The 50169-nt window shown below is 72.4% G+C and carries 52 protein-coding genes and 1 pseudogene (1 of these 53 only partly in view); 37 read left to right on the top strand and 16 right to left on the bottom strand.

Annotation, left to right across the window (positions count from 1 at the left end; genetic code table 11):
- The first annotated feature begins 218 nt into the window (after positions 1–218).
- Genes dnaK through ACIBEA_RS27115 form a run of 4 tightly spaced genes read left to right on the top strand, consistent with a single transcriptional unit; the run spans position 219 to position 4426 of the window.
- Positions 219–2069 carry a molecular chaperone DnaK gene (gene dnaK, locus ACIBEA_RS27130; protein WP_399265203.1) on the top strand — a complete coding sequence of 617 codons (1851 nt, stop codon included), beginning with the start codon at positions 219–221 and terminating at the stop codon, positions 2067–2069.
- Positions 2069–2746 carry a nucleotide exchange factor GrpE gene (gene grpE, locus ACIBEA_RS27125; RefSeq protein ID WP_399265201.1) on the top strand — a complete coding sequence of 226 codons (678 nt, stop codon included), beginning with the start codon at positions 2069–2071 and terminating at the stop codon, positions 2744–2746. The genes dnaK and grpE overlap by 1 nt, the downstream gene beginning before the upstream one ends.
- 41 nt (positions 2747–2787) lie before the next feature.
- Positions 2788–3978: a molecular chaperone DnaJ gene (gene dnaJ / locus ACIBEA_RS27120; RefSeq protein ID WP_399265199.1), complete on the top strand. Its 1191-nt coding sequence runs from the start codon at positions 2788–2790 to the stop codon at positions 3976–3978.
- Between the two features lies 1 nt (position 3979).
- Positions 3980–4426 carry a heat shock protein transcriptional repressor HspR gene (locus ACIBEA_RS27115; protein WP_399265197.1) on the top strand — a complete coding sequence of 149 codons (447 nt, stop codon included), beginning with the start codon at positions 3980–3982 and terminating at the stop codon, positions 4424–4426.
- A gap of 129 nt (positions 4427–4555) precedes the next feature.
- Here ACIBEA_RS27115 and ACIBEA_RS27110 read toward each other — a convergent pair whose 3' ends face one another.
- Positions 4556–5638, bottom strand: a complete 1083-nt coding sequence (locus ACIBEA_RS27110) for a helix-turn-helix transcriptional regulator (protein WP_385785545.1) — start codon at positions 5636–5638, stop codon at positions 4556–4558.
- Positions 5639–6006: 368 nt separating this feature from the next.
- On the opposite strand from ACIBEA_RS27110, the gene ACIBEA_RS27105 reads away from it, so the two are divergent.
- The gene (locus tag ACIBEA_RS27105; protein WP_354383388.1) at positions 6007–6321 is read left to right on the top strand and encodes a (2Fe-2S)-binding protein; all 315 of its coding nucleotides are present in this window, start codon (positions 6007–6009) and stop codon (positions 6319–6321) included.
- A gap of 187 nt (positions 6322–6508) precedes the next feature.
- Here the strand turns inward: ACIBEA_RS27105 and ACIBEA_RS27100 are convergent, their stop codons facing one another.
- On the bottom strand, positions 6509–6913 hold the full coding sequence (locus tag ACIBEA_RS27100; protein WP_399265195.1) for a pyridoxamine 5'-phosphate oxidase family protein: 405 nt from the start codon (positions 6911–6913) through the stop codon (positions 6509–6511).
- Between the two features lie 103 nt (positions 6914–7016).
- Here ACIBEA_RS27100 and clpB point away from each other — a divergent pair, with 103 nt between their 5' ends.
- A complete protein-coding gene (gene clpB, locus ACIBEA_RS27095; protein ID WP_399265193.1) occupies positions 7017–9602 on the top strand; it encodes an ATP-dependent chaperone ClpB in 2586 nt (861 codons plus the stop codon).
- A gap of 163 nt (positions 9603–9765) precedes the next feature.
- A complete protein-coding gene (locus tag ACIBEA_RS27090; RefSeq protein WP_399265191.1) occupies positions 9766–10311 on the top strand; it encodes a YbjN domain-containing protein in 546 nt (181 codons plus the stop codon).
- A gap of 40 nt (positions 10312–10351) precedes the next feature.
- On the opposite strand, the gene ACIBEA_RS27085 is transcribed toward ACIBEA_RS27090, so the two are convergent.
- Positions 10352–11512, bottom strand: coding sequence for a hypothetical protein (locus ACIBEA_RS27085; protein WP_399265189.1), 1161 nt, complete (start codon positions 11510–11512; stop codon positions 10352–10354).
- 190 nt (positions 11513–11702) lie between these two features.
- Here ACIBEA_RS27085 and ACIBEA_RS27080 point away from each other — a divergent pair, with 190 nt between their 5' ends.
- Both ACIBEA_RS27080 and ACIBEA_RS27075 read left to right on the top strand, forming a co-directional pair.
- On the top strand, positions 11703–12185 hold the full coding sequence (locus tag ACIBEA_RS27080) for a prevent-host-death family protein (RefSeq protein ID WP_399265187.1): 483 nt from the start codon (positions 11703–11705) through the stop codon (positions 12183–12185).
- Positions 12182–12532, top strand: coding sequence for a hypothetical protein (locus ACIBEA_RS27075; protein WP_399265185.1), 351 nt, complete (start codon positions 12182–12184; stop codon positions 12530–12532). The genes ACIBEA_RS27080 and ACIBEA_RS27075 overlap by 4 nt, the downstream gene beginning before the upstream one ends.
- Positions 12533–12606: 74 nt before the next feature.
- Here the strand turns inward: ACIBEA_RS27075 and ACIBEA_RS27070 are convergent, their stop codons facing one another.
- Positions 12607–13812: a pyridoxal phosphate-dependent aminotransferase gene (locus tag ACIBEA_RS27070; RefSeq protein ID WP_399265183.1), complete on the bottom strand. Its 1206-nt coding sequence runs from the start codon at positions 13810–13812 to the stop codon at positions 12607–12609.
- Between the two features lie 182 nt (positions 13813–13994).
- Between ACIBEA_RS27070 and ACIBEA_RS27065 the strand changes: the two genes are divergently transcribed.
- The 7 genes from ACIBEA_RS27065 to fbaA all read left to right on the top strand — a co-directional run bounded on the left by ACIBEA_RS27065 (position 13995) and on the right by fbaA (position 20635).
- Complete coding sequence (locus tag ACIBEA_RS27065) at positions 13995–14243, top strand: hypothetical protein (RefSeq protein WP_399265181.1); 249 nt, start codon at positions 13995–13997, stop codon at positions 14241–14243.
- A 330-nt stretch (positions 14244–14573) separates the two neighbouring features.
- Positions 14574–15095, top strand: a complete 522-nt coding sequence (locus tag ACIBEA_RS27060) for a DUF2617 family protein (RefSeq protein WP_399265179.1) — start codon at positions 14574–14576, stop codon at positions 15093–15095.
- 264 nt (positions 15096–15359) lie between these two features.
- Positions 15360–17003, top strand: coding sequence for a polyamine aminopropyltransferase (locus ACIBEA_RS27055; RefSeq protein WP_399265177.1), 1644 nt, complete (start codon positions 15360–15362; stop codon positions 17001–17003).
- Positions 17004–17098: 95 nt separating this feature from the next.
- Positions 17099–17968: an SRPBCC domain-containing protein gene (locus ACIBEA_RS27050; protein ID WP_399265175.1), complete on the top strand. Its 870-nt coding sequence runs from the start codon at positions 17099–17101 to the stop codon at positions 17966–17968.
- Positions 17969–17996: 28 nt separating this feature from the next.
- Positions 17997–18818, top strand: a complete 822-nt coding sequence (locus tag ACIBEA_RS27045) for an aldose 1-epimerase (protein ID WP_399265173.1) — start codon at positions 17997–17999, stop codon at positions 18816–18818.
- 10 nt (positions 18819–18828) lie between these two features.
- On the top strand, positions 18829–19368 hold the full coding sequence (pyrE, locus tag ACIBEA_RS27040; protein WP_399265171.1) for an orotate phosphoribosyltransferase: 540 nt from the start codon (positions 18829–18831) through the stop codon (positions 19366–19368).
- Between the two features lie 244 nt (positions 19369–19612).
- Positions 19613–20635: a class II fructose-bisphosphate aldolase gene (fbaA, locus tag ACIBEA_RS27035; protein ID WP_399265169.1), complete on the top strand. Its 1023-nt coding sequence runs from the start codon at positions 19613–19615 to the stop codon at positions 20633–20635.
- Between the two features lie 133 nt (positions 20636–20768).
- On the opposite strand, the gene ACIBEA_RS27030 is transcribed toward fbaA, so the two are convergent.
- Positions 20769–21767: a ScbA/BarX family gamma-butyrolactone biosynthesis protein gene (locus tag ACIBEA_RS27030; protein WP_399265167.1), complete on the bottom strand. Its 999-nt coding sequence runs from the start codon at positions 21765–21767 to the stop codon at positions 20769–20771.
- Positions 21768–22193: 426 nt separating this feature from the next.
- Between ACIBEA_RS27030 and ACIBEA_RS27025 the strand changes: the two genes are divergently transcribed.
- The 7 genes from ACIBEA_RS27025 (at position 22194) to ACIBEA_RS26995 (ending at position 29276) form a co-directional block, all read left to right on the top strand.
- Entirely contained in the window at positions 22194–22907 is a 714-nt protein-coding gene (locus tag ACIBEA_RS27025; protein ID WP_399265165.1) for an HAD family hydrolase, read from the top strand.
- 81 nt (positions 22908–22988) lie between these two features.
- Entirely contained in the window at positions 22989–23768 is a 780-nt protein-coding gene (locus tag ACIBEA_RS27020) for a glucose 1-dehydrogenase (RefSeq protein WP_399265163.1), read from the top strand.
- 77 nt (positions 23769–23845) lie between these two features.
- Positions 23846–24559 (top strand): ScbR family autoregulator-binding transcription factor, encoded by a 714-nt coding sequence (locus tag ACIBEA_RS27015; protein ID WP_399265161.1) that lies wholly within the window; start codon positions 23846–23848, stop codon positions 24557–24559.
- Positions 24560–24756: 197 nt separating this feature from the next.
- Positions 24757–25479: a BTAD domain-containing putative transcriptional regulator gene (locus ACIBEA_RS27010; protein WP_399265159.1), complete on the top strand. Its 723-nt coding sequence runs from the start codon at positions 24757–24759 to the stop codon at positions 25477–25479.
- A 193-nt stretch (positions 25480–25672) separates the two neighbouring features.
- On the top strand, positions 25673–26143 hold the full coding sequence (locus ACIBEA_RS27005; protein WP_399265157.1) for a hypothetical protein: 471 nt from the start codon (positions 25673–25675) through the stop codon (positions 26141–26143).
- A 56-nt stretch (positions 26144–26199) separates the two neighbouring features.
- A complete protein-coding gene (locus tag ACIBEA_RS27000; RefSeq protein WP_399265155.1) occupies positions 26200–26955 on the top strand; it encodes a hypothetical protein in 756 nt (251 codons plus the stop codon).
- A gap of 281 nt (positions 26956–27236) precedes the next feature.
- The gene (locus ACIBEA_RS26995; protein ID WP_399265153.1) at positions 27237–29276 is read left to right on the top strand and encodes a helix-turn-helix domain-containing protein; all 2040 of its coding nucleotides are present in this window, start codon (positions 27237–27239) and stop codon (positions 29274–29276) included.
- Between the two features lie 19 nt (positions 29277–29295).
- On the opposite strand, the gene ACIBEA_RS26990 is transcribed toward ACIBEA_RS26995, so the two are convergent.
- The 3 genes and pseudogenes from ACIBEA_RS26990 to ACIBEA_RS26980 form a co-directional block, all read right to left on the bottom strand.
- Entirely contained in the window at positions 29296–29667 is a 372-nt protein-coding gene (locus ACIBEA_RS26990; protein ID WP_399265226.1) for a barstar family protein, read from the bottom strand.
- Positions 29668–29682: 15 nt separating this feature from the next.
- Positions 29683–30453 (bottom strand): annotated as a pseudogene (locus ACIBEA_RS26985) (alpha/beta fold hydrolase); the annotation flags it as partial.
- Positions 30454–30570: 117 nt separating this feature from the next.
- A complete protein-coding gene (locus tag ACIBEA_RS26980; RefSeq protein WP_399265151.1) occupies positions 30571–31812 on the bottom strand; it encodes an IS701 family transposase in 1242 nt (413 codons plus the stop codon).
- A gap of 147 nt (positions 31813–31959) precedes the next feature.
- Between ACIBEA_RS26980 and ACIBEA_RS26975 the strand changes: the two genes are divergently transcribed.
- The 4 genes from ACIBEA_RS26975 to ACIBEA_RS26960 all read left to right on the top strand — a co-directional run bounded on the left by ACIBEA_RS26975 (position 31960) and on the right by ACIBEA_RS26960 (position 35822).
- Positions 31960–32373, top strand: a complete 414-nt coding sequence (locus ACIBEA_RS26975) for a DUF3151 domain-containing protein (protein ID WP_399265149.1) — start codon at positions 31960–31962, stop codon at positions 32371–32373.
- Positions 32374–32539: 166 nt separating this feature from the next.
- On the top strand, positions 32540–33388 hold the full coding sequence (locus ACIBEA_RS26970) for a tryptophan 2,3-dioxygenase family protein (protein ID WP_399265147.1): 849 nt from the start codon (positions 32540–32542) through the stop codon (positions 33386–33388).
- Positions 33381–34628 carry a kynureninase gene (kynU, locus tag ACIBEA_RS26965; RefSeq protein WP_399265145.1) on the top strand — a complete coding sequence of 416 codons (1248 nt, stop codon included), beginning with the start codon at positions 33381–33383 and terminating at the stop codon, positions 34626–34628. The genes ACIBEA_RS26970 and kynU overlap by 8 nt, the downstream gene beginning before the upstream one ends.
- 303 nt (positions 34629–34931) lie before the next feature.
- Positions 34932–35822, top strand: coding sequence for an alpha/beta hydrolase family protein (locus tag ACIBEA_RS26960; protein WP_399265143.1), 891 nt, complete (start codon positions 34932–34934; stop codon positions 35820–35822).
- A gap of 19 nt (positions 35823–35841) precedes the next feature.
- Here ACIBEA_RS26960 and ACIBEA_RS26955 read toward each other — a convergent pair whose 3' ends face one another.
- Positions 35842–37083 (bottom strand): FAD-dependent oxidoreductase, encoded by a 1242-nt coding sequence (locus ACIBEA_RS26955; RefSeq protein WP_399265141.1) that lies wholly within the window; start codon positions 37081–37083, stop codon positions 35842–35844.
- Positions 37084–37156: 73 nt separating this feature from the next.
- Between ACIBEA_RS26955 and ACIBEA_RS26950 the strand changes: the two genes are divergently transcribed.
- From ACIBEA_RS26950 to ACIBEA_RS26930, 5 genes are all read left to right on the top strand, one after another.
- Positions 37157–37897, top strand: coding sequence for a TetR/AcrR family transcriptional regulator (locus ACIBEA_RS26950; RefSeq protein WP_399265139.1), 741 nt, complete (start codon positions 37157–37159; stop codon positions 37895–37897).
- Between the two features lie 64 nt (positions 37898–37961).
- Positions 37962–38231 (top strand): hypothetical protein, encoded by a 270-nt coding sequence (locus ACIBEA_RS26945; RefSeq protein ID WP_399265137.1) that lies wholly within the window; start codon positions 37962–37964, stop codon positions 38229–38231.
- Between the two features lie 109 nt (positions 38232–38340).
- Complete coding sequence (locus tag ACIBEA_RS26940; protein ID WP_399265135.1) at positions 38341–39144, top strand: DUF1906 domain-containing protein; 804 nt, start codon at positions 38341–38343, stop codon at positions 39142–39144.
- An 85-nt stretch (positions 39145–39229) separates the two neighbouring features.
- On the top strand, positions 39230–39478 hold the full coding sequence (locus ACIBEA_RS26935) for a hypothetical protein (RefSeq protein ID WP_399265133.1): 249 nt from the start codon (positions 39230–39232) through the stop codon (positions 39476–39478).
- Positions 39475–39906 (top strand): DNA-binding protein, encoded by a 432-nt coding sequence (locus ACIBEA_RS26930; protein WP_399265131.1) that lies wholly within the window; start codon positions 39475–39477, stop codon positions 39904–39906. Before ACIBEA_RS26935 ends, ACIBEA_RS26930 begins: the two co-directional genes overlap by 4 nt.
- 106 nt (positions 39907–40012) lie before the next feature.
- On the opposite strand, the gene ACIBEA_RS26925 is transcribed toward ACIBEA_RS26930, so the two are convergent.
- Positions 40013–41296, bottom strand: coding sequence for an adenylosuccinate synthase (locus ACIBEA_RS26925; protein WP_399265129.1), 1284 nt, complete (start codon positions 41294–41296; stop codon positions 40013–40015).
- A 184-nt stretch (positions 41297–41480) separates the two neighbouring features.
- On the opposite strand from ACIBEA_RS26925, the gene ACIBEA_RS26920 reads away from it, so the two are divergent.
- Both ACIBEA_RS26920 and ACIBEA_RS26915 read left to right on the top strand, forming a co-directional pair.
- Positions 41481–42401, top strand: coding sequence for a diacylglycerol kinase (locus ACIBEA_RS26920; RefSeq protein WP_399265224.1), 921 nt, complete (start codon positions 41481–41483; stop codon positions 42399–42401).
- 30 nt (positions 42402–42431) lie between these two features.
- On the top strand, positions 42432–43049 hold the full coding sequence (locus ACIBEA_RS26915; protein WP_399265127.1) for a hypothetical protein: 618 nt from the start codon (positions 42432–42434) through the stop codon (positions 43047–43049).
- Here ACIBEA_RS26915 and ACIBEA_RS26910 read toward each other — a convergent pair.
- Positions 42979–43389, bottom strand: coding sequence for a VOC family protein (locus tag ACIBEA_RS26910; protein ID WP_399265125.1), 411 nt, complete (start codon positions 43387–43389; stop codon positions 42979–42981). The two genes, ACIBEA_RS26915 and ACIBEA_RS26910, sit on opposite strands and share 71 nt — an antisense overlap.
- An 81-nt stretch (positions 43390–43470) precedes the next feature.
- Positions 43471–43965: a GbsR/MarR family transcriptional regulator gene (locus ACIBEA_RS26905; protein WP_399265223.1), complete on the bottom strand. Its 495-nt coding sequence runs from the start codon at positions 43963–43965 to the stop codon at positions 43471–43473.
- A 71-nt stretch (positions 43966–44036) separates the two neighbouring features.
- Here ACIBEA_RS26905 and ACIBEA_RS26900 point away from each other — a divergent pair, with 71 nt between their 5' ends.
- Entirely contained in the window at positions 44037–45062 is a 1026-nt protein-coding gene (locus ACIBEA_RS26900) for an ATP-binding cassette domain-containing protein (RefSeq protein WP_399265123.1), read from the top strand.
- Positions 45059–46633, top strand: coding sequence for an ABC transporter permease (locus tag ACIBEA_RS26895; protein WP_399265121.1), 1575 nt, complete (start codon positions 45059–45061; stop codon positions 46631–46633). The genes ACIBEA_RS26900 and ACIBEA_RS26895 overlap by 4 nt, the downstream gene beginning before the upstream one ends.
- Before the next feature lie 39 nt (positions 46634–46672).
- Here ACIBEA_RS26895 and ACIBEA_RS26890 read toward each other — a convergent pair whose 3' ends face one another.
- The gene (locus ACIBEA_RS26890; protein WP_399265119.1) at positions 46673–47089 is read right to left on the bottom strand and encodes a nuclear transport factor 2 family protein; all 417 of its coding nucleotides are present in this window, start codon (positions 47087–47089) and stop codon (positions 46673–46675) included.
- A gap of 153 nt (positions 47090–47242) precedes the next feature.
- Here ACIBEA_RS26890 and ACIBEA_RS26885 point away from each other — a divergent pair, with 153 nt between their 5' ends.
- Complete coding sequence (locus ACIBEA_RS26885; protein ID WP_399265221.1) at positions 47243–47716, top strand: MarR family winged helix-turn-helix transcriptional regulator; 474 nt, start codon at positions 47243–47245, stop codon at positions 47714–47716.
- Positions 47717–47741: 25 nt separating this feature from the next.
- On the opposite strand, the gene ACIBEA_RS26880 is transcribed toward ACIBEA_RS26885, so the two are convergent.
- The 3 genes in view from ACIBEA_RS26880 to ACIBEA_RS26870 are tightly spaced (at most 26 nt apart) and all read right to left on the bottom strand, a layout consistent with a single transcriptional unit that may run on beyond the window.
- A complete protein-coding gene (locus tag ACIBEA_RS26880; protein ID WP_399265117.1) occupies positions 47742–48998 on the bottom strand; it encodes a cytochrome P450 in 1257 nt (418 codons plus the stop codon).
- Positions 48999–49024: 26 nt separating this feature from the next.
- Positions 49025–49684: a response regulator gene (locus tag ACIBEA_RS26875; protein WP_399265115.1), complete on the bottom strand. Its 660-nt coding sequence runs from the start codon at positions 49682–49684 to the stop codon at positions 49025–49027.
- Positions 49681–50169, bottom strand: the end of a protein-coding gene (locus ACIBEA_RS26870; protein ID WP_399265113.1) for a sensor histidine kinase. Its footprint extends 831 nt past the window's final position; the window shows 489 of its 1320 coding nt (coding positions 832–1320); the start codon falls outside the window, past its right edge — the gene reads right to left on this strand; its stop codon occupies positions 49681–49683. The genes ACIBEA_RS26875 and ACIBEA_RS26870 overlap by 4 nt, the downstream gene beginning before the upstream one ends.

Below are 50169 nucleotides of genomic sequence, written 5' to 3'. Positions count from 1 at the left end.
CCCACCGGCACCCCCACCGGCACCCCCACCGGCACCCCCACCGGCACCCCCACCGGCACCCCCACCGGCACCCCCACCGGCACCCCCACCGGCACTCCGCTGAGCGTAAGGGCCGCCTAAAAGTTGAGTGGGCTCGACTCAGGTCTGTTGACGATGCGGGACGGGTGGTGCATCCTTGAGTCTGTTCCACTCAAGTCAGTGTTGCTGGAGGAATCAAAATGGCACGTGCGGTCGGCATCGACCTGGGCACCACCAACTCGGTCGTCAGCGTTCTGGAAGGCGGCGAGCCCACCGTCATCACCAACGCCGAGGGCGCCAGGACCACGCCGTCCGTCGTCGCCTTCGCCAAGAACGGCGAGGTCCTCGTCGGCGAGGTGGCCAAGCGCCAGGCGGTCACCAACGTCGACAGGACCATCCGGTCGGTCAAGCGCCACATGGGCACCGACTGGAAGATCAACCTGGACGGCAAGGACTTCAACCCGCAGCAGATGAGCGCCTTCATCCTGCAGAAGCTGAAGCGCGACGCCGAGGCCTACCTGGGTGAGAAGGTCACGGACGCGGTCATCACCGTCCCGGCCTACTTCAACGACTCCGAGCGTCAGGCGACGAAGGAGGCCGGTGAGATCGCGGGTCTGAACGTCCTGCGCATCGTCAACGAGCCGACCGCCGCCGCCCTGGCCTACGGTCTCGACAAGGACGACCAGACCATTCTCGTCTTCGACCTCGGTGGCGGCACCTTCGACGTGTCGCTCCTGGAGATCGGCGACGGCGTCGTCGAGGTCAAGGCCACCAACGGTGACAACCACCTCGGTGGTGACGACTGGGACCAGCGCGTCGTCGAGTACCTCGTGAAGCAGTTCCAGAACGGCCACGGCGTCGACCTCGCCAAGGACAAGATGGCGCTCCAGCGTCTGCGCGAGGCCGCCGAGAAGGCGAAGATCGAGCTGTCCTCCTCCACGGAGACCTCGATCAACCTGCCCTACATCACGGCGTCCGCCGAGGGCCCGCTGCACCTGGACGAGAAGCTCACGCGCGCCCAGTTCCAGCAGCTGACCGCGGACCTGCTGGAACGTTGCAAGGCGCCGTTCCACAACGTCATCAAGGACGCGGGCATCAACCTGTCCGAGATCGACCACGTCGTCCTCGTCGGCGGCTCCACCCGCATGCCGGCCGTCGCCGAGCTCGTCAAGGAGCTCACCGGTGGTCAGGACGCCAACAAGGGCGTCAACCCGGACGAGGTCGTCGCCCTCGGCGCGACCCTCCAGGCCGGTGTCCTCAAGGGTGAGGTCAAGGACGTCCTGCTCCTCGACGTGACCCCGCTGTCCCTCGGTATCGAAACCAAGGGCGGCATCATGACCAAGCTCATCGAGCGCAACACCACGATCCCGACCAAGCGGTCCGAGATCTTCACGACGGCCGAGGACAACCAGCCGTCCGTGCAGATCCAGGTCTACCAGGGCGAGCGCGAGATCGCGGCGTACAACAAGAAGCTCGGCATGTTCGAGCTGACCGGTCTGCCCCCGGCCCCGCGTGGCGTCCCGCAGGTCGAGGTCGCCTTCGACATCGACGCGAACGGCATCATGCACGTCACGGCCAAGGACCTCGGCACGGGCAAGGAGCAGAAGATGACCGTCACCGGCGGCTCCTCGCTCGCCAAGGACGAGGTCGACCGCATGCGCCAGGAGGCGGAGCAGTACGCGGACGAGGACTCCCGCCGCAAGGAGGCGGCCGAGTCCCGCAACCAGGGCGAGCAGCTCGTCTACCAGACGGAGAAGTTCGTCAAGGACAACGAGGACAAGGTCCCGGCCGACGTCAAGGCCGAGGTCGAGGCCTCCATCGCCGAGCTGAAGGAAAAGCTCAAGGGCGAGGACTCCACCGAGATCCGCACCGCGACCGAGAAGCTGGGCGCCGTCAGCCAGAAGCTCGGCCAGGCGATCTACGCCGACGCCCAGGGTGCCCAGGCCGCCGGTGGCGCGCCGACCGGTGACGCGGGTCAGGCCAAGGCCGACGACGATGTCGTCGACGCCGAGATCGTCGACGACGAGAAGCCGAAGGGTGGCGCTGCCTGATGTCGGAGGAGACCCCGGGCTTCGACGAGAAGCCCGAAGTCCCCACCGGCGACACGGCGGACGACGCCGCTGCCGAGCCGAAGGCCGCCGACTCCTCCAAGGAGGAGGCGGCGGCCCCGGCCGGGGACGCAGGAGCAGCCGACTCGCTCGGCAAGGAAACCGCCCTCCTGGCCCAGCTGGACCAGGCCCGCACCGCGCTCGGCGAGCGCACCACGGACCTCCAGCGGCTCCAGGCCGAGTACCAGAACTACCGCCGCCGGGTCGAGCGGGACCGGATCGCGGTCAAGGAGATCGCGGTCGCGTCCCTCCTGACCGAACTGCTCCCGACGCTGGACGACATCGGTCGGGCGCGGGAGCATGGCGAACTGCTCGGTGGCTTCAAGTCGGTGGCCGAATCGCTGGAGACGGCCGCCGCCAAGATGGGCCTGCAGCAGTTCGGCAAGGAGGGCGAGCCCTTCGACCCGACGATCCACGAGGCCCTGATGCACTCGTACGCGCCGGACGTCACCGAGACGACCTGCGTGGCGATCCTGCAGCCGGGGTACCGGATCGGCGAGCGTACGATCCGTCCCGCGCGCGTCGCGGTGGCCGAGCCCCAGCCGGGCGCGGCCGCTCCGGCCAAGTCCGAGGACGCGGCCGAGCAGGGCACGGACACGGACGGGCCCGACAAGGGCTGAAGGTCTGATGTCAGCACGTCACGAGAGGAGGGCCACCGGGGATGAGCACTAAGGACTTCGTCGAGAAGGACTACTACAAGGTCCTCGGTGTCCCGAAGGACGCCACCGAGGCCGAGATCAAGAAGGCGTACCGCAAGCTCGCCCGCGAGTTCCACCCGGACGCCAACAAGGGTGACTCCGTGGCCGAGGAGCGCTTCAAGGAGATCTCCGAGGCGCACGACGTCCTCGGTGACAGCAAGAAGCGCAAGGAGTACGACGAGGCCCGCGCGCTGTTCGGGAACGGTGGCTTCCGCCCCGGTCCCGGCGGTGGCGGCGGTTTCTCCAACTTCGACCTGGGCGACCTCTTCGGAGGCGCCCAGGGCGGGGGCGGAGCGGGCGCCGGCGGCTTCGGCGGCGGTCTGGGCGACGTGTTCGGCGGCCTGTTCAACCGCGGTGGTGCGGGCCCCGGTGCGGGCACCCGCACCCAGCCGCGCCGCGGCCAGGACATCGAGTCCGAGGTCACCCTCTCCTTCACGGAGGCGGTGGACGGGGCCACGGTGCCACTGCGGATGTCCTCGCAGGCGGCCTGCAAGGCCTGTTCGGGCACCGGCGACAAGAACGGCACGCCCCGGGTGTGCCCGACCTGCGTCGGCACCGGGCAGGTCTCGCGCGGCAGCGGCGGCGGCTTCTCGCTGACCGACCCGTGCGCGGACTGCAAGGGCCGCGGCCTGATCGCCGAGACCCCCTGCGACGTCTGCAAGGGCAGCGGCCGGGCCCGTTCCTCGCGCACCATGCAGGTCCGGATCCCGGCGGGCGTCTCCGACGGCCAGCGGATCCGGCTGCGCGGCAAGGGCGCTCCGGGCGAGCGCGGCGGTCCCGGCGGCGACCTGTACGTCGTCGTGCACGTGGGCAGCCACCCGGTGTTCGGGCGCAGGGACGACAACCTCACGGTCACCGTCCCCGTCACCTTCGCCGAGGCGACCCTGGGCGCCGACATCAAGGTGCCCACGCTGAACGGCCCCGCGGTGACGCTGAAGCTGCCGCCGGGCACCCCCAACGGGCGCACGATGCGCGCCCGTGGCAAGGGCGCGGTCCGCAAGGACGGCACCCGCGGCGACCTGCTGGTGACGGTCGAGGTGGCCGTCCCGACAGAGCTGTCGGACAAGGCCCGTGAGGCGCTGGAGTCGTTCCGCGACGCCACGGCCTCGGAGGACCCGCGCTCCATCCTGTTCGAGTCCGCGAAGGGAGCATGACATGGACGGCCGCCGACGCAATCCTTATCAGCTGACCGACGAGACCCCGGTCTACGTCATCTCGGTGGCCGCCCAGCTCTCGGGCCTGCATCCGCAGACCCTCCGTCAGTACGACCGCCTCGGCCTGGTCTCCCCGGACCGGACGGCCGGGCGCGGGCGCCGCTATTCGGCCCGGGACATCGAGCTGCTCCGCACGGTGCAGGCGCTGTCCCAGGACGAGGGCATCAACCTGGCGGGCATCAAGCGGATCATCGAGCTGGAGAACCAGGTCGCCGCGCTCCAGCAGCGCGTGGCCGAGCTGTCCACGGCCGTGGACGGGGCGGCGGCGGTGCTGCGCCAGCGCGAGGCCCAGGTGCACGCCTCGTACCGGCGCGACCTGGTCCCGTACCAGCCGCCGCAGCCGGGCAGCGCCCTGGTCGTCTGGCGGCCCAAGCGGCCGCTGGACTGACCCGCGCACGCAGGGACCGTTGCGGGCCCCGCCCCCTACCAGGGGGGCGGGGCCCGCACGCGTTTTCCGTCAGGTCGGTCCGGTCGGTCAGGTCGCTCCGGTTGGTCAGGTCGGTCCCGTCGTTCCGGTTCAGACCAGGTGGTCGGGGTCGAGGTCCGGGTCCGGGTCGTGTTCGGCGGTGAGCCCGCCGCCGCCCGGCAGGGCGCCCGGTCCGTCGAGGATCCCCGACTGCGCGATGAGGAAGCCGAGCTGCGCGCGGCTCCCGCTGCCCAGGACGGTGGCCAGCTTCGCGATGTGCGCGCGGGCGGTCCGTACGTTCATGCCGAGCCGCCGGGCGATGGCCTCGTCGACGTACCCCTCGACGAGGAGCTGCGCGATGGAGCGCTGGACGCCGGAAATCCCCTCGGGGGTGTGCCGGTACGTCACTTCCTGGCGCAGGGGCACAGCGCGCCGCCAGAGCTGCTCGAAGACCTTGATGAGGTACTCGACCAGACCCGGGTGCCGCAGCTCCAGCGCCACCCGCCGGTCGTCGCTGGCGGGGATGAAGGCCACGGTGCGGTCGAAGATGATCAGGCGCTCTATCAGTTCTTCGAGCGTACGGATCTCCACCTTGCCCGCGGAGATCCGGTCCACGTAGGCGAGCGTGCCCTGGCTGTGCCGCGCGGTGTGCTGGTAGAGCGTCCGTATGCTGACCCCGCGGTCGATCAGCGGGGCGTCGCGCTCCAGCGCCTGGGTCAGCGCCAGCGAGGGCCGGGCGCCGCCGGGTTGGACGGTCAGCACTTCGGTGTGACATTCGGCCGTCGCCAGGTTCAGGGCCGCGTTGATCCGCTCGAATCCCTCCAGCACGGTGATGGCGTGGGTGTTGGCGGGACTCTGGGCACTGATGGTAAGGAACGGCTCGAAAGCGTCGGTGAGATCTACAGCGCTGCGTCGGCGGTCCTGGATCTCACGTTCAATCGGGTGGAGACGTTGGGCCAATGCGACGGATGGGGGAACCGGACGCAGTTGGTTCGCGTCGTCCGGATCGGGCTGCAGAAGAGCGAATTCAAGCAGGCAGGGAGCATTTTCAACTTCTCCCCTTGCGATACGGCCCGTGCTGAGCGCTGCCGCGTAGAGCCGTGCTCCCTCGTCGCACAGAGACGTGACGGGGTGGGGATGTGTCTCGTTTGTGCCGCTTCTGGGCAAATCTCCACCCCCCAGGGTCCTGAACATGCAAGAACATGATGCATCGTCCCTGTGGCAGTGACGTGCCTGAATGAGCCATCGTCGGACACGCGGGGGAGAGGATTCCATCAAGTGAGGACGAAGCCGACCATGTACAAAAGAATGCTTCGCTCGGCGCTTGCCGTTGTTTTCTCCGCCGTTGCGGTTTTTGGTGCACTCAGCGCCGTCGACACAGACGCGGGGAGCGCTAGGGCCAGCTATGACACAGGCTGGACCATGGCGCCGGCAGGAACATCGTTCGACACCGGCTGGACCAACGCACCGGTGGCTCTGAAGGACGACACGGGCTGGACCGACTCACCGCAAGGTTCCGAAGGTGACACCGGTTGGACCTCTCACCCCGAGGCGGTGTCCTCATGACCCCCGACGACCGCGACTTCCGTCGCGAAATGGCATCTGCATACCGGTCCGGATGGCAGTTCATCGATCTCGTCACGGCCATCCCCCACACTGGCGATTCGTTGATGGTCACCCTCTTCGGCCAGCCGATCGTCGTCGTGCGCGAGGAGGACGAGGACGTCCGCGCCTACCGCTGCCTGCGCCGCCCGCGCGGCGCGCCGCAGCCCGTCCGCTGCGAGGTGCGGTACGGAATGGTCTTCGTCAACCTTGATCAGCGCGATCACCAGCTCTTCGAACCCGATGTCACTACCGCCACCCCCCGCAGTGCCTGAAGCGATTCCCCCGTCGTCGCAGATCGCTCAGGCGCTTCCCCCACACAGCGGCGCCATCGTGAACCTGAACACGATGGCGCCGCTGTGCTGCTCACGTCCAGTGCTTGAACCGGAAACGTTCCGGAATTGGCCCGAATAAATCAGTGGCGCCCGCGCCCGCCCGAGGGGCACACCCCTGCTCCGCCCCTCAGGCGCGGCCCATCGCGCGCTCCAGCGTGATCACCAGGACGACCCGGTCCGGATTGGGCGACGGGACGCGTCCGTACCGCTGCGCATAGCGCTCCACCGCCTCGGCGACCGACGCCTCGTCGTCGAGGATCCTGGCGCGCCCTTCCAGCGTCGCCCAGCGGCGCCCCGCCATCTGGCACACCGCGACCCGGACACCCTCCGGCCCCGCCGCCAGGACGTTGCGGATCTTCTTGCTGTGCTTGTTGCTGATCACCCGCGCCACCCCGGCCTGCGGGTCGTACGTCACGCCCACGGGCACGACGTGCGGACTTCCGTCGGGGCGCGGGGTGGTCAGCGTGCAGACGTGCCGTTCCTGCCAGAAGGCGAGGTAGTCGGCCGTCGGGTTGAGTACGTCATGGGACATGCGCCGAAGCGTACGAGCTTCTTCTTGAGTGGAATAGACTCAACTTTGTGCACGCTTCCCCTAGCAGAGAAGCAACACGAGAAGGAACGGAGAGGAGCCGTACGTGGACGCCGAGCTGACCAACAAGAGCCGGGCCGCCCTGAACGCCGCCACCAGCAGGGCGGTGCAGGGCGGCCACGCCGACCTGACCCCCGCGCACCTGCTGCTGGCCCTGCTCACGGGCGCGGACAACGAGAACGTCACCGACCTGCTCGCGGCCACCGAAGCCGACCAGGCCGTCGTACGGGCGGGCGCCGAGCGCCTGCTCGCCGCGCTGCCCAGCGTCACCGGGTCCACGGTCGCGCCGCCGCAGCCCAGCCGCGACCTGCTCGCCGTACTCGCCGAGGCCGACCGGGAGGCCGGGCGCCTGGGCGACGAGTACCTCTCCACCGAGCACCTCCTCATCGCCATCGCCGCCAAGGGCGGTCCGGCGGGCGAGGTCCTCACCGCGCAGGGCGCCACCGCGAAGAAGCTGCTGTCCGCTTTCGAGACCTCACGAGGAGGGCGCCGGGTGACCTCCCCCGACCCCGAGGGCCAGTACAAGGCCCTGGAGAAGTTCGGCACCGACTTCACGGCGGCGGCCCGTGAGGGCAAGCTCGACCCGGTGATCGGTCGGGATCAGGAGATCCGGCGGGTGGTGCAGGTCCTCTCGCGCCGCACGAAGAACAATCCGGTGCTGATCGGCGAGCCGGGCGTGGGCAAGACGGCCGTGGTCGAGGGCCTGGCCCAGCGGATCGTCAAGGGCGACGTCCCCGAGTCCTTGAAGGGCAAGCGACTGGTCTCCCTGGACCTGGGCGCCATGGTGGCCGGGGCGAAGTACCGCGGCGAGTTCGAGGAACGGCTCAAGACGGTCCTGGCGGAGATCAAGTCCAGCGACGGACAGATCATCACCTTCATCGACGAGCTGCACACCGTGGTCGGCGCGGGCGCCGGCGGGGACTCGGCGATGGACGCGGGCAACATGCTCAAGCCGATGCTGGCCCGCGGCGAGCTGCGGATGGTCGGCGCGACCACGCTCGACGAGTACCGCGAGCGGATCGAGAAGGACCCGGCGCTGGAGCGGCGCTTCCAGCAGGTGCTGGTCGCCGAGCCGAGCGTCGAGGACACGATCGCGATCCTGCGCGGGCTCAAGGGCCGGTACGAGGCGCACCACAAGGTGGTCATCAACGACAGTGCGCTGGTGGCGGCGGCGACGCTCTCGGACCGGTACATCACCTCGCGGTTCCTGCCGGACAAGGCGATCGACCTGGTGGACGAGGCGGCGTCGCGGCTCCGGATGGAGATCGACTCCTCGCCGGTGGAGATCGATGAGCTCCAGCGTTCCGTGGACCGGTTGCGGATGGAGGAGCTGGCGCTGAAGAACGAGTCCGACCCGGCCTCCGTCGAGCGCCTGGAGCGGCTGCGCAAGGACCTCGCGGACAAGGACGAGGAGCTGCGCGGGCTGACCGCGCGGTGGGAGAAGGAGAAGCGGTCCCTGAACCGGGTCGGCGAGCTGAAGGAGCGCCTCGACGACCTGCGCGGCCAGGCCGAGCGCGCCCAGCGCGACGGCGACTTCGACGCGGCCTCGCAGCTGCTCTACGGGGAGATCCCGGCGCTGGAACGGGAGCTCGCCGAGGCCACCGAGGCGGAGGCGGAGGTCTCCCTGGACACGATGGTCAAGGACGAGGTCGGTCCGGACGACATCGCGGACGTGGTGGGCGCGTGGACGGGGATTCCGGCGGGGCGGTTGCTGGAGGGCGAGACGCGCAAGCTGCTGCGGATGGAGGAGGAGCTGGGGCGGCGGTTGATCGGGCAGAAGGAGGCGGTGGCGGCGGTCTCGGACGCGGTGCGGCGCACCCGGGCGGGGATCGCGGACCCGGACCGGCCGACGGGTTCGTTCCTCTTCCTGGGGCCGACGGGCGTGGGCAAGACGGAGCTGGCGAAGGCCCTGGCCGACTTCCTCTTCGATGACGAGCGGGCCATGATCCGCATCGACATGTCGGAGTACGGGGAGAAGCACAGCGTGGCCCGGCTGGTGGGTGCTCCGCCCGGGTACGTGGGGTACGAGGAGGGCGGTCAGCTGACCGAGGCGGTGCGCCGGCGCCCGTACAGCGTGGTGTTGCTGGACGAGGTGGAGAAGGCGCATCCGGAGGTCTTCGACGTGCTGTTGCAGGTCCTGGACGACGGGCGGCTCACGGACGGTCAGGGGCGGACGGTGGACTTCCGCAACACCATCCTGGTGTTGACCTCGAATCTGGGCAGTCAGCACCTGATGGACCCGCTGACCTCGGCGGAGGTGAAGAAGGCGCAGGTCCTGGAGGTGGTGCGGGCGAGCTTCAAGCCCGAGTTCATCAACCGCCTCGACGACCTCGTCGTCTTCTCGGCGCTCGACCGGGACGAGCTCGCGCACATCGCCGAGCTCCAGATCGCCCGGCTGGCGGCCCGTCTCGCCGAGCGGCGCCTCATCCTGGACGTGACGCCCGGGGCGCTGGCCTGGCTCGCGGACCAGGGCAACGATCCGGCCTACGGGGCCCGCCCGCTGCGCCGGCTGATCCAGACCTCGATCGGTGACCGGCTCGCCAAGGAGATCCTCGCGGGCGAGGTCAAGGACGGCGACACCGTCCGCGTGGACGTGGCGGGCGACGGCCTGCTGGTCGGCAAAGCGCTGTGATCCGGCCGGTCCGGTCGCCCCGTGCGACCGGACCAGTGCGGCCATACAGGCGCTTAACCAGCTCTTATGCGTGTCCGCCCGGAGCGGATCGGGTGTCCGGGGGTGGACACGGGGTGGGCGCGATGGGGGAGGATGAAGCAATCCGCACGAAGGGAAGTACACGGTGAGCATCGACCCGGCCTCGATTCCGAATTTCGGGGGCCAGCCCGAACCGCAGGCCACAGGACCGGCGGGCCCCGTCGTCCCCGACCAGGACCTGGTCAAGCAGCTCCTGGAGCAGATGGAGCTGAAGTACGTCGTCGACGACGAGGGTGACCTCGCGGCGCCGTGGGAGGACTTCCGCACGTACTTCATGTTCCGTGGCGAGGACGAGCAGCAGGTCTTCTCGGTGCGGACGTTCTACGACCGCCCGCACGCCATCGAGGACAAGCACCAGCTCCTCGAAGCGATCGACGACTGGAACCGCCGCACCCTGTGGCCGAAGGTCTACAGCCACACCCACGACGACGGCTCGGTCCGCCTGATCGGCGAGGCGCAGATGCTGATCGGCACCGGCGTCTCCCTGGAGCACTTCGTGTCCTCCACGGTCAGCTGGGTCCGCGCGTCCATCGAGTTCGACAAGTGGCTCCTGGAGCAGTTCGGCCTGGAGAAGGACGTCGACTCGGCGGACGAGAAGGATGACACCGAGGGCGACGACTCGAAGAACTGAGTCGGCGGGCCGCCCACGCGGTGCCCCGACCCACGTGCCGCTACAGCGGCACGTGGGACACGAGCATCAGGTACGCCCCGTAGCCGCACGAGAGCCCGGCCAGGACCCCGGTCACCACGACCGCCGTCCGCGGCCGGGCTCTCGCCATGGCGGCCGCGAGCGGCAGCAGCAGCGGGAAGGCCGGCAACAGGAACCGCGGCTTCGAATCGAAGAAGCCCGCGCCGCCGAGGGTTATCACCAGCAGCACGGCCGTGTACACGAGCAGCGGCAGCGGCGCCCGGTCCAGCAGGAGCAGCACCGCCAGGCCCGTCGCCACGGCCAGCACGACGAGCGTCATCACGGCATTGGGCCCGCTCTGGCCCATCAGCACCTGCGAGGCCGTGCGCACCGCCCCGGCCCCGAAGTCGAAGCGCGAGCCCCAGGAGTCCTGCACGGCGAAGTACCCGTGCAGGAGGTCGTCGCGCTGCGCTCCCACGGCCAGCAGGTACGCCGCCCAGCCCGCCGGGGCCAGCAGCCCGGCCGCCCACACCTCGGGCCGCCGGTGCCCCCCGCGCGCCAGCAGCGCGCACAGGGCGGTCACCGACACCGCCGCGGCCACCGCGATGCCGGTCGGCCGGGTCAGGCCGGCCAGGACGGCCAGACCCGCCGCCCACAGCCACCGCTCGCGCAGCAGCGCGTACAGCGACCAGGCGGCCAGCGCGGCCAGCAGCGCCTCCGTGTACCCGGCGGTGAGTATCACGGCGTGCGGCTGCACCCCCCACAGCGCCACCAGCAGCACCCCGGTCCGGGCCCCGGCGACCCGCTCGCCGACCCGGTAGATCCCGACGGCGGCCGCCGCGGCCGCCCCCCAGGCGACCAGGAGACCCGCCCCCGCGGCCCCCACGGGCAGCAGGAGGGTCGTGAGCCGCATCAGTGAGGGGTAGAGCGGGAAGAAGGCCAGATCGCTCTGTATGGCGCCGCTGTGCGGCCAGGCGAGGCTGCGCCCGTACCCGTGCTCGGTGATCGCGACGTACCAGCCGGAGTCGAAGGAGGTGCCGAGGACGGTGAGCGGATCGCGGTCCGTCGCCCAGGCGCCGAGGGCGATCACGAGCACCCCGACGAAGCGGACCGCGGCGAACACCGCCAGCGCGGTGGTCCCGGCCGAGAGGGCCGCCGTTCGCGGACGCGGCGGGACCTTCACCGTGCTCGTGCCCGTGGTCATGTCTGCGGCCTTCCGGTTCCTGCGTGCGAGCGCGTGCGTCCGTCCGCGGGTGGAAGGCCGTCAGGGAAGACCCTACGAGCCGCCGCGCGGCCGTGGCCGCCCGGTCCCTCAGAGCCGGGAGAGCCGGCCCAGGCGGGTGACGATGGTCGGACCACTCGTACTCAGACTGCAATCTGAGTACAGTCTGAGTATGACCCTTGCTTACTTGGGAGCCGAGCCCGAGACGGTCTCGTTCACCGACCTGTCCAGAAACCCGAAGGCCGTGGCCGCCCGAGCGGCTGCCCTGGGTGCGCTGCGCGTCACCCACCGGGACGCCCCCGACATGCTGCTGACGACTGCCATCCACGCCGAGCGCACCGAGGAGAACCTCGTGACGGCGTCCCGGCTCTTCCTCGCGCTCATGAAGCAGGATGACGGAGCCCGCTCGCTCCTGCTGGCGCTACCAGAGGTCTTCCCGTGGGTGCGGCACCTCGACGACGAAGAGACGCGGGCGTTCACCGTAGAACTTCTGGAAGCGCTTTCCGATGCGGCAGAACTGGGCTCCAGGGACGCCGTGCACCGAGCGCTCGTCTCCTGGAGGGCGACGGCTCGCATCAACGCGGATCCGGAGCAGCTCAAGGAGGCGCTGCGTCCGCTCGACGGGGACGATCTGGGTCCGGTCGAGGCTCGGTGAGCCCGAAGAAGGGCGATCGCGTCAGCGTTCCGCCGCTGAGCGGTTGGAACGTCGTCTTCGGGACGACAGAGGCGGTGACGGGGTGGGAGGAGCTGTGCCGCGTGGCGCTGCCCAGTGCCCACAGGTGCCTGGAGGCGCTGCGCGCGGACCCGCTGTCGCGTGACAACTGGAATCGTCAGCATCAGCTCCGTGGGAAGCTCGCCACGAAGGAGTGGAAGGGATCCGCACTCGAGCAGTGGGAGTTCGAGGTCACGAGCGGCGGTCGGGTGCGCTACCTGGTCAGCCCCGAGACATCGACCGTTGTCCTGGTCCACGCGTCCACTCGGCACCCCAAGGACACCGAGTAGTCCGTCGCTCCTGTGCGGAACGGGTCCGGCTCAGCCGGGACCGGGCCCGTTCCACGTGTCCACCGGGCTCGTTCTCAGATACTCAGCCGACCGAGCCGGCCCAGGCGGGTGGCGGCCTCCTGGAGGACGGAGTCCCTCTTGCAGAAGGCGAAGCGGACCTGGGTGGCGCCCGCGGCCTTGTCGTCGTAGAAGACCTGGTTGGGGATGGCCACGACCCCGCACAGGGCGGGCAGGCGGCGGCAGAAGTCCAGGCCGTCGCGCTCCCCGAAGCCGGCGATGTCGGTGGTGATGAAGTAGGTGCCGGCCGGGGCGTAGACCTCGAAGCCGGCCGCCGTCAGGCCCGCGGAGAGGATGTCGCGCTTGCGGGCCATGTCGGCGCGGAAGCCCTCGTAGTAGGAGTCGGGCAGGTCCAGGGCCTCGGCGATCGCGTACTGGAACGGGCCCGAGGAGACGTAGGTCAGGAACTGCTTGGCCGAGCGGACCGCCGTGACCAGCTCCGGCGGGGCCGTCACCCAGCCGACCTTCCAGCCGGTGAAGGAGAAGGTCTTGCCCGCGGAGGAGATCGTCACCGTGCGCTCGCGCATGCCGGGCAGCGCGGCGAGCGGGGTGTGCGCGCCCTCGAAGACCAGGTGCTCGTACACCTCGTCGGTGACGACGAGGAGGTCCCGCTCGACGGCGAGGGCGGCGATCCCGGCCAGCTCGGCCGGGGTGAGCACGGTGCCCGTCGGGTTGTGCGGGGTGTTCAGGAGCAGCAGCCGGGTGCGCGGGGTGACGGCGGCGCGCAGCTCGTCGAGGTCGAGGGCGAAGGCGCCGGCGTGCGGGCGCAGGGTGACCGGGACGCGGGTGGCGCCCGCCATGGCGATGCAGGCGGCGTAGGAGTCGTAGAAGGGTTCGAGGGCGATGACCTCGTCACCCGGTTCGAGGAGGGCGAGGAGGGCGGCCGCGATGGCTTCGGTGGCGCCCGCCGTGACCAGGACCTCGGTGTCGGGGTCGTAGGACAGGCCGTAGAAGCGCTGCTGGTGGCGGGCGACGGCGGCGCGCAGTTCGGGGACGCCGGGGCCGGGCGGGTACTGGTTGCCGCGGCCGGAGAGCACCGCGCGGGACGCCGCCTCGGCGATCTCGGCGGGGCCGTCGGTGTCGGGGAACCCCTGGCCCAGGTTGATCGATCCCGTGCTCGTGGCCAGCGCGGACATCTCCGCGAAGATCGTCGTTCCGAAGGAGGCGAGACGGCGGTTCAGGAAGGGGCGGCTGCCGCCCACGGGTGCGCTCATGGGCGTCATCCTTGGTCAACCTCTGGAGTTGCTCAAGTGTGCTTTGGCCGGAACGGGCCGCGGGAATCCCCCTGACACGCGGGACGCGGGGATCCCGCCCCTCGGGGGACCGAGGCGTACAGGAGGGGGGCGAGGACCATGTTCCTGGCCTTTTTCGCAGTGATCGCGGCCGCGCTGGTGGGGTTCTTCGTGTGGTTGGCGTACGGCGGGTCGCGGGGCGGATCGCGGAAGTCCTCGCGGTCCTCGCGGTCCTCCGGTTCTTCCGGCTCCAGCAGCTGGTGGGCGGGCGACAGCGGTTCGTCGTCGCACGGGCACGGCGGCTCGTCCTGCTCGTCCTCTTCGTCCTCGTGTTCGAGCAGCTCCTGCGGCTCGTCCTCGTCGTCCTGCGGGGGCGGCGGCGGTTGCGGCAGCAGCTGACCGGGGTGCGCGGCGCGGAGTAGGCGTGCGGAATATGCGGTCGGAAGGTGCCCGGCGGGGGTGGGTTTCGCCGGGCGCATTTCCGCGGAACGCCTGGTTGGGCCGCTTGTGGGACCGCCGCGCGGGACCCGTGGTTGAACACCTGAACTGTGGAGCCCCCGGGGGGATGTAAACCCCGTCAAGTTGGGTAAAAACGCTGTGAGTGCCGTGCCTTTCATGATTCCCTCGGTTGAGTAGACCAGTCCTCGGACCTCGCTGGACTTCCTGTGGACCAGAGCCGGTGCCCCCCCACCCGTTGATCACCGCTGGCGGGTCCCGGCCCATCTCCCCTCGCGCGTTTGCGGAGCCGACTCATGCTCACGACCCTCCAGACCACCTATACCGACACGCGTGCAGCCGACCTCGCCTGGGCCCTGGGTCGGGAGCGGCTGCCCGCCCTCGCCGTACTGAACCTCGAGCTGGAGAGCGCGAAGGTGGAGCTGCGCCTGCTCGGCGCCTCCCACCAGGTCTTGTTGGAAGAGGGCGAAGTGCTCTGCTCGGAGACGGTCGCCTGCATGCCCGGCAGCAGCACCCCACTGCCGCTCGGCGTGGCCAAGCGGGTGGGGGACTGGGAGTACGAGTTCGCCGCGCGCGTCGAGATCCTCTCCGAGGGCTCCTTCGCGGGGCGGGCACAGGAACTGCTCGCCCTGGTCGCGGATCACCCGAACGGGCTCGCCGGAACCTTTCCCGGCAGCCCGTACGCCTTCACCGCGCTGCTCGCGCAGCGCTGCGAGGGGCAGGTGAGGTGGCGCACCTGGCACGCCTACCCGCAGGAGGGGCAGCTGGTCGCGACCCGGACCCGGGTGGGCGTACGTATGGCGGCCGTGGCGCAGTAGGGCGGGGTCGTACGCGCGTCGCACCGGTTCCGCACCGGTTCCGCACTGGGTTCGGCGCCGGTTTCGGCGCCGGTTTCCGCACCGGTTTACGCACCGGGCCCACGGCGCCGGGTCCGCCGTGCCCGGGGTCGGGTGGCGCCGCGTCCCGGCGTGCGGGGTCGCTCGGGGGTCGCTCCCCCGTTACGCCAAGTGGCCCGGGCAGTGCGTCACTTGCACCCATGTGGGTGACGGGGTGCAGCCGGACAGTGACGTACGGTTCGCTTCATGATCGACCGTTCCACCCCCGGCGGAGTGCTCCCGGCAGCGGAGCCCAGGGGTAGGGCCACCGCCCCGGCCGCCCTCCCCGTACGGCCCCGGACCGGCCGGCTCCTCGTCCTGGCCACCGTGTTCGTCTGCGCCGCCTGCGGGCTCGTGTACGAGCTGGAATTGCTCGCCCTCGGCTCGTACCTGATCGGTGACTCCGTCACCCAGGCGTCCGTGGTGCTCTCCGTCATGGTCTTCGCCATGGGCGTCGGCTCCCTGTTGGCCAAGCGCCTGCGCGAACGCCCCGCCCTCGGCTTCGGCGCCGTCGAGGCACTGCTCGCCCTGGTCGGGGGCCTGTCCGCCATGGCGCTGTACGCGAGCTTCGCCTGGTTCGGCGAGTCCAGACCGGCGCTGGTCGGCTTCTCGCTCGCCATCGGCATCCTCATGGGGGCCGAGATCCCGCTGTTGATGACCCTCATCCAGCGGATCCGGCGCCAGGACGCGGGCGGCGCCGTCGCCGACCTCTTCGCCGCGGACTACGTCGGCGCGCTCGTCGGGGGCCTGGCCTTCCCCTTCCTGCTCCTGCCGCTGCTCGGCCAGCTCACCGGGGCGATGCTCACCGGCACCGTCAACGCGGTCGCGGGCGGGGCGCTCGTCCTGTGGCTGTTCCGCCGCGACCTGAGCCGGCGCGGGCGCTGGCTGCTGCTCGCCGCCAACATCGGCGTGCTGCTCGTCCTGGCCGCGGCGACCGTGCTGGCCGGCGACTTCGAACGCATGGCCCGGCGCGCGGTCTACGGCGACGAGGTACGGGTCGCCCTCCAGACCGGTGTCCAGGAACTGGTCGTCACCGGCCCGCCCACCGGCTCGCCGCGCTCCCTCGACCTGTACCTCGACGGGCGGCTGCGGGTCAGCGGCTACGACGAGTACCGCTACCACGAGGCCCTCGTACACCCCGCGATGGCGGGCCCGCACACCCGCGTGCTCGTCCTCGGCGGCGGCGACGGACTGGCCGCGCGCGAGGTGGCGCGCTACCCGGACGTCGCCTCCGTCACCGTCGTCGAGCTCGACCCCGGCGTGGTCCGGCTCGCCCGCACCGACCCGATGCTGTCGCAGCTCAACGGGCACGTGTACGCCGACCCGCGGGTCGCCGTGGTGACCTCGGACGCCTTCCGCTGGCTGCGCGGACCCGGGGCGTCCGGACGCTACGACGTCATCGTGTCCGATCTGCCCGACCCCGGGATCACGCCCAGCACCAAGCTGTACTCCCAGGAGTTCTACGGGCTGGCCGCGCGGGCGCTGGGCCCGGGCGGCCGGCTCGCGGTGTCCGCGGGCGCGTTGACCTCCCGGCCGCGGACCTACTGGACCGTGGAGGCCACCTTGCGCGCCGCCGGGCTGCGGACCGCCCCGTACAGCGCGGGCGGGCGGCTCGCCGGATTCGCGGCGGGCCCCGACCGGGCGCAGGGCGGCTCCGTCGCCCCGCCCCAGGACTGGGGCTTCGTCCTGTCCGCCCGGGAAGCGGTCCCCGAACTGCGGGTCGACGGCGACGCCCCGGTGCTGCGCTCCCTGTCCACCCGCGCGCTCCAGGACGCGGCCCGCGACACCGAACGCGTCCGCATGCGGGGGCTGCCCCCCTCGACCCTCCCCCACCCGCGCTACTCCTTCTAGTGCCGTGGCACTAGCGCCTGTCGTCACCGTCGTGTCGTGCGGCCCGGGGGTCGGAAAGCGCACGGTGGGGCCGCGCCCTCGGTAGGCTCGGCGGCATGGAGCATCAGGTGTTCGTTCCGGTACCGGCAGCCGACCTCCGAGCGGTGCTGCGGGACCCCGCCCGCCTGGCCCGGTGCGTACCCGGCTTCCAACAGGACGCCGACGACGCCTCCGGGCCGCTGGCCGGTCGGCTGAAGCTGCGGGTCGGCGGGCACACCGTGACCTACCGGGGTGCGTGGGCCGTCACCGAACGGGACGAGGACACCTTCGAGGCCGAGGGCCAGGGCACCGAGGTCCGGGGCCAGGGCTCCGTGAAGACCACCCTCGTGCTGCGGCTCGTGCCCGAGGACGGCGGTACCCGGCTGGTCTTCACCGCCGCCGGCAGCGCCGACGGCCGGGCCGCGGGATTCGCCCCGGAGGCCACCGCCACCGCGGTGCACCGGCTGCTGGACCGCACCTGCGTGAACCTGACGACCGCCGCCACGGCTCCGCCCGCCGCGGACGCGGCCCCGGCGCCCGCGGCCGCCGCGGACGATGTGGACGAGCCGGGGGAGCCGCGGGACGCGGAGGAGCCCGAGGGGCCCGAAGGACCCGAGGTCATCGAGGTGTCCGCCACGGTGTTCGACGCCGAGGTGCCGCCGCCGTCGCTGGACCCCTTCCTCGACCACGACTTCGACCGGTTCGGGGAGTTCGGCGATCTCGGGGACACGCCGCGCCCGCCCGCCGAAGCCGCCCACGCCCGCCGCACGATGATCGGCCGCAGCGCCGAAGAGGTCGACCACGCACCCCCGCGCGGCCGTTACGCACCGGTCCCCGCGCCGGACTCCGGGGCCCAGGCCCTGAACCTGCGCTGGCTGGCCCCCGCCGCGGCGCTCGCCCTCGCCTCGGCGGTCGTCGTCGGACGTGCCCTGCGGCGCCGCCGCTGAGCCGTGGGGGGTGCCCTAGGGTCGGGGCATGAGTACGCGACTGAGCGCCGGTGGCGCCGAACTGACCGTCGACCAGAAGAACGGCTGCCGGATCAGCAGTCTGCGCGTCGACGGACTGGAGCTGCTGCGCCAGGGGGACGACTTCGGGTCCTTCCCGATGGTCCCGTGGTGCGGACGGCTGGGCGAGGGGCGCTTCCGGGACGCCGGTGTGCTCCACCAGATGCCGCTCGACCACCCGCCGCACGCCATCCACGGCTTCGGCCGGCACGCCGCCTGGACCCCCGCCGGAACCGCGACGGCCGACCGGACGGCCGAGGCCGCCTTCACCTACGACCTCGCCGAACCGTGGCCCTTCCGGGGCCGGGTGACGCAGACCTTCGCCCTCGCACCGGAAGCGCTCACCCTGGCCATGGGCGTGGAGACGTACGACGACTCCTTCCCGGCCCAGGTCGGCTGGCACCCCTGGTTCCGCCGCAACCTCGGGGTGGGGGAGGACGTACAGCTGTCCTTCGAGCCGGTCTGGCAGGAGGAGCGCGGTGCGGACTACCTCCCGACCGGCCGGCGGATCGAGCCGCTGCCCGGCCCCTGGGACGACTGCTTCGGCATGCCGTACGGCGTCGACGTCACGCTGACCTGGCCCGGCGCGCTGGAGCTGCGCCTGACCAGCAGGGCCGAATGGCTGGTGGTCTACGACCAGCCCGAGGAGTTCGTCTGCGTCGAGCCGCAGTCCGGACCGCCCAACGGCCTGAACACCCTGCCGCAGCTGGTCACGCCCATCGACCCGCTGGAGCTGTCCACGACGTGGACCTGGCGCCGCCTCCAGGCGTCCGACGCGCACGACGGCCTCTAAGCTCATGGGCATGAGTGACGTACGTGGTGAGCTGCTCCAGCAGATCAAGGACAAGGCCGTTGTGCACGGCAAGGTGACGCTTTCCTCCGGGCGGGAGGCCGACTACTACATCGACCTGCGCCGGATCACCCTGGACGGCGAGGCCGCCCCGCTGGTCGGCCAGGTCATGCTCGACCTCACCGCCGACCTGGACTTCGACTGCGTCGGCGGTCTGACCCTGGGCGCCGACCCGGTCGCGACCTCGATGCTGCACGCCTCCGCCGCGCGCGGTCGGCGTCTGGACGCCTTCGTCGTGCGCAAGGCGCAGAAGGCCCACGGCATGCAGCGCCGCATCGAGGGCACCGAGGTCAAGGGCCGTCGCTGCCTGGTGGTCGAGGACACCTCGACCACCGGTGGTTCCCCGCTGACCGCCGTCGAGGCCGTCCGCGAGGCCGGTGGCGAGGTCGTGGCCGTCGCCACGATCGTCGACCGCGGCGCCGCCGACGCCATCGCTGCCGCCGGAGTGCCCTACCTCACCGGTTACCAGCTCGGGGACCTCGGCCTCTCCTGAAGCGAACGGGTGCCGCGGGAACTGGTGACTTAGGTCCCCAGATTTTCCCGAGGCGGTCCTGACCTGCGACTTTCGCACCGGGTGGGGTGTTTCACGTGAAACACTCCGCCCGGCTGGGCCCGAGCGGGTCCGCCACCGAGGTGGAGTGTCGTGCGGAGTCTGGAAAGATAGCCCCGACGGCAACGTCGCCCCCAGGTCAGGGCCCGCAATAAGCACACTCCCCGCACATCCAAGGAGCGGACAGATGCCCATCGCAACCCCCGAGGTCTACAACGAGATGCTCGACCGGGCGAAGGCAGGCAAGTTTGCCTACCCGGCGATCAACGTGACCTCGACCCAGACCCTGCACGCTGCACTGCGCGGCTTCGCGGAGGCCGAGAGCGACGGCATCATCCAGATCTCCACCGGTGGTGCGGAGTTCCTGGGTGGCCAGTACAACAAGGACATGGTGACCGGCGCCGTCGCGCTGGCCGAGTTCGCCCACATCGTGGCCGCGAAGTACGACATCACCGTCGCCCTGCACACGGACCACTGCCCGAAGGACAAGCTGGACGGCTACGTCCGTCCGCTGCTCGACGTGTCCGCCGAGCGCGTGGCCCGTGGCTTGAACCCGCTGTTCCAGTCGCACATGTGGGACGGTTCCGCCGAGACCCTCGCCGACAACCTGGCCATCGGCCAGGAGCTGCTGGCCAAGGCCGCGGCTGCCAAGATCATCCTTGAGGTCGAGATCACCCCGACCGGCGGCGAGGAGGACGGCGTCAGCCACGAGATCAACGACGAGCTGTACACGACCGTCGACGACGCGCTGCGCACCGCCGAGGCCCTGGGCCTGGGCGAGAAGGGCCGCTACCTGCTGGCCGCTTCCTTCGGCAACGTCCACGGCGTCTACAAGCCGGGCAACGTCGTCCTGCGTCCCGAGCTGCTCAAGGACCTGCAGGCCGGTGTCGGCGAGAAGTACGGCAAGGCTTCGCCGTTCGACTTCGTCTTCCACGGCGGCTCCGGCTCCACCGCCGAGGAGATCGCCACCGCGCTGGAGAACGGCGTCGTGAAGATGAACCTCGACACCGACACCCAGTACGCCTTCACGCGTCCGGTCGTGGAGCACATGTTCCGCAACTACGACGCGGTCCTGAAGGTCGACGGCGAGGTCGGCACCAAGTCCAAGTACGACCCCCGCACCTGGGGCAAGGCCGCCGAGGCGGGCATGGCCGTGCGCGTCACCGAGGCGTGCGCGAACCTGCGCTCCACCGGCACCAAGCTCAAGTAGTCGCCGCAGCACGAAAGGGCCCTGTTCCATCGCTTCGTCAGCGGTGGGGCAGGGCCCTTCGGTGTATCCGTACGTGGTGCTCTGGTGCTCCGTGTTCCGGTGCCCCGTGCTGCGTCCCCCGTGGCCGCAGTGATCAGGGCGTCATCCCGAACGGCATTGGCTGTACCTGGCCGGTACCCACGACGGCGAGGAAGACCTGCTCGTCCTCCTGCGTCCCGGTGACCCGGACCGTGGTGGGGCCCGTGCGCTCCGCGGTGACCCACAGGGGTATGCCGAACTCCGCGTACCGCTGGTAGGTGCTGACGACCGAGACGGGCATGACGGCGGGTGCGGGCGTCAGGGCCACCGCGGCCTGGCGGGCGGCCTCCAACAGGACCATGCCCGGCAGGTGGTCCCCGGGGTGGTCGAAGAGCACCGGGTGCCGGGTGTCGTACCGCAGCTGCCAGGTGACGGCCGTGGTGGTCTGCGCGGTGGCCGCGAGGACCACGTCGAAGGGCGAGATCCGGCCCACCTGTGCGGGCTGGAGGGGCGCCGAGGGCAACGAGGGCATCGGGCGGCGGTCCAACTGCGCGGCGCGCAGCCGCCGGTAGACGGCGGGAGAGGTCACGGTGTACCCGACGTCGCCGGTGGCGATCACCACTCCGTTCAGGAGCATGGTCACCTCGTACCGCAGGGCCTGGAGCTGCGTGCCGCGCATCCGGATGTCGGAGCAGGTGACCTCCAGGTCGAGGTCGGCCGGGGCGTCCCCGATCACGAGGTTCTCGGGCATCGTCGTGTAGTCGAGGCCCCAGAGCAGGAACTGGTGGCCCAGCGGTACGCCGTACGCCTCGTGGGCGACGTAGGAACCGACCTGGCGAATGGTTTCGCAGATCATCATCGGGTCGTAGTGCGTACCGGCGATCGGGCTGAAGAAACTGTGCCCGCGCGGGAGTTGGGCGCGAATGTGGAAGCGGTCGGGGCCCGGGCGGCACATGCCGGTGAGGAACACTTCGGCGACGGCCGCGCGGTGCACGAGTTCACGCGGAACCGTGCTGGTCAGCGCGGTTCCGGAGCCGTCCGGGCAGACGCAGTCCACCGGGAGCGAGGGCGAGCGCGGGGTGAGGTCGGTCGTCGGTTCCAAGGTCGTGATCATGATGCCCCTTTGGATCATGGCCGGAAGTCGCACCGGGTTGCCGTCGCCGGGTACGTACTTCCGGGTTTGGTTGACAGACAGAGGATTACCCGATGATCACTCAGTTTGGGGATCAGAAGTGACACACTCCACACGGGAAGGGGTAGCGGAATCAGCCAAGGCGAGCAAGGTTTCCGCAGGTCAATGACTAGGAGCGACTCATTCCGTCACCCTGCGTCGATTTTCGGCCTATCAGCCAGATCTAGACATTGATCGGGTATCTTTTATTCTGCAGCGCCTGCGTACTTGGGAGTATTTTTCTGGGGGTCCCCCGGTGGGCCGGTGGCTGCAACTGTTCGGCAGCGGTCCCGCCGCCACCCGCAGCGCCCCGCACCCGCACCCGCACCACCTGCCACCCCAAGCGGCCCCCGCCGATGGGAGACACCGATGCCCGCCCGCCACGCCACCCGCCCGCTGGGGCACTTGAGGCTCGCCGCCGTCAACATCGACGGGGTCCTGCTCAACGACACCTTCAGCCCGGTCATCCACCAGTTCGTGACCAGCCGCGGCGGCACCTACGACGCGGACGTGGAGCGCGCGGTCTTCTCTCAGTCCCGCACGGTCGCGGCCCGCGCGCTCGGCGCCGCGGCCGGCCTCGACTGGACCCCCGAGCAGGTCTTGGAGGCGTACTTCGAGGAGCGCGCCGCGTACCTCGCCGATCACCCCCTCGCGGTGCTCCCCGGCGCCGAACAGCTGCTCCACCGGTTGCGCGCCCTGGGGCTGCGCACGGTCTGCTACGGGGGCCTGGACAAGGCGCACTTCGACACCCACCTCGGCCGCTACGGGCACCTCTTCGACGAGCCGGGCTACGTCTGCACCAACGATTTCCGGCCGGGCATCCAGGAGATAGCCGTCGACACCTTCGGCGTCGCCTACGACGAGGCGGTCTTCATCGACGACGTCGCACGGGTCTCGGAGGCGGCCCGCGCGCTGCGGGTGCCCTTCATCGGTCACCCCAGCCGCTTCCGGCACGGCTTCCAGGCGAGCCTGATGCGCGAGGTGGGGGTACGGCACGTCGTCGGCTCCCTCGACGAGATCGACGAGGAGCTCCTGCGTACCCTCGACGGCGAGGCGGCGGCGGGCCTGTCCTGGGCCGCATGAAACTTCCGGACCGGGCCGCGGGAACCGCGCGGACCTGGGCGGACGGGTGCCGCGGGCACCGAAGAGACGACGACATCTGAAATGGGGACTGTCATGGCGGGAGAGCGGATGCTCGACGGCAAGGTCGCGCTGATCACGGGGGCGAGCAGCGGCATCGGAGCCGCCGCGGCGCGGGTGTTCGCGCGGGAGGGGGCCCGGCTGGTGCTGGCCGCGCGCCGCGAGGTCCGTCTCAAGGAGCTGGCGCAGGAGCTGCGCGCCCAGGGCGCGGAGGTCGAGTACGCCGTGACCGACGTGACCCGTGCGGGGGACACGGCCGCGATGGTGGCCGTCGCGGTGGACCGTTTCGGGCGGCTGGATTGCGCCTTCAACAACGCGGGCTGGGGCGTGGGGCGTTCGCCGCTGCACGAGATGGGCGACGACCTCTACGACCAGATCATGGACGTGAACGTCCGGGGCACGTGGAACTGCCTGCGGGACGAGATCGCGGCCATGCTGGCGACCGGTGGCGGCACGATCGTCAACAACAGCAGCGTCGGCGGCCTGCTGGCGACCCCGGTGGCCGCCCCCTACGTCGCCGCCAAGCACGCGGTGATCGGCCTGACCAAGGCGGCCGCCGCGGAGTACGCCGCCCAGGGCATCCGGGTCAACGCGGTGGCCCCCGGCACCACCCGGACCGAGGTGGTCGAGCAGTGGTTCGCCGCCGTTCCGGGCGTCGAGGAACAGCTGCACGCGGCGACCCCGCAGCCGAGGACGGCCGAGCCCGCGGAGATAGCGGAAGCGGCCGCGTGGCTGTGCAGCCCTCGTGCCTCGTTCGTCACAGGCGTCACGATGCCTGTGGACGGGGGCTTCACGATGGTGTGAAGCTGTACTCATAGGTACGTACCCGGGGGCATGTAATGCCGATCGGACGGGGGGCATGGAGAGGGACAGAACGACTGATGAGGACTGAACGACCCCAGGTGAAGCAGGACCGCGCCGTGCGGACGCGCCAGGCGATCCTGGAGGCTGCCGCGCTGGTCTTCGAGGACCGGGGCTACGACGCGGCGAAACTGACGGACATCGTCAAGATCGCCAGGGTCACCAAGGGAGCCCTGTACTTCCACTTCGACTCGAAGGAAGACCTGGCACAGGCGGTCATCGACGCGCAGGTCAGTGTCGAGCCCGCCTTCACCCCGCAGGAATTCAAAGCGCAGCAGTTCGTCGATGTCGGAATGATCTTCTCGCACCGCCTGCAGCACGACGTGCTGATGCGCGGGAGCGCGCGGCTCACGCTGGAGCAGAACGGCCGCTCGCTGGACCGGGCGGCGCCCTATCAGGGGTGGATCGACCTGCACACCGAGCTGATGACGGAGGCCAAGGCCCGCGGCGAATTGCTCTCGCACGTGGATCCGGGGCAGCCGTCCCGGCTGATCGTCGGCTCGTTCGCCGGGCTGAACGTCATGTCGCAGACGCTCGGCCTGACGCTGGACGAGGAGGTGTCCGCCCTCTACACGAGCGTGATGCCGAGCCTGGTCGTCTCGGCCGTGGCGATCCGGCTCGACACGGCTCCCGGTCGCGGCGGCCGTGCGCTGCACGGCGCGCAGGGGGCGCATCTGTGCGACTGCGACGGTTTGCGGCAGTTCCCCGACGACGCGGACGAGGACGTCGCCTGAGGCGACCGCCCGACGCCGTCGGCGTGCTCGTGCCGGCCCTTCCCGCCCAGTGCGGGGAGGGCCGGTTTTTTTGTGCCCCGGGTCACGTGATTCGTGATGTGGAAGTCGTTCCCATGAAAAAAACTTCCGGGTATTATTTTTCTCCAGGGCCCGGTATGTAAACGGGCCTCGACGCGGTGCGCCCTGGGGAGGGATTCATGGACATCGAGGTGCTCGGCGGGCTTCGCGCCCTGGAGAACGGCGTGCCCGTGGTCCCCACGAGCCAGCCCGCCCGTCAGGTCTTCGCCGTACTCGCCGCCTACGCGGACCAGTTGGTGCCCACCACGGTCCTGGCGGCGGAGCTGTCGGCGCACGGACCCGACGGCGAGCGCGCCCGCGCGATGCTGCTGACCGCGATCCGCCAGATACGTGAACTCCTCGCGGGCGCCGCTGACTCCGCCGGGCGGCGTACCCCCGAGGCCGTACTGGTCTCGCTGCCCGGCGGGTTTCTCCTGGACACGGACAGCGGCCGCAGTGACCAGAGCGTCTTCGCCCGGGAGGCGGGAGCGGGCTACCGGGCCATGGCGCGCGGGGAGTTCGCCACCGCGGCCCGGCGGCTGCGCGGTGCGCTGCGGCTGTGGCGGGGCCCGGCCTTCGGGGGGATCGAGGCCGGTCCGCGGCTCGCCGCGCGGGTCGCGGACCTGGAGGCGACCCGGCTCTCGGCGCTGAAGCAGTGGGTGGAGGCCGAGCTCGCGCTGGGCCGGCACCGGGAGCTGCGGACGGAATTGCGGGCCGTGACGTCGGCAAAATCGCTCGAAACATACCGAACCCTCGCAGAAGTGCTTGGTTCGGACCTCGGGCCCTGTCCGGCCGACACCACCCGCGCGCTGCGCCGGGCCCTGCTGCCCGGTCCGCTCCCACTCGTGCCAGTAGCCGCCTGACCAGGTGCTTTCGTCTGGACTCGGCCCCTCTGGGGCGTTTCCTGCGATGCGGTCCTTTTTCCTCGTCCCGGGGGAGCGATCACCATTCCTCCAGGTATGTTTCTCCTAGAAAGTGTCACCCCATGAACCACCACGCCACCTCCCGCGCCTGCCAGGCCACGTCCCCGGGCCACCCGTTCGCGGGTGACACGGGATGGGGGTAGCCCGGCCCCCGCTGGTCGTGGTCGTCCACGCGGGGCGGGCGGGGCGGGTGTGTGCACAGGCGGTCGTGGCGCGCGACGGCGCCGCGGACGCCGGTGCGCGCAGCCACCTCGTCGCGGCCGCGGAACTGGGCGACGCGCAGTGGGAGCTGCTGGCCGAGGCCGACGGCATCCTCTTCGGCACGACGCTGCCGGAGGCGCTCGGGCGCGGTGACTGGCTGGGGAAGCCGGCCGCCGGGTTCGTGGCCCCGGGGGCGGACGCGCGCGAGCGGCTGGACGAGCTCGCGGCTTTCGCCGAGGGGCTGGGCATGTGCTGGATCGGCCCGGCCGGACCGCCGGGGCGGTTCGCCGGGCCCGGCCCGGACCCGGTGCTGGACGCCGTGCGCCGACTGGGTTCCCGGATGGCGCGGATGGCCCGACTGGCGGGAGCGGCACCGGTGGGCGCGCCCGGTGGGGTGAGTTGACACACGGCCGGGAGCGGCGGTGTGCGCCGGGCTCCGGACCAGCACACTCGCTGGATATGGGTGCTGCGTTTGTGGAAGAGCCCGGCGCCGCGGATGCCGTGCGCCGCCTCGTGGCCGAGGGGGTCACGCCGTGGCTGGAGGGCGTGCCGGGCGTCGGTCCGGTGGGGATGCGGGAGTTCGCGAACCGGCTGGGGGTGCGGAACCTCCTGTACGGGACGCAGCGGCGTCCCGCGGCCATCGGTGCGGTGTGCGACGCGCTGGGGCCGTTGGGCGGGCTGGTGGCGGCGCCACCGCTGGGGGACGGGACCTCGTACGAGGCGGCCCGTGCGCTGGTGGAGGCCGTGGACCGGCCCAACCTGATCGTGGTGCTGTCCGCCTCGGGGGAGGGGCCGGCCGCCGGTGCGCGGCTGTTGGGGGAGGGCACCGGGGTCTGCTTCGGTCCGATGACCGGTCCCAGGACTTACGAGGGGGTCCTGGGAGCCTGGTTGGGCGGACTGGAGCAGGCCAGGGAGCGCGGCCTCGACCTGGCCGCGCTCCCGGCGTTCGCGTCGCTGTGCGTGGGCGAGTTGGGGCCGCTGGCCGTGCCGACGGCGCGGCTGCTGTACGCGCGCTACGACCGGGCGCTCGGCGGAATGCGCTGGCGGGCCCTGGCCGCGGCGGGCGCCCGCCCGCACCGGCTGATGTGGACGGCGCTCGGCGACCGCGCGGAGGACCTGCCCGGTCTGATCGGCTGGGGGACCTCGGCGGCCCTGACCCTGCGGGCGCTCCAGTCCCTGCCGGCCCTGCGCGGCGACACGTTGAGCCCGTCCTGAGCCCGCGGCGAGCCCCGTCCCGAGGCCGCTGTGAGCCCCGTACCGGGTCCCGCCCCGAGCCCGCTGCGAGCCGGCCCCGGGCCCGCTGTGGCCGTGCTGTGGCCGGGCTGTGGGTCCGCCCGGCACCCCTCCACCTTCCGCTTACCTCCCGGGGCGCGGCTGTCGTCCCGCCCGTGCACCCGCTCTGACCAGCGCAAGCTCACTTGACCACGATCACGGTGGAACCTAGGTTCGGATGGCTAGTTTCGTACCGGTACGTCGGGAGCGGGGGAACGGGACCCATGGAACGAGCGGCGGACACCGCCGGGAACGTTGCCGGGGGCTCGTCGCCGGCACTCGCCGTCCTGGAGCTACTGGCCGCGGGCGCGCCGGAGGCCGCCTTCGACGCGCTCCTGCCCACGGCGGACCCCGGCCTGGCCAGGGCCGTCCTGCTGGCCCGCGAGATCCGCGCCCGCACGTCCCCGGCGCCGCTCCCGCGGCCCCGGGACCCCGGCGCCGCGCCGGAAGGCGGCGACGCGCTGGTCGCGCTCGCCGACACCGCGCACGACCTGACCTCCTCCTACGACCTCGACAGCCTGCTGCGCGTCATCGCACGACGGGCGCGGCGGCTGCTCGGGCTCGACGTGGTCTGCATCACCTTCACCCGGCCCGACGGGACCTCGTACCCCCACCTGTCCGACGGCGGCACGGCCGGCTACGAGTCGGGGCTCGGGATCGGCGCCGCCGACGGGCTCGGGGCGCTCGTGCGGGAGCGCCGCGCCCCGGTCTGGAGCGCGGACTACCCGAACGACGCCACCCTCGCGCACTCCCCCGGCGTGGACGCCGTGGTGCGCGCCGAGGGCGTGCGGGCCGTCGTCGCCGTACCGATGCGCCACCGCGAGGGCATACTCGGCGTGCTCTACGGAGCGGACCGCCGCGTGCGCTCCTTCGGCTCCGCAGAGGTCGGGACGTTGCTGTCGCTGGCCGACCTGGCGGCCGTCGCGGTCGAGAAGGCGCGGCTGTTGGAGCGGGCCCGCGACGAGGTCAGCGAGCTGGAGCGGTTCGGCTCCGTCACCGACACCACCTTGACCCGGGTCCGCTACCTGTGGGACTGCCACGCCCGGCTCGCCCGCCTCGTCCTGGACGGGGCGGGTCTGGCCACCCTCGCCCGGACCACCGCGGACGCGCTGGACGGCGTGCTCCAGGTCCGCGACCCCGGCGGCCGCCCGCTGACCCCGGGTCCCGGACCGGTCGACCTCGACGAGGCCGCCGTGACCCGCGGCGCCCTGCACGCGCACACGGCCCGCCGCCCGGTCCGGCTCGCGCACGCCGCCGACGCCGACCGCACCGCCGACCCGGTGGACGCCGACGACCACGGCGACTTCGCCGATGCCGACTTCGCGGCGCGCGACACGGGCGAGGTGTGGGTCGCGCCCGTCACGGCCGGGGCCGAGGACCTCGGCGTGCTGGTGCTGCACGCGGCCGAGCCCCTCACCGAGGAGGACGTACGGCTGCTGGAGCTGGCCGCCCTGTCGGTTGCCTCCCACATGCTGATCCAGCGGGGCACGGCCGCGGCCGAGGGGCCCGTACGCGACGAGCTGCTCCAGGAACTGCTGGACCGCCCGAACCACTCCTCCGACCTGCACCTGCGCGAGCGCACCCGGCGCCTGGGCATCGACCTCGACGTGCCGCACGTGGTGGTCGTGGTCCGGCCGGAGGGCGGGGAGCTGGGCCGTGCGGTCGCCTGGGCGAGCTCGTACGCGTACCGGGTCGGCGGCCTCAAGGGCGTCCGCCGCGGCTGCATCGTGCTGCTGCTCCCCGGCGCCGACGCCTCCGCTGCGGCCCGGCAGGTCTCGATGGAGGTCACCCCGCTGCTCGGGCACCCGGTCTCCACGGGCGCGGCAGGCCCGGCCAAGGGCGCCGCCGCGGTCGCCGGGGTGTACGAGGAGGCCGCGCGCTGCCTGGACGCGCTGACCGCGCTCGACGGGGCCGGCGGCACCGCCTCCCTGAGCGAACTCGGCTTCCTCGGGCTGCTGTTGTCGGCGGACCACGACGTGGACGCCTTCATCGCGCAGGCCCTCGGCCCGGTGCTGGAGTACGACGCGGCCCGCTTCACCGAGCTGACCCGCACCCTGGAGGCCTACTTCGAATCGGGCGGCAGCCCCACGCACGCCGCCGAGGCGCTGCACGTCCACGCCAACACGGTCTCGCGCCGCTTGGAGCGGATCGCGGAACTCCTGGGCGAGGGCTGGCAGAAGCCGGCCCAGGCCCTGGAGATCCAGATGGCGCTGCGACTGCGCCGCACGCGCGAGGTCCTCGTCCGCACCCGGCCGCCCACATAGACCGTCCCGCGGGCGTTCCTCAGCGCAGCCGCAGCGCCCCCGGTGCCTGTCCCTCCATGATCTCCGTCAGCCAGTCGAAGACCGTCGGCCCCTCCCCGCGCCGCGCGGCCGCCAACTCCTCGGCGACCCGCTCGCGGTTGGTGGGATGACAGCGCGTCAGCCGCAGCTCCAACTGGCGGGCGGTCTCGGCGTGCCCGAGCCGCTCCCGGGAAAGCTCGTGGTCGTACCACTCGAAGTGGAAGTCACGGTCGTCGGGCGTCCCGTAGTCCCCGCGCAGGCAGTCGTTGAAGGCGTCGAGATTGCGCCCGAAGTACCCCTCGGGCCCGTTCACCGCCTCGCCGACCTCACGCCAGAAGTCCTCCAGGTTCCCGATCCGCCGCCCGTCGAGCACGTAGAGCGCCGTGTCCAGGGCTGCCCGCACCGCCGCCGCGAAGTCGTCCGGATTGTCCAGCATGATGTTGTGCCCGCAGTCCTCGACCGCCACGACGGACACCCCGGCCGCCTCCAACTCCGCGGCCCCCTCCAGCGCGCCGTCCTCGGCCGGGTAGAGGAAGGCACGCGGGATCCGCAGCTCCAGCAGCAGCTCGCGCATGGTGGGCACGGTCCCCGCGGCGAGGTGGACGGCGCTGCGGTGCAGGGCGGTCCGCCCCGCCATCCGCATCGTCGACCACCAGTGCGCGCCGACCCGGTCGCGGACCTCGGCCCACCCGCCCGCGAGGAACTCCTCCTCCGTGTAGGTGGCGAGCCCGCTGCTCCCGGCCGCCACCGCGGCGCCCGGCGCGGGCGGCCGGACCGGGTCGAGGTTGGCGTCGACGAGCACGAGCCGGGAGACCAGCTCCGGATGGCGGTGGGCCAGCACGATCGCGACGGCCCCGCCCATGCTGTGGGCGATCACCTCGCCCCCGCCGACCCCGGCGTCGACCAGGGCGGCCGCCACGGCGTCGGCGTGCGCCTCCAGCGTGTACGAGAAGTCCTCGGGGCGGTCGCTGTGCCCGTGCCCCAGCATGTCCAGCAGCAGGGAGCGCCGCCCGGCGAGGCGGGGGTGCGTCGCGCTCGCCGCGAAGTACGCGGGCGAGGTGGAACCCAGCCCGTGCAGGTACACCCTGGCCGGTTCCTCCCCGGCCAGCTCGACCCACCGGATCCGGTCGCCCTCCGCGGTGACCACAGCACTGTGCACAACGAACCCCCGTCATTCCCGTACGACTTGATTCCCGTACGACTTCTCGGGCCGTCGGCCGGGGGGGGAGACCTGTGGGTCCGCCCCCCCCGGCCGACGACCTGTTACCGGGCGACCCTAGACAAGCTCGCGACCGACCGGCATCCCGGTTTCCGACAGGCAGCGCGCCGCGTGCGCCACCGACGCCATCGTCACGTGCCGGTGCCAGCCCTGGAGCGAACGCCCCGCGAAGTCCCGCAGCCCGACCTCCTGCACGCTGTGCGCCGAGCTCGCCGACACCCGCCGCGCCTGCTTCGTCATCCGCAGCAGCACGGCCGGGGTCACCGGCACCGGTCGGGCCAGGTCCGTCACCCACAGCTGCGAGGGCAGGCTGCGCGCGTCGGTCCACTCGCCGAGCAGGGTCAGATGGCGCCGCCGCGCCGGGGAGGGGTCCGGCATCATCACGCGCACCGCGGCCACGAGCGAGGTGCGCCGCTGCCCCGGGTACAGCGGGTCGGCCCACTCGACCACCGTGCGCAGCGCCCGTACGTTCTGCAGCACGTCCCGGGCGGCCAGGGTCCCCGCGCCGTGCCCGGGCAGCGCCGGGTCGGTCACGAGCAGCCGGGCGGCCGGGCTGATCCGGGCGAGCACCGGCAGCCGCGCGTCGGCGAACCGGTTCATCGTGGAGCGGGTGCCGATGTTCTGGATGTCGAGCAGCACCGGCCGCGCCGGCACCCCGACCTCGCGCACGGCGTCCAGGACCCCGGTGACCGCGCACTCCTCGTACGTCTCCCCGGAGCGCTCGCCGCCCTCGAACCCGGCGGCTCCCGCGGCCCCGGTGGCCGCGCCCTCCTCGTCCGGCAGGTACAGCCGCCACCCCACGGGAGTGACGACGTCGGCCGAGGTGAACCAGATCCCGAAGGCCTGCTGCCCGCGGAACATCTGCCCGCGGTGCGGGTCGTACTGGCGCCCCACGCCCACCGAGTGCTCCCCGCCCTTGGGGATCGCCATCGGCTGGGCCACCCAGGCCGTCAGCGGCGAGGACTGCTCCAGGTACTGCGACAGGGCGGTGCGGATCGGCTGCCAGTCCCAGGTGGAGCCGGCGATGAAGTGGTGCAGGCTCTGCTCGGCGGCGGGCCCGCCGATCTGCTGCGCGATGTTGCGGATCGACTTGCGGCCGGGCGTCGCGAGCAGGCCCCGCACGTACTGGAGGCCCTTCTCCCGCTGGTCCCGGCGCCGCAGCGATCCGAACACCGCCCCGCACAGGTCCTCGGCGGCCTCGTGGGCTCGGTGCCCGCCGCCGTCGGCGCGTCCCAGCCCGGTGCGGCCGCTGCGCGGACGTGTGGCCAGGTGACTCCTGTGGATGGTGCTCGTGGTCATTGTCTTCCCCCGTTAAGTCGACTGACGACCTTCGTGTCCCACCGTCCGGTGAGGGACCCGGGTGCGGGGAGGTGTGCCGGGCACACACCTGGCGCCCGGTGTGGTGGGCCCCCCACCACGGGCCCGGGAGTACCGCAGACTGGGGGCATGTCGATTCACGAGAACCTGCTCGGCGGCCCTGCCCCGACCCACCTGCCCGACGACCCCGAGCCGCGCGAGGCGCTCGCCGCCGGCACCGAACCGGCCGAGGTGGCCGCGAAGTACCCGACCTCCTCGCTCGCCTGGGCGCGCCTGGCGGACGACGCGTTCGAGGCCGGCCGCGCCGTGGAGTCGTACGCGTACGCCCGTACCGGCTACCACCGCGGTCTGGACTCGCTGCGCCGCGCCGGCTGGAAGGGCCACGGCCCGGTGCCGTGGGAGCACGAGCCGAACCGCGGCTTCCTGCGCGCCCTGCACGCCCTCGCGCGCGCCGCGCAGGCCATCGGCGAGGACGCGGAGTACGAGCGCTGCGCGACCTTCCTGCGCGACTCCTCGGCGACCGCGGCCGACACCCTGAACTGAGGCTCCCGGTGCTCCCGGGCCCGCCGGGGAGGGTGTGAAGGTGGTCACTCTCCACTGGCGGGCCCCGTGGGGCCCGGGCCTATGATGCGAACAGGGGACCGGAGCTCCACTCACCCAGCAGGAAGGGGCGGACCGCTACCCGGAAGTTCATATCGAGGAGACAGCGATGTCGGAATCCCTTGATGCCTCCGGAGTGGGCGGTTCGGAAACCCCGAACCTCGACTTCGCCGGCACGACCCCCTACGAGGACTACGTCCAGGCGGACGTCCTCACCCACCTCCAGCACCTGCGCTCCGACGACCCGGGCGAGATGGTCTTCCTGGTCACCACCCAGGTCATGGAGCTGTGGTTCACGGTCATCGTCCACGAGTGGGAGACCGCGGCCCGCGCCCTGCGCGAGGACGAGATCCCCGTGGCGATGGACGCGCTGAAACGTTCCCTCCGCGAGCTGGAGGCCCTCAACGCCTCCTGGCGCCCCCTCGCCCAGCTGACCCCGGGCCAGTTCAACTCCTACCGCGCCGCCCTCGGCGAGGGTTCCGGCTTCCAGTCCGCGATGTACCGCCGCATGGAGTTCCTCCTCGGCGAGAAGTCCGCGTCGATGCTGGTCCCGCACCGCGGCGCGCCGCGCGTCCACGCGGAGCTGGAGAAGGCGCTGGCCGAGCCCAGCCTCTACGACGAGGTGCTGCGCCTGCTCTCCCGCCGCGGCCTGCGGATCCCCGCCTCGGTCCTGTCCCGCGACCTGACCCAGCGCTACGAGCCCTCCCCGCTCGTCGAGGCCGTCTGGACCGAGCTGTACGCCGACCCGGACGCCCACGGCGACCTGCACCGCCTCGGCGAGGTCCTCACCGACGTCGCGGAGCTGGTCTGGCGCTGGCGCAACGACCACCTGGTCGCGACCCGCCGCGCGATGGGCGCGAAGACGGGCACGGGCGGCTCGGCCGGGGTGACCTGGCTGGAGAAGCGCGCCACGAAGAACGTCTTCCCGGAACTCTGGACGGCCCGCAGCCATGTCTGAGACCCCGACGACCTCGGCGAACGCGGCGAACGCGGCGAACGCGGCCGCGGCCGCCCTGCGGGCCCGCGCGGCCCGACTGGACGCCGAGGACGAGCTGGCCAAGCTCCGCGAGCGCTTCACGCTCCCCGAGGACCTCGTCTACCTGGACGGCAACAGCCTCGGCGCCCTCCCGGCGGGCGTCGCCGCCACGACGGCGGACGTCGTGACCCGGCAGTGGGGCCAGGAGCTCATCCGCTCCTGGAGCGAGGGCACCTGGTGGACCGCCCCCGAACGCATCGGCGACCGCATCGCCCCCCTGATCGGCGCGGCCCCCGGCCAGACCGTGGTGGGCGACTCCACCAGCGTCAACCTCTTCAAGGCGCTGGTCGGCGCCGCCCGCCTGGCGGGCGAGGGCCGCACCGACCTGCTGGTCGATGCGGCCACCTTCCCGACCGACGGCTACATCGCGGCCTCCGCGGCCCGGATGACCGGTCTGCGGGTCATACCCGTCGACCCCGACCGGGCGGCGGAATCGTTCGGCCCGTCCACCGCCGTGGTCCTGCTCAACCACGTCGACTACCGCACCGGCCGACTGCACGACCTCCCGGCCCTCACCGCGGCGGCCCGCGCCGCGGGCGCGGTCACCGTCTGGGACCTGTGCCACAGCGCGGGCGCCCTGCCGGTGGAGCTCGACGAGAACGCGGTCGACCTCGCCGTCGGCTGCACGTACAAGTACCTGAACGGCGGCCCGGGTTCCCCCGCGTACCTGTACATCGCCGCCCGCCACCAGCAGGACTTCGATTCGCCGCTGCCCGGCTGGAACGGTCACGCGGACCCCTTCGCGATGACCCCCGGCTTCAGCCCGGCCGAGGGCGCGGTCCGCGGTCGGGTCGGGACCCCGGACATCTTGTCGATGCTGGCCCTCGAAGCGGCCCTGGACGCCTGGGAGGGCGTGACGGTCGAGGCCGTCCGCGCCAAGTCCCTGGCCCTGACCGACTTCTTCCTGGAGTGCGTGGCCGCGTACGTGCCCGCGGGCGCCGTCGGGTCGGTCACGCCGGCCGCGCACGCGGAGCGCGGCAGCCAGGTGTCGCTGCGGACCGAGAACGCCTGCGCCGTCATGGCCGAGCTGATCGCGCGCGGCGTCGTGGGCGACTTCAGGGCGCCCGACGTCCTGCGGTTCGGCTTCACCCCGCTGTACGTCGGTTTCGCGGACGCGGAGCTGGCGGCCCGGACGCTGGGGGATGTGCTGACGGCGTCCTGAGGAACGTCATGAGGGGCGTCATGAGGAACGTCCTGAGGGGCGTCCCTCAGGACGTACGTACGGACGTACTGAGGGACGTACCCCGTCACACGGGTCGCATATACGGGTGATGTCCGGGCGAAACGTCACGGCAAGGGGGCGGGCGGGGCTACGGCCGCGCCCGCCCCCGCGTGTGCGCCCCGTACGCCCGGGGTGGCACGGAACAGCAGGTTCCGGCCTGATACGGTCCCGCTCTGCCCGGAACACATGTACCCGCCGGCTCTGCTGTCCCCGCTGTCCCACGCGTTACCGGAGGTTGAGCTGATGACGGACCCCGCAGTGGAACGTGACGCTGCCGAGGCCGAGTCGGCCTTCTCCCACCCGCCGGTCGCTCCGGACGCCACCGCCGCCTACGGCGAACACCCCGACCAGGTCATCGACTTCTACGCCCCCCGCGCCCCGGGCCCGGGCCCCGCGCCGCTCGTCGTCGTCCTGCACGGTGGCGCCTGGCGCGCCCCGTACGACCGCCACCACATCACCCCCTTCGCGGACTTCCTGGCCCGCCGGGGTTTCGCGGTGGCCAACGTCGAGTACCGCCGCGGCAGTTCCCTGCCGCACCAGAGCGCGTCCCCCGGCAGCGGCGACGGCCCGGTCGCGGGTCGTTGGCCGGAAACCTTCGACGACGTGGCGGCCGCGCTGGACGCCCTGCCCGCACTGGTGGCGAGCGCCCTGCCGGGGATCGACCCGCGCCGCATGGTGATCACCGGCCACTCGGCGGGCGGCCACCTCGCCCTGTGGGCCGCCGCCCGGCACGTCCTGCCGGCCGGTTCCCCCTGGCGGCTGCCCGCGCCGCCGTCGCTGCGCGGCGTGGTGGCGCTGGCCCCCATCGCGGACTTCACCGAGGCCGAGGCGCGCGGCGTCTGCGGCGGCGCCTCGGCCCAGCTGTTGGGCGGCCCCGAGCACTTCGCGGCCCGCCTCCCGTACGCCGATCCGGCCGCCCTCCTGCCGACCGGCATCGCCACGGCCGTCGTCCAGGGCCGCGACGACATCGTGGTCCCGCACGAAGTGTCGGAGGCGTACGTGGCGGCCGCCGCGCACGCGGGGGAGACGGTCGGCCTGACGATCCTGGACGGCGTCGGTCACTTCCCCCTCATCGACCCGGCCGCGGACGCCTGCGCGGTGGTCTCGGAGGAGATCGCCCAACTGGCCTGGTGACCGCGCCGCCTGCCCGGGATCAGGCCGTCCCTCCGGGCAGGCGGAAGCCGTCGAAGAGGTCGTCCATGCCGCGCAGCGCCAGGCGGGCGGGCGTGGCGCGGACCGCGAGGTCGCGGGCGGCCGCCGCGAGCGGGTTGCGCAGGGCGCCCAGCCGGCCGACCCGGCGGGCCCGCACGCGCACGGCGTCGGTGCGCGCCAGCCGGGCGGAGGTGTACGCGGCGAGCGCGGCCGGGACGGGGTCGGCGCCCCTCCCTGCGGGCGCGTTCCCCGCAGGAGCGTTTCCCTCGGGCAGCAGGTGGGCGAGGACCACCGCGTCCTCGATGGCCTGGCAGCCGCCCTGGCCGAGGTTGGGGGCCATGGCGTGGGCGGCGTCGCCGAGCCAGGCGATCCGGCCGTGGTGCAGGCGCGGGAGCGGGGCGGCCAGGTCGTAGAGGTCGTTCTGGAGGACGTCGGCGGGGTCGAGGCGGTCGATGCGGTCCAGCAGGGCCGGAATCGGGTCGTGCCACGCGCCGAAGCGCCGGCGGAGTTCGGCGCGGGGGTCCGCCGACCGGGTGCCGGCCGGGGCCGGCGCGGTGGCGTAGAGGTACAGCCGGCCGTCGGAGAGCGGGGTCAGGCCGAACCGTTCGCCCCGCCCCCAGGTCTCGCTCATGGCCGCCACCCGCAGCTCGGGGGCGTCCACGATGGTCCGCCAGGCGGTTTCGCCGAGGTAGTGCAGACCGGGGTGGGCGGGGAAGTGCGCGCGGCGCAGCGGGCTGTGGATGCCGTCGGCGGCGACGACCAGGTCCGCGGAAAGGTCCGGGCCACCCGCCGTACGGACGATCGCCCGGCCCGCGTCCCCGTCCGCCGCGTCCCCGCCCACGGCGTCCCCGTCCACGGCGGTCACGGCGGCCCCGTAGCGCAGGGCCCGCGGCGGGAGGGCGCCGGCCAGGGCGGTGGTGAGGGCCGAGCGCGGGACGGCGAGGGGGGCCACGCCGTAGCGGGCCGCCATGTCGGCGGTGGCGGTCCGGGTGAGCCACCGCCCGTCGGAGCGGCGCGCCCCCATCGTCGCCGGCACGTGGCCGCCGGCGGCGCGGGCGGCGTCGACGCCGATGGCGTCGAGCGCGCGCAGGGCGTTGGGGGCGAGGCCGATGCCCGCGCCCGTGACGGGGGGTTCGGGGGCGCGTTCGCAGACGGTGACCTGCCAGCCCCGGCGGTGCAGTGCGACGGCGGCGGTGAGGCCGCCTATCCCGGCCCCGACCACCACCGCGTGACGTTGCGACATGGAACACCCATCCCCTCGTCCAAGCGCCCTCTACATCCGTAGAGCCGTCACTCTACAGCTGTAGAGTGGGTCCATGTCCATCCCCACCCCCGACCGAGCGACCCCCGACGGCCCCACCCCAGACGGCCCCACCCCAGACGGCCCCGCCCCCGACCGCCGCACCCTCATCGCGGACGCCGCGATCGCCACCGTGGCCGCGGCGGGCCTCCGGGGGCTCACCCACCGCGCGATCGACACCGCGGCGGGGCTGCCCGCGGGCAGCACGTCGTACTACTTCCGCACGCGCACGGCACTGATCGGCGCCTGCTACGCGCGCATCGAGGAGCGGGACCTGGCCGACTTGGCCGACCTGGTCGAGCTGGACGGCCTGGCCGACCTGGTCGAGCCGGCCGACCTCGACGGCGTGGACGACCTCGCCGCCACCCACGCCGCCACCCACGCAGCCGAGCGGCCCCGCCCGCCCTCGCGGGACGAGGCCGCGGCCTCGCTCGGCGCGCTGCTGCACCACTGGATGACCGCGGGCCGTGAGCGCCAACTCGCCCGTTACGAGCTCAGCCTCGAAGCCGCGCGCACGCCCGAGCTCGCCGCCGCCCTGCACCGGACGGGCCTGGCCGCCCGCGCCCGGGCGGCAGCCGTCGTCGCGGCGCTGGGCGCCGCCCGGCCCGAGGAGGCCGGCGAACTGCTGGTCGCCTGGACCGACGGCGTGCTCTTCGACCGCCTCGCCGGCGCGCCGGCCCGCACCCGGCCCGCACCCGACCCCGCGGAACTCACGGCCCTCGCCCGCCGCATGCTCGACGGGGTCCTCGCTCCCTAGGCCGTCCGGCGGCCGCCGGAAAATTCCGGGCGGGATCGCCCCTCCTTGCCTACGCTCGGCGGCGATGAAGAGACGTCTGCAATTCACCGAGCAGGTCGCCCGGTTCGTCGACCACTACATGCCGGCCACGGACCGGGACGTGTTCACGGGGATGGTCGACCGGATCCTGGAAGACCCCGAGTGCGCGGGCACCCACCTCGTCTACACGGACGACCCCGTGACGCGTGGGATGTGGGAGGGCCACGTGAACCTCGAATACGTCGTGACCTGGCATTTCGTGGTCGTCATCGAGGTCGACATCTACGACGCGGCGCGCGGCTTCAACGAGTTCTAGGGGCGTGACGTCAAGGCGCGCCCCGCTCGTCCCCGGAAGGGGTGAGCGTGCGCCGACACGCCGTGGCGGTCCCCCACTTGGCGGCACCGGGGCGGCAGGGTCCCGGTCAGTGCGCACCCTTCTGCGGAACCTCGGCCTGAGCGCCGCCTCCCTCGCCCTGCTCGGCATGACCACCCCCGCGGCCGCCCCGCCGCCGACCGAGGTGATCCACGGCCTCGGCTTCGACGCCTGCGCCGCGCCCCCCTTGAAGGCCATGCGGGCCTGGTACGGGACGTCCCCCTACCGGGCCGTCGGCATCTACGTCAGCGGCGGCCAACGGCACTGCGCGCAGCCGGAACTGACCGCCGAGTGGGTCCGTCGGGTACGGGCCATGGGCTGGCGGCTGATCCCCGCGCACGTCGGCATGCAGGCGCCCTGCAACGACTACCCGCACAAGACCCAGCGCTTCGCCCCGGCCCGCGCAGCCGACCAGGGCCGGGCCCAGGCCCAGGAGGCCGTACGGGCGCTCACCGCGCTCGGCATCGGCAAGGACAGCCCGGTCTACCTGGACATCGAGTCGTACGCCGTGAAGGACGCCCCCGCGGAATGCGGCCGGGCCGTCGTCGACGCGGTGGTCGGCTGGACGCGGGAACTGCACGCCTCGGGCTACCGCGCCGGCTTCTACTCCAGCCTCGGCTCCGGCGTCCGCGACCTGGCCGAAGCGGCCCGCGCGGGCCGCTCCCCGCTCCCGGAGGCCCTCTGGTACGCGCGCTGGGACAAGCAGGACTCGACGGCCGACCAGGGCCCGCTGACCGCCGACCTGTGGCCGAAGGACGCCCGCATCCACCAGTTCGCGGGCAACGTCCAGGAGACCTGGGGCGGCGAGACCCTCACCATCGACCGCAACCGCCTGGACGGCCCGGCGGCGCGGTAGCCCGGACGTTCCCCGGATCACCGGGTGGGGTGATCCTTGCGCTTTCCCCTCCCCTACGGGGCGCATACCGTCATATGCTCGAACCATGTCGGGAACCACACGCATCACCGTCACGCTGCCGACCGAGCAGGTGGAGGCCCTCAAGGGGCTCACGGACAACATCTCCGGGTATGTGGCCGAGGCCGTAGCCCGGCAGATCCGGCACCACCTGCTCGGCGATGATCTGAGGAGCTACCAGGAGGAGCACGGGGCCTTCACGGAGGAAGAGCTGGCTGCCGCGAGAGCGGAGCTGTTCGACCAGCCCGAGACTCAGGTGTCGGCGCAGGCAGCATGACCGAGTCCGTCGGGACGGTGTCCGTCGGGACGGTGTCCGTCGGGACGGTTGTTCTCGACTCCCAGGGCCTGTCGGCGTGGATCACCCAGGACCGCAGGATGTGGGCGCGGTTCGCCCTTTACCACTCGTTGGGTGCGCAGATGGTCGTCTGTGCCAACACGATCGTCGAGGTCGGCCATGACCGCCTGAACGAGGCGAAACTCAAGTGGGCGCTGTCGCGTGCGAGGGTCGAGCCCGTCACCGAGGCGTCCGCCAAGGCCGCCACGCGGCTGCTGAAGGCGACCGGTCTGCACGGCCACAAGTACGCGATCGACGCGACGGTCGCCGAGATGGCGCTGCGACAGCCCGGCCCCGTGATCCTGCTGACCTCGGACGTCGACGACATGACGAAGCTGTGCGGGGGCAGGGTCCGGATCATCGGTCTCTGACCGCCGAGTGACGACGGTGCCCCACGCGCCGAGGGGCGGACCGCACGCAGCGGTCCGCCCCCCGGGCGTCGTACAGGGTGGCGGCCGGGTCGGGCCGCCGGTCCGGCTACAGGAACGAGTTGATCTCGATCGTCTCGGTGCGGCCGGGGCCGACGCCGATCGCGGAGATCGGGGCGCCCGACATCTCCTCCAGGGCCTTGACGTACGCCTTGGCGTTCTTCGGCAGCTCGTCGAAGGTCTTGGCCTTGGTGATGTCCTCGGACCAGCCCGGGAAGGTTTCGTAGATCGGCTTCGCGTGGTGGAAGTCGCTCTGCGAGTAGGGCAGCTCCTCGACGCGCTTGCCGTCGATCTCGTACGCCACGCAGACCGGGATCTCTTCCCAGCCGGTCAGGACGTCGAGCTTCGTGAGGAAGAAGTCCGTCAGGCCGTTCACGCGGGTCGCGTAGCGGGCGATCGGGGCGTCGAACCAGCCGCAGCGGCGGTCACGGCCGGTGGTGACACCGCGCTCGCCGCCGATGCGGCGCAGCGCCTCGCCGTCCGCGTCGAACAGCTCGGTCGGGAACGGGCCGGCGCCGACGCGGGTCGTGTACGCCTTCAGGATGCCGATGACGCGCGAGATCTTCGTCGGGCCGACACCCGCACCCGTGCAGGCGCCGCCCGCGGTCGGGTTCGAGGAGGTGACGAAGGGGTACGTGCCGTGGTCGACGTCGAGCAGCGTGCCCTGGCCGCCCTCGAAGAGCACGACCTTGTCCTCGTCGAGCGCGTTGTTGATGATGAGGGTGGTGTCGGCGACGTAGGGCTTGATCAGCTCCGCGTACCCGAGCATCTCCTCGACGATCTGGGCGGCGTCGATCGCGCGACGGTTGTACAGCTTCGCCAGGAGCTGGTTCTTGCCCTCGAGCGCCGCTTCGACCTTCTGGGTGAGGATCGACTCGTCGTAGAGGTCCTGGACGCGGATGCCGACGCGGTTGATCTTGTCCGCGTACGTCGGGCCGATGCCACGGCCGGTCGTGCCGATCTTCCGCTTGCCGAGGAAGCGCTCGCCGACCTTGTCGAGGGTGACGTTGTACGGCGTGATGAGGTGCGCGTTGCCGCTCAGGAGCAGCTTGGAGGTGTCGATGCCGCGCTCGTTCAGGCCGCGCAGCTCGGAGAGCAGGACGGCCGGGTCGACGACGACACCGTTGCCGATGACCGGGGTGCATCCAGGCGAGAGGATGCCGGAAGGGAGAAGGTGCAGTGCATACTTCTGGTCGCCCACGACGACCGTGTGGCCGGCGTTGTTGCCACCCTGGTAGCGCACTACATAGTCAACGGATCCACCGAGCAGGTCGGTGGCCTTTCCCTTGCCCTCGTCACCCCACTGAGCTCCGAGCAGCACAAGAGCGGGCACAGGCGTACACCTCTTCCGGATGGGGCATGTCCAAGGTCAGGGGGCGTACGACGATGTACACCGCAGGCTGAGCCGTCGGACCGGTACCCCGGAATAGACGAAGGCCCTGGCGCAATAGCGCAAGGGCCTCTTGCACAAAGATGCTACCCGAGGAAGGACCGAGGTGTCGGCTCCAGAGCCCACCATGAGCCATGCGGGCGCGCCGGTAGGCGGCCTGCTCGTGCTCGTCGACCCGGTCGCCCGCCGCCTCGACGGCGAGTCCGTGCGGATCGCGAAGGATGTCTTGTCGGCCGGGGCGGCAGCGAAGATCTGCCTCCCCGAGAGTCTTGAGGAGTTCGCGCGGGCCCTTGCCCGCCGGGGTCATCGGCAACCCGTGATCGTGGGTGACGACCAGGCGCTGGTGCGCGCCGTGGGGTTGTTGCACCGGCGCCGCGAGCTGGCCGACGCGTCGCTCGCGCTGGTGCCCGTGGGCGCCGCCCCGTCGCTGTCGCTGGCGCGCTCCCTGGGCGTGCCGGTGGGTGCGGTGGCCGGGGCGCGGGCCGTGCTCGACGGGGTCGTGCGCGCCCGTGACCTGCTGGTTGACGACAGCGACGGGGTGGTGCTGGGGGGTCTGCGGATCGTCGGGGCGGGCGCCGCGCCCGTCGGTGCGGCGGGGCGCGCGGGACCGCCCGGTTCCGCTTCCGCTTCGGGTGCCGTGGCCGGGCTCGCGGTGGCGCGGGCCGCCGCGCCGGGGGCGCCCGGGCGGCCCGGAGCGCCGTCCGTGTGGAGCGCGTGCCGGTCGCTGGTGCGGACCCTGGTGCGGCCGCCCGTGGGGCGCGGGGCCGCGCCCGTCCAGCGGCTGCGGCTGCGCGTGGAGGCGGACGGAGTGCTGGTCAGCGACGTGGACCAGGCGGTCGCGGACGTGGCCGTGGTGGCGCGCGACGGATTGGTCGAAGTCGTTGTCCGGATGGTGGACGCCGGGCCCGCGGTGATCGGGCGGGGACTGTCCGTCACGGTTTCGGGGGCGGACTTCCGCTACCGCGCCGACCACGCCGACACCGGCCCGGTGCGGCGCCGCACCTGGACCCTGCGACCGGCGGCGTGGGGGCTCACACTGCCCCGGTGAGGGCGGCCGAGCCGAGCCGGAGGGGGACGGGTGACAGTGGGTGACGGCCCGACGCCGGACGGCCCGACGCCGGACGGCCCGGAGCCGGACGAGGAGGCGCCGGATGATGCGGCGCTGCGCGAGGCCGTGGGCGAGTGGCGCCGGGACGCGCTGCTGCTGTGCCTGCTGCCGGTGTTCTGGTGGCCCGCGGTGGCCGGGTGCGCGCTGATACGGCCGCGGGCCGTGGGGGCGCTGCTGCTGGTGGTGCTGCTGAGCCCTGTGGTGCTCGGGGTGCGCGAGTTGTACGCCGCCCGGGGGGCCGGGAGCGCACTGCCGGCCCCGGCCCACTGGAGGCCGTACCGGATCACGGTGCGCCGGCGCGGGCTGCGGCCCCCGGTGCTGCTCCTCGGGGAGGGACGGCTGGTGGTGGCGCTGGGCCCGCTCGGCCACCGCGTCGTCCCGGCGCGGCCCTGGCCACCGGGGTCGGCGGTGGCGGCGGACGGGGTGCTGTGGTGCGCGGGGGACCCGGGGCCGGGGGCGCGCTGCCTGGTGTGGGCGCCGGGGGCGCGGCGGCTGGGGCGCGGACGGCTCCGCCCGGTCACGCCTCCTGGAGGTTCAGCTGCCAGGAGACGCCGAAGCGGTCGTTCACCCAGCCGAAGCGGGCGCTGAACCCGTACGAGCCCAGGGGCATCAGCTCCGTGCCCTCCTCGGCCAGGGCCCCGTAGAGGCGCTCCAGCTCGGCCCCGTCGTCGCACTCGACGAAGAGCGACACCGCCGGGGTGAAGCCGAAGGCGTGCTTCACGTGGCTGTCGATGCAGGTGAAGCGTTGCCCGGCGAGCGCGAAGGTGGCGCGCAGCACCGTGCCCTCCTCGCCCGGGCCTTCGGGGCCGTAGCGGCGGATGTCGACGACCTCGGAGTCCTCGAACAGCGAGGTGTAGAAGGTCAGGGCCTCCTCCGCCCGGCCCTCGAACATCAGGAACGTGGTGATCTTCTGCGGCATCGAGGCCATGGCGCGCCGTCCTCCGGGTGGATCGGTGGGGTCTGGGGCGTCTACGAGCGTTCACGGGCGTCCAGCAGCGCCTGGGGGCGTCTACAGGTCCAGCGTGGCGCGGTGCACGCGCCACCGGTCCATCATGGCCAGCATCTCGCCCTGGAGGAACTCGAAGAAGGCCGCCGTCTCGGCGATGCGGGTCCCGGCGGGGGTGTCCGGACCCAGGCCGGCCGCGCCCTCGCGCAGGGTCCGCTCCCAGAGGGTCAGGACCTGGTCGCGGCGGGTGAAGGTCTCGTACCAGAGCTCGTTGTGCAGGACGTAGCGGTCGCGCCGGGAGCCCGGCTCGCGCTCCCGGCTGACCATGTTGACCTGGGTGAGGTAGCCGACCGCGCCCGATACCGCCGCCGGGCTGATCTGTAGGGCCAGGCTCAGCTCGGCCGAGGTCATCGCGCCGCCGTCGCTGGCGAGCAGCGCGGCGAAGACCCGCGAGGCCATGCGCTGCATGCCCGCCTCGGTCAGCTGGGAGGCGAAGCGCTCCACGAAGCGGGAGACCGCTTCCTCGTCGCGCGCGCCCGTGTCCGTCGTCGTTTCCATGTCCGCCACGCTCCCGACTTTACGCGATTTCCAATCTTCACAAATTCATGAAAGTAGCGTACGTTCGGAACATGACGAAGGCCATCAGCGTCGCCGGGCTCCACAAGTCGTTCGGCCGCACCCGCGCACTGGACGGTCTCGACCTCGCGGTCGAGACCGGTGAGGTACACGGCTTCCTCGGGCCCAACGGCGCCGGGAAGTCCACCGCCATCCGGGTCCTGCTGGGTCTGCTGCGCGCGGACTCGGGCACGGCCGAGCTCCTCGGGGGCGATCCCTGGGCCGACGCGGTCGCCCTCCACCGCCGCGTCGCCTACGTGCCCGGCGATGTGACCCTGTGGCGCAACCTCTCCGGCGGCGAGGTCATAGACCTGTACGGGCGGCTGCGCGGCGGCCTCGACGAGGCCCGCCGGGCCGAGCTGCTCGACCGGTTCGAGCTCGACCCGACCAAGAAGGGGCGTACCTACTCCAAGGGCAACCGGCAGAAGGTCGCGCTCGTCGCCGCCTTCGCCGCCGACGTCGACCTGTTGATCCTCGACGAGCCCACCTCCGGCCTCGACCCGCTGATGGAGGAGGTCTTCCAGGGCTGCGTCACCGACGCGCGCGCCGCCGGGCGGACGGTGCTGCTCAGCTCGCACGTCCTCAGCGAGGTCGAGACCCTCTGCGACCGGGTCAGCATCATCCGCAAGGGGCGCACGGTGGAGAGCGGCACCCTCGCCGAGCTGCGCCACCTCACCCGCACCTCGATCACCGCCGAGCTGACCACCGCCCCGAACGGACTCGCGCAGCTGCCCGGGGTGTACGAGGTCGAGGTGCGCGAGGTCGAGGTGCACGAGGTCGAGGTGCATGGGCCGGGGCATGGGCATGGGCCGGCCCATGGGCAGGGCCTGAAGGTCCGGCTCCAGGTCGATACGGACGAGCTGGACGCGGTGGTGCGCGCCCTCGCCGCATCGGGGGTCCGCTCCCTGACCGCCACGCCGCCGACGCTGGAGGAACTCTTCCTGCGCCACTATGCGGAAGCGGGTGCCGGGGGCGATCCGGGCTCTCCGGGCACTCCGGGCTCTGCCGGCGTCGGCGCGGTGGCCGGAGGTGTGCGATGAGGAATCAACTCGCCGGCACCGGAAGCCTGCTGCGCCTGGCCCTGCGCCGCGACCGCGTGCTGATGCCGGTGTGGATCGGGGTCGTCTCGCTGCTGGTCCTCAGCATGCCCGCCTCGCTGGAAGCGACGTACGCGACGGCCGCCGAGCGGGCCGGGCTGCTCGTCACCACCAACGCCAACGGGTCCCTGCGCGCCCTGTACGGGCCGGTCTTCGGCGATTCGATCGGCGCGCTCAGCGCCTGGAAGGGCGGGGTCTTCGCCGGCCTGTGCGCGGCCGTGATGAGCCTGGTCATCGTGGTCCGGCACACCCGCGAGGAGGAGGAGAGCGGCCGTCAGGAAATGCTCTGCGCCGCCATGGTGGGGCGCCGGGCCCCGCTGACCGCCGCGCTGCTGGCCGCCCTCGTCGCCAATGGGCTCGTCGCGGTGCTGGTGACGGCCGGGCTGTCGAGCCGGGGCGCGGGCGGGGCGCTGGCGCTGGGGGTCGGGCTCGGCGCGACCGGGTCGCTCTTCGCGGTGCTCGCGGCGATCGCCGCGCAGCTCACCGAGAGCGCGCGGTTGGCCAAGGGGCTCACGGGCGCGCTGCTCGGCGCGGCCTTCCTGCTGCGCGCGGCCGGCGACGCGGGTCGGGTCGCCGGGGGATCGGCGCTGACCTGGGCCTCGCCGCTGGGCTGGTTGGAGAACGTACGGCCCTTCGCCCGCGAACGCTGGTGGGTCCTGGGCCTGTTCGCCACGGCCGGCGCGGTGCTGATGGTCCTCGCGTACGTGCTGGCCGGGCGCCGGGACCTGGGGATGAGCTTCCTCGCGGCCCGGCCGGGGCCCGCGCGCGGACGGCTCGGCGGGGTCTGGGCGTTGGCGTGGCGGCTCCAGCGGGGGAGCGCGCTGGGGTGGGGCGCCGCCTTCCTCGTGGCCGGTGCGAGCTTCGGCGCGATGACGGACGGCGTGGCCCAACTGGTAGGGGACAACGAGAGGACCCGCGAGATCATCGAGCGGATGGGCGGTCAGGGTGCGATGGCCGACTCCTTCCTCGCGGCGATGGCCGCGCTGCTGGCGATGGTGGCCGCGCTGTACATCGTGTCGTCGGTGCTGCGGCTCGGCGGCGAGGAGAACGCCCAGCGCGCCGAACCGCTCCTGGCGGGCGCCGTCGGCAGGCTCGCCTGGGCGGGCGGCCACCTGGTGATCGCCTTCGGCGGATCGGCGCTGGTCCTGGCCCTGGGCGGGCTCGGGCTCGGCCTCGGGCACGGGCAGGACGTGGGCGCCGCGGTGGGGGCCTGCCTCGCGCAGCTGCCGGCGGTCTGGGTGCTCGGAGCGTTGGCGGTGCTGCTGTACGGCGCGCTCCCGCGGTTCGCGGTGGCCGCCTGGGCGGTGGCCGGGGCGGTGCTGGCCCTCGGCTGGGTCGGTCCGGCGCTGAACCTCCCGCGGGCGGCCCTGCGGCTCTCGCCCTTCGCGCACCTGCCCCGGCTGCCCGGGGCCGGGGCCTTCGAGTGGATACCGGTGCTCACCCTGACCGCGGTGGCGGCCCTGCTGACGGTGGCTGGCCTGGCCGCACTGCGCCGCCGCGACGTGCTCGCCTGACGGCGGCGCCGGGCCCGGGCCTGCGGGGGCGGGCGGGGCTCAGCGGGCGCTGCCGAGGTCCCGGTCGGCCTCGCTGCCGCTCAGCATCAGGGTGGTCTCCTCGATGCGGCGGAAGCGGCCGTCGGCGGCGAACTCCCCGAAGAGGTAGACCTCCATGTGGACGGTGGAGCCGTCCTTCTTGGTGGCGCGGACGGTGTGGCGGTCGGCGTACAGGGTCCCGTTGGTCAGCTCCTCGTGGACCTCGACGCTGCCCCCGGCGAGCACCGTGCGCAGGTGGGCTATGTGCGCGGTGAATTCGGCGCGGTCGGCCCAGCTGCCGTCGGTGCGCTGGCGGTAGTCGGGGGCGAAGTGCCGGTCTACGGCGATCTGGAGGTCGAGCTCCGGGGCGAAGAGGAGGTCGGCGAGGGCCGTGCTGATGTCGGTGTTCTGGGGGGCGCTGGTGTCGATGCTGCTCATGGTGTCCTCCACGGGGCAGGTCCGAAGACAGGCATTGCGTGCGTTGCGCACGCTTATGAAGAGGAACATAACACGGACTGCGTGCGCAACGCACGCTATTCTTTGGGTGTGGACAACGAGCCGGAGCACGAGACGGGCAACACGACGGACAGCGTGAGGGGCGACGCGCCGGACGACGCGCGGGACGACGCGACGGGTCACGCGGTCGCCGACGCCCTGGGGGAGCTGCTCAAGCGCACCCTCCGGGCCGGCCTGTACCAAGCCCTGACGGACAACCTCGGCGAAGCCGTCGACGAGGTCACCTACCCGGTGCTCAGCGGCCTGGCCCGGACCGGCCCGTGCAGCGCCGCCGACCTGGCGGTCGCCGTGGGCCTGGATCGCTCCGGCGTCAGCCGGCGGGCCTCCCGGCTCGAAGCCGCCGGCCTGGTGCGGCGCGAGCCGGACCCCTCCGACCGGCGGGCCGTGCTCCTGGCCCTGACGGAGGAGGGGGAGCGCACGGTGGAGACCATGCGCCGGCGCCTCGCCGACCGGATCGGGGCCACGCTGAGTTCATGGCCGCAGGACGAGGCGCGCGCGTTCGCCCGCCACCTGCGCAGGTTCGTCGACGAGGGCCCCTTCGGGGCGTAGGCCGCCGCGCGGGACCGCGCGCCCGTCAGCACTCGACGAGTAGCTCCCGGAGCCCCCGGATCACGTAGCCCTCGCGCCATTGCGGCTCGCGCACCAGCCGCAAGGGCGGGACCGCGGGGTCGAGCAGGGCCCCGAAGGAGGCGGTCAGTTCCCGCCGGGCGAGCGGTGCGCCCAGGCAGTAGTGGATCCCGGCCCCGAAGGTCAGGTGCGGATTGTCGGTCCGCCCGAGGTCCAGCGCGTCGGGGTGCGCGAAGCGCGCCGGGTCGCGGTTGGCGGAGCCGAAGAGCAGCGCCACCTCCGCGCCGCGCGGGATGAGGGTGTCGCCGACCTGGATGTCGTCGAGCACCCAGCGCTCGAACATCTGGAGCGGTGTGTCGTACCGCATGAGTTCGTCCACAGCTGTGGACAACTTTTCGAGACCGCCGATTCCGCGGCCGCCGCTGCCGGGGCCCTGGGTGGCGGCAACGTCGTCGCGCAGCCGTGCGAGGGCGGCCGGATGGCGCAACAGGGTCCACCAGCCGTTCGCGGTGGTGTTGACCGTGGCCTCGTGGCCGGCGTTCAGCAGCAGGACACAGGTGGAGATCATCTCCTGTTCGCTGAGCCGACCGCCCTCCTCGTCGTCGTGTGCGGCGATCAGCGCGGAGATCAGGTCCGGGCCGGGGGTCTTGCGGCGCTCGGAGATCAGGTCGCGCAGGTACGCACTGAACTCCAGGCTCGCCCGGACCGCCCGCGCGGCGCTCTCGGGTCCGGGATTCAGCTCGTACATCCCGCAGATGTCCGCCGACCACGGCCGCAGCGGCCCGCGGTCCGCCTCCGGGATCCCGAGCAGCTCGGCGATCACCGCCACCGGCAGCGGTTCGGCGACGGCGCTGAGCAGGTCCCCGCCGCCCGCGGCGACGAACCGGGCGGTCAGCTCCCGGGCGAGCCGCTCCACGGCGGGCGCGAGCCGCTCCACCGTGCGCGGGGTGAACGCCTTCGCCACGAGCCGCCGCACCCGTGCGTGCGCGGGGTCCTCCAGATCCAGCAGGCCGTTGCCGTTGAGGACATGGAACGGTTCGTGCTCCGGCGGTGGCGCGCCGCGCCCGAACTCCTCGTGGCTGAACCGGTGCAGGTACGTCCGCCCCAACCGCCGGTCCCGCAGCAGCGCACTCACGTCGGCGTAGTGCGGGATCAGCCACTGCCCGGTGGCCTCGCACCACACCGCCCGCCCCCGCTCGCGCAACGTCCGGTAGGCGGGGTAGGGGTCGGCGACGAAAGCGGCGTCCCACGGATCGAAGTCCACCCCCGTACCTTAGGCAGCGCCACCCCCTACGCGGGGGAGACCAGGCGGGTCTCGTAGGCGTAGACGGCGGCCTGGGTGCGGTCCCGCAGCCCCAACTTGACCAGGACCCGACTGACATGGGTCTTGATCGTGGACTCCGCGACCACCAGGCGGTCGGCTATCTCGGCATTGGACAGCCCCTGGGCGATCAGGATCAGCACCTCCGTCTCCCGCTCCGTCAGCTCCTCCACCATCCCCGGATCCGCCACCCGGGGCGTCTGCGCGAGCTTCGCGAACTCCACGATCAACCGCTTGGTCACCGAAGGCGCGAGCAGCGCCTCACCGGCCGCGACCACCCGCACCCCGTCCGCCAGTTGCCGGGCGGACGCGTCCTTGAGGAGGAACCCCGAGGCCCCGGCCCGCAGCGCCTGGTACACGTACTCGTCGAGGTCGAAGGTCGTCAGTACCAGCACCTTCGCGTTGGCGTCCGCCGCGACGATCTGACGCGTCGCCTCCAGACCGTTCATCACCGGCATCCGGATGTCCATCAACACCACGTCCGGACGCAGCGCGGCCACCTGCTCCAGGGCCTGACGGCCGTCGACCGCCTCCCCCACCACCTCGATGCCCGGCATCGCGCCCAGCAGGACGGAGAAACCCTCCCGGACCATCATCTGATCGTCGACGATCAGCACCCGGATCGTCATGCCGACTCCTCCGCGGGCCGGTTGCGCACCGGTATGAACACGGCCACCTCATACCCGCCGCCCGGTGTCTGCCCGGCCGTCATCTCCCCCTCCAACATGGCCACTCGCTCCCGCATCCCGGTGATCCCGTGCCCCGCGCCCGGCGACGGCCTGACGTCCCCGACCGCCGGGCCATTGACGATCCGCACTCCCAGCCCGCCCAGGACGTACGACACCTCGACCCCGGCCGCCGCACCCGGAGCGTGCCGCAGGGTGTTGCTCAGCGCCTCCTGGACGATCCGGTACGCCGACAGCTCCACCCCCTGGGGCAGCTCGCGGACCGAGCCCGTCACCGTCTTCTCCACGGTCATCCCCGCCTCCCGCACATTGCCCAGGAGGCCGTCCATCGAAGCCAGCGTCGGCTGCGGGGCGTCCGGCGCCTCGTAGTCCGCGGACCGCACCACGCCCAGCACCCGCCGCAGCTCGGTGAGCGCCGCCACCGCGTT

Source organism: Streptomyces sp. NPDC051555 (genome assembly GCF_044454405.1).
Lineage (GTDB): Bacteria > Actinomycetota > Actinomycetes > Streptomycetales > Streptomycetaceae > Streptomyces.
This window is presented reverse-complemented; position numbering and strand designations above follow the sequence as displayed.

Coding starts and splice junctions, on each gene's coding strand:
- dnaK (WP_399265203.1), top strand. CDS start 219: ATGGCACGTGCGGTCGGCATCGACCTGGGCACCACCAACTCGGTCGTC.
- grpE (WP_399265201.1), top strand. CDS start 2,069: ATGTCGGAGGAGACCCCGGGCTTCGACGAGAAGCCCGAAGTCCCCACC.
- dnaJ (WP_399265199.1), top strand. CDS start 2,788: ATGAGCACTAAGGACTTCGTCGAGAAGGACTACTACAAGGTCCTCGGT.
- ACIBEA_RS27115 (WP_399265197.1), top strand. CDS start 3,980: ATGGACGGCCGCCGACGCAATCCTTATCAGCTGACCGACGAGACCCCG.
- ACIBEA_RS27110 (WP_385785545.1), bottom strand. CDS start 5,638: ATGTTCAGGACCCTGGGGGGTGGAGATTTGCCCAGAAGCGGCACAAAC.
- ACIBEA_RS27105 (WP_354383388.1), top strand. CDS start 6,007: ATGACCCCCGACGACCGCGACTTCCGTCGCGAAATGGCATCTGCATAC.
- ACIBEA_RS27100 (WP_399265195.1), bottom strand. CDS start 6,913: ATGTCCCATGACGTACTCAACCCGACGGCCGACTACCTCGCCTTCTGG.
- ACIBEA_RS27085 (WP_399265189.1), bottom strand. CDS start 11,512: ATGACCACGGGCACGAGCACGGTGAAGGTCCCGCCGCGTCCGCGAACG.
- ACIBEA_RS27080 (WP_399265187.1), top strand. CDS start 11,703: ATGACCCTTGCTTACTTGGGAGCCGAGCCCGAGACGGTCTCGTTCACC.
- ACIBEA_RS27070 (WP_399265183.1), bottom strand. CDS start 13,812: ATGACGCCCATGAGCGCACCCGTGGGCGGCAGCCGCCCCTTCCTGAAC.
- ACIBEA_RS27060 (WP_399265179.1), top strand. CDS start 14,574: ATGCTCACGACCCTCCAGACCACCTATACCGACACGCGTGCAGCCGAC.
- ACIBEA_RS27055 (WP_399265177.1), top strand. CDS start 15,360: ATGATCGACCGTTCCACCCCCGGCGGAGTGCTCCCGGCAGCGGAGCCC.
- ACIBEA_RS27050 (WP_399265175.1), top strand. CDS start 17,099: ATGGAGCATCAGGTGTTCGTTCCGGTACCGGCAGCCGACCTCCGAGCG.
- ACIBEA_RS27045 (WP_399265173.1), top strand. CDS start 17,997: ATGAGTACGCGACTGAGCGCCGGTGGCGCCGAACTGACCGTCGACCAG.
- pyrE (WP_399265171.1), top strand. CDS start 18,829: ATGAGTGACGTACGTGGTGAGCTGCTCCAGCAGATCAAGGACAAGGCC.
- fbaA (WP_399265169.1), top strand. CDS start 19,613: ATGCCCATCGCAACCCCCGAGGTCTACAACGAGATGCTCGACCGGGCG.
- ACIBEA_RS27030 (WP_399265167.1), bottom strand. CDS start 21,767: ATGATCACGACCTTGGAACCGACGACCGACCTCACCCCGCGCTCGCCC.
- ACIBEA_RS27025 (WP_399265165.1), top strand. CDS start 22,194: ATGCCCGCCCGCCACGCCACCCGCCCGCTGGGGCACTTGAGGCTCGCC.
- ACIBEA_RS27020 (WP_399265163.1), top strand. CDS start 22,989: ATGGGGACTGTCATGGCGGGAGAGCGGATGCTCGACGGCAAGGTCGCG.
- ACIBEA_RS27015 (WP_399265161.1), top strand. CDS start 23,846: ATGAGGACTGAACGACCCCAGGTGAAGCAGGACCGCGCCGTGCGGACG.
- ACIBEA_RS27010 (WP_399265159.1), top strand. CDS start 24,757: ATGGACATCGAGGTGCTCGGCGGGCTTCGCGCCCTGGAGAACGGCGTG.
- ACIBEA_RS27005 (WP_399265157.1), top strand. CDS start 25,673: ATGGGGGTAGCCCGGCCCCCGCTGGTCGTGGTCGTCCACGCGGGGCGG.
- ACIBEA_RS27000 (WP_399265155.1), top strand. CDS start 26,200: ATGGGTGCTGCGTTTGTGGAAGAGCCCGGCGCCGCGGATGCCGTGCGC.
- ACIBEA_RS26995 (WP_399265153.1), top strand. CDS start 27,237: ATGGAACGAGCGGCGGACACCGCCGGGAACGTTGCCGGGGGCTCGTCG.
- ACIBEA_RS26980 (WP_399265151.1), bottom strand. CDS start 31,812: ATGACCACGAGCACCATCCACAGGAGTCACCTGGCCACACGTCCGCGC.
- ACIBEA_RS26975 (WP_399265149.1), top strand. CDS start 31,960: ATGTCGATTCACGAGAACCTGCTCGGCGGCCCTGCCCCGACCCACCTG.
- ACIBEA_RS26970 (WP_399265147.1), top strand. CDS start 32,540: ATGTCGGAATCCCTTGATGCCTCCGGAGTGGGCGGTTCGGAAACCCCG.
- kynU (WP_399265145.1), top strand. CDS start 33,381: ATGTCTGAGACCCCGACGACCTCGGCGAACGCGGCGAACGCGGCGAAC.
- ACIBEA_RS26960 (WP_399265143.1), top strand. CDS start 34,932: ATGACGGACCCCGCAGTGGAACGTGACGCTGCCGAGGCCGAGTCGGCC.
- ACIBEA_RS26955 (WP_399265141.1), bottom strand. CDS start 37,083: ATGTCGCAACGTCACGCGGTGGTGGTCGGGGCCGGGATAGGCGGCCTC.
- ACIBEA_RS26950 (WP_399265139.1), top strand. CDS start 37,157: ATGTCCATCCCCACCCCCGACCGAGCGACCCCCGACGGCCCCACCCCA.
- ACIBEA_RS26945 (WP_399265137.1), top strand. CDS start 37,962: ATGAAGAGACGTCTGCAATTCACCGAGCAGGTCGCCCGGTTCGTCGAC.
- ACIBEA_RS26935 (WP_399265133.1), top strand. CDS start 39,230: ATGTCGGGAACCACACGCATCACCGTCACGCTGCCGACCGAGCAGGTG.
- ACIBEA_RS26930 (WP_399265131.1), top strand. CDS start 39,475: ATGACCGAGTCCGTCGGGACGGTGTCCGTCGGGACGGTGTCCGTCGGG.
- ACIBEA_RS26920 (WP_399265224.1), top strand. CDS start 41,481: ATGAGCCATGCGGGCGCGCCGGTAGGCGGCCTGCTCGTGCTCGTCGAC.
- ACIBEA_RS26910 (WP_399265125.1), bottom strand. CDS start 43,389: ATGGCCTCGATGCCGCAGAAGATCACCACGTTCCTGATGTTCGAGGGC.
- ACIBEA_RS26905 (WP_399265223.1), bottom strand. CDS start 43,965: ATGGAAACGACGACGGACACGGGCGCGCGCGACGAGGAAGCGGTCTCC.
- ACIBEA_RS26900 (WP_399265123.1), top strand. CDS start 44,037: ATGACGAAGGCCATCAGCGTCGCCGGGCTCCACAAGTCGTTCGGCCGC.
- ACIBEA_RS26895 (WP_399265121.1), top strand. CDS start 45,059: ATGAGGAATCAACTCGCCGGCACCGGAAGCCTGCTGCGCCTGGCCCTG.
- ACIBEA_RS26890 (WP_399265119.1), bottom strand. CDS start 47,089: ATGAGCAGCATCGACACCAGCGCCCCCCAGAACACCGACATCAGCACG.
- ACIBEA_RS26875 (WP_399265115.1), bottom strand. CDS start 49,684: ATGACGATCCGGGTGCTGATCGTCGACGATCAGATGATGGTCCGGGAG.